General features: G+C 64.8%; 41 protein-coding genes and 2 riboswitches. Of the genes, 7 read left to right on the forward strand and 34 right to left on the reverse strand.

Going from position 1 to position 42,481, the window contains the following annotated elements; genetic code table 11:
* On the reverse strand, positions 1 to 678 hold a 678-nt coding region (gene kduI, locus VMR39_RS04080; RefSeq protein ID WP_325414611.1), incomplete at its 3' end, for a 5-dehydro-4-deoxy-D-glucuronate isomerase.
* Positions 679 to 738: 60 nt separating this feature from the next.
* On the reverse strand, positions 739 to 1,791 hold the full coding sequence (locus VMR39_RS04085; RefSeq protein WP_325414613.1) for a LacI family DNA-binding transcriptional regulator: 1,053 nt from the start codon (positions 1,789 to 1,791) through the stop codon (positions 739 to 741).
* Between the two features lie 130 nt (positions 1,792 to 1,921).
* Between VMR39_RS04085 and VMR39_RS04090 the strand changes: the two genes are divergently transcribed.
* The 3 genes from VMR39_RS04090 (at position 1,922) to VMR39_RS04100 (ending at position 4,799) form a co-directional block, all read left to right on the forward strand.
* Positions 1,922 to 2,707 (forward strand): 2-keto-4-pentenoate hydratase, encoded by a 786-nt coding sequence (locus VMR39_RS04090; protein ID WP_414712455.1) that lies wholly within the window; start codon positions 1,922 to 1,924, stop codon positions 2,705 to 2,707.
* 34 nt (positions 2,708 to 2,741) lie between these two features.
* On the forward strand, positions 2,742 to 4,007 hold the full coding sequence (locus VMR39_RS04095; RefSeq protein WP_414712451.1) for an MFS transporter: 1,266 nt from the start codon (positions 2,742 to 2,744) through the stop codon (positions 4,005 to 4,007).
* A 201-nt stretch (positions 4,008 to 4,208) separates the two neighbouring features.
* Positions 4,209 to 4,799, forward strand: a complete 591-nt coding sequence (locus tag VMR39_RS04100; protein WP_325414619.1) for a hypothetical protein — start codon at positions 4,209 to 4,211, stop codon at positions 4,797 to 4,799.
* Positions 4,800 to 4,810: 11 nt separating this feature from the next.
* On the opposite strand, the gene VMR39_RS04105 is transcribed toward VMR39_RS04100, so the two are convergent.
* The 9 genes from VMR39_RS04105 to cbiE form a co-directional block, all read right to left on the reverse strand.
* Positions 4,811 to 6,748, reverse strand: a complete 1,938-nt coding sequence (locus VMR39_RS04105) for a rhamnogalacturonan lyase (RefSeq protein WP_414712452.1) — start codon at positions 6,746 to 6,748, stop codon at positions 4,811 to 4,813.
* Between the two features lie 103 nt (positions 6,749 to 6,851).
* On the reverse strand, positions 6,852 to 8,060 hold the full coding sequence (locus VMR39_RS04110; RefSeq protein WP_325414621.1) for a carbohydrate porin: 1,209 nt from the start codon (positions 8,058 to 8,060) through the stop codon (positions 6,852 to 6,854).
* Between the two features lie 461 nt (positions 8,061 to 8,521).
* Positions 8,522 to 9,169, reverse strand: coding sequence for a 5,6-dimethylbenzimidazole synthase (gene bluB / locus VMR39_RS04115; RefSeq protein WP_325414623.1), 648 nt, complete (start codon positions 9,167 to 9,169; stop codon positions 8,522 to 8,524).
* Complete coding sequence (gene cobO / locus VMR39_RS04120; RefSeq protein ID WP_414712453.1) at positions 9,166 to 9,768, reverse strand: cob(I)yrinic acid a,c-diamide adenosyltransferase; 603 nt, start codon at positions 9,766 to 9,768, stop codon at positions 9,166 to 9,168. Before cobO ends, bluB begins: the two co-directional genes overlap by 4 nt.
* Entirely contained in the window at positions 9,768 to 10,523 is a 756-nt protein-coding gene (gene cobF / locus VMR39_RS04125; RefSeq protein ID WP_325414627.1) for a precorrin-6A synthase (deacetylating), read from the reverse strand. Before cobF ends, cobO begins: the two co-directional genes overlap by 1 nt.
* Entirely contained in the window at positions 10,520 to 11,827 is a 1,308-nt protein-coding gene (locus tag VMR39_RS04130; protein ID WP_325414629.1) for a cobyrinate a,c-diamide synthase, read from the reverse strand. The genes cobF and VMR39_RS04130 overlap by 4 nt, the downstream gene beginning before the upstream one ends.
* Positions 11,824 to 12,609, reverse strand: coding sequence for a precorrin-4 C(11)-methyltransferase (cobM, locus tag VMR39_RS04135; RefSeq protein WP_325414631.1), 786 nt, complete (start codon positions 12,607 to 12,609; stop codon positions 11,824 to 11,826). The genes VMR39_RS04130 and cobM overlap by 4 nt, the downstream gene beginning before the upstream one ends.
* Positions 12,606 to 12,971, reverse strand: coding sequence for a cobalamin biosynthesis protein (locus VMR39_RS04140; protein WP_325414633.1), 366 nt, complete (start codon positions 12,969 to 12,971; stop codon positions 12,606 to 12,608). Before VMR39_RS04140 ends, cobM begins: the two co-directional genes overlap by 4 nt.
* Complete coding sequence (gene cbiE / locus VMR39_RS04145) at positions 12,968 to 14,173, reverse strand: precorrin-6y C5,15-methyltransferase (decarboxylating) subunit CbiE (protein ID WP_325414635.1); 1,206 nt, start codon at positions 14,171 to 14,173, stop codon at positions 12,968 to 12,970. Before cbiE ends, VMR39_RS04140 begins: the two co-directional genes overlap by 4 nt.
* Here cbiE and VMR39_RS04150 point away from each other — a divergent pair.
* Positions 14,172 to 14,921, forward strand: a complete 750-nt coding sequence (locus tag VMR39_RS04150) for a cobalt-precorrin-6A reductase (RefSeq protein ID WP_325414637.1) — start codon at positions 14,172 to 14,174, stop codon at positions 14,919 to 14,921. The two genes, cbiE and VMR39_RS04150, sit on opposite strands and share 2 nt — an antisense overlap.
* Here the strand turns inward: VMR39_RS04150 and cobJ are convergent.
* From cobJ to VMR39_RS04215, 13 genes are all read right to left on the reverse strand, one after another.
* The gene (cobJ, locus tag VMR39_RS04155; RefSeq protein ID WP_325414639.1) at positions 14,897 to 15,646 is read right to left on the reverse strand and encodes a precorrin-3B C(17)-methyltransferase; all 750 of its coding nucleotides are present in this window, start codon (positions 15,644 to 15,646) and stop codon (positions 14,897 to 14,899) included. The two genes, VMR39_RS04150 and cobJ, sit on opposite strands and share 25 nt — an antisense overlap.
* On the reverse strand, positions 15,643 to 16,365 hold the full coding sequence (gene cobI, locus VMR39_RS04160) for a precorrin-2 C(20)-methyltransferase (RefSeq protein WP_325414683.1): 723 nt from the start codon (positions 16,363 to 16,365) through the stop codon (positions 15,643 to 15,645). The genes cobJ and cobI overlap by 4 nt, the downstream gene beginning before the upstream one ends.
* 5 nt (positions 16,366 to 16,370) lie before the next feature.
* The gene (locus tag VMR39_RS04165; RefSeq protein WP_325414641.1) at positions 16,371 to 17,000 is read right to left on the reverse strand and encodes a precorrin-8X methylmutase; all 630 of its coding nucleotides are present in this window, start codon (positions 16,998 to 17,000) and stop codon (positions 16,371 to 16,373) included.
* Positions 17,000 to 18,106 (reverse strand): cobalamin biosynthesis protein CobG, encoded by a 1,107-nt coding sequence (locus VMR39_RS04170; protein WP_325414685.1) that lies wholly within the window; start codon positions 18,104 to 18,106, stop codon positions 17,000 to 17,002. The genes VMR39_RS04165 and VMR39_RS04170 overlap by 1 nt, the downstream gene beginning before the upstream one ends.
* Positions 18,107 to 18,108: 2 nt before the next feature.
* Entirely contained in the window at positions 18,109 to 21,363 is a 3,255-nt protein-coding gene (gene cobN / locus VMR39_RS04175) for a cobaltochelatase subunit CobN (protein WP_325414643.1), read from the reverse strand.
* Positions 21,364 to 21,372: 9 nt separating this feature from the next.
* On the reverse strand, positions 21,373 to 22,410 hold the full coding sequence (gene cobW / locus VMR39_RS04180) for a cobalamin biosynthesis protein CobW (RefSeq protein WP_325414645.1): 1,038 nt from the start codon (positions 22,408 to 22,410) through the stop codon (positions 21,373 to 21,375).
* A gap of 191 nt (positions 22,411 to 22,601) precedes the next feature.
* A riboswitch (cobalamin riboswitch) is annotated at positions 22,602 to 22,820 on the reverse strand.
* 38 nt (positions 22,821 to 22,858) lie between these two features.
* Positions 22,859 to 23,905 carry a HoxN/HupN/NixA family nickel/cobalt transporter gene (locus VMR39_RS04185; RefSeq protein ID WP_414712454.1) on the reverse strand — a complete coding sequence of 349 codons (1,047 nt, stop codon included), beginning with the start codon at positions 23,903 to 23,905 and terminating at the stop codon, positions 22,859 to 22,861.
* 157 nt (positions 23,906 to 24,062) lie between these two features.
* A riboswitch (cobalamin riboswitch) is annotated at positions 24,063 to 24,303 on the reverse strand.
* Positions 24,304 to 24,442: 139 nt separating this feature from the next.
* Entirely contained in the window at positions 24,443 to 25,381 is a 939-nt protein-coding gene (locus VMR39_RS04190; protein ID WP_325414647.1) for a Gfo/Idh/MocA family oxidoreductase, read from the reverse strand.
* Positions 25,382 to 25,468: 87 nt separating this feature from the next.
* A complete protein-coding gene (locus VMR39_RS04195; protein ID WP_325414649.1) occupies positions 25,469 to 26,362 on the reverse strand; it encodes a class III extradiol dioxygenase subunit beta in 894 nt (297 codons plus the stop codon).
* A gap of 1 nt (position 26,363) precedes the next feature.
* Positions 26,364 to 26,819 carry a protocatechuate 4,5-dioxygenase subunit alpha gene (ligA, locus tag VMR39_RS04200; RefSeq protein WP_325414651.1) on the reverse strand — a complete coding sequence of 152 codons (456 nt, stop codon included), beginning with the start codon at positions 26,817 to 26,819 and terminating at the stop codon, positions 26,364 to 26,366.
* Positions 26,816 to 27,841: an amidohydrolase family protein gene (locus VMR39_RS04205; protein WP_325414653.1), complete on the reverse strand. Its 1,026-nt coding sequence runs from the start codon at positions 27,839 to 27,841 to the stop codon at positions 26,816 to 26,818. Before VMR39_RS04205 ends, ligA begins: the two co-directional genes overlap by 4 nt.
* A 22-nt stretch (positions 27,842 to 27,863) precedes the next feature.
* A complete protein-coding gene (locus VMR39_RS04210) occupies positions 27,864 to 28,724 on the reverse strand; it encodes a DUF1932 domain-containing protein (RefSeq protein WP_325414655.1) in 861 nt (286 codons plus the stop codon).
* Positions 28,725 to 28,789: 65 nt separating this feature from the next.
* Positions 28,790 to 29,941 (reverse strand): LysR substrate-binding domain-containing protein, encoded by a 1,152-nt coding sequence (locus tag VMR39_RS04215; RefSeq protein ID WP_325414657.1) that lies wholly within the window; start codon positions 29,939 to 29,941, stop codon positions 28,790 to 28,792.
* A gap of 103 nt (positions 29,942 to 30,044) precedes the next feature.
* Between VMR39_RS04215 and ligK the strand changes: the two genes are divergently transcribed.
* Genes ligK through VMR39_RS04230 form a run of 3 tightly spaced genes read left to right on the forward strand, consistent with a single transcriptional unit; the run spans position 30,045 to position 32,692 of the window.
* On the forward strand, positions 30,045 to 30,719 hold the full coding sequence (gene ligK, locus VMR39_RS04220) for a 4-carboxy-4-hydroxy-2-oxoadipate aldolase/oxaloacetate decarboxylase (protein ID WP_325414658.1): 675 nt from the start codon (positions 30,045 to 30,047) through the stop codon (positions 30,717 to 30,719).
* A gap of 51 nt (positions 30,720 to 30,770) precedes the next feature.
* A complete protein-coding gene (locus tag VMR39_RS04225; RefSeq protein WP_325414689.1) occupies positions 30,771 to 31,805 on the forward strand; it encodes a 4-oxalomesaconate tautomerase in 1,035 nt (344 codons plus the stop codon).
* On the forward strand, positions 31,802 to 32,692 hold the full coding sequence (locus VMR39_RS04230; RefSeq protein ID WP_325414660.1) for an amidohydrolase family protein: 891 nt from the start codon (positions 31,802 to 31,804) through the stop codon (positions 32,690 to 32,692). The genes VMR39_RS04225 and VMR39_RS04230 overlap by 4 nt, the downstream gene beginning before the upstream one ends.
* 42 nt (positions 32,693 to 32,734) lie before the next feature.
* Here VMR39_RS04230 and VMR39_RS04235 read toward each other — a convergent pair whose 3' ends face one another.
* The 10 genes from VMR39_RS04235 to VMR39_RS04280 all read right to left on the reverse strand — a co-directional run.
* Positions 32,735 to 33,748, reverse strand: coding sequence for an aldo/keto reductase (locus VMR39_RS04235; RefSeq protein WP_325414662.1), 1,014 nt, complete (start codon positions 33,746 to 33,748; stop codon positions 32,735 to 32,737).
* Between the two features lie 92 nt (positions 33,749 to 33,840).
* The gene (locus tag VMR39_RS04240) at positions 33,841 to 34,251 is read right to left on the reverse strand and encodes a Dabb family protein (RefSeq protein ID WP_325414664.1); all 411 of its coding nucleotides are present in this window, start codon (positions 34,249 to 34,251) and stop codon (positions 33,841 to 33,843) included.
* A 36-nt stretch (positions 34,252 to 34,287) separates the two neighbouring features.
* Positions 34,288 to 35,337, reverse strand: coding sequence for a LacI family DNA-binding transcriptional regulator (locus tag VMR39_RS04245; RefSeq protein ID WP_325414666.1), 1,050 nt, complete (start codon positions 35,335 to 35,337; stop codon positions 34,288 to 34,290).
* A gap of 71 nt (positions 35,338 to 35,408) precedes the next feature.
* The gene (locus VMR39_RS04250) at positions 35,409 to 37,091 is read right to left on the reverse strand and encodes a GMC family oxidoreductase (RefSeq protein ID WP_325414668.1); all 1,683 of its coding nucleotides are present in this window, start codon (positions 37,089 to 37,091) and stop codon (positions 35,409 to 35,411) included.
* Between the two features lie 26 nt (positions 37,092 to 37,117).
* Positions 37,118 to 37,963, reverse strand: coding sequence for a sugar phosphate isomerase/epimerase (locus VMR39_RS04255; RefSeq protein WP_325414669.1), 846 nt, complete (start codon positions 37,961 to 37,963; stop codon positions 37,118 to 37,120).
* Positions 37,960 to 38,520 carry a gluconate 2-dehydrogenase subunit 3 family protein gene (locus VMR39_RS04260; protein WP_325414671.1) on the reverse strand — a complete coding sequence of 187 codons (561 nt, stop codon included), beginning with the start codon at positions 38,518 to 38,520 and terminating at the stop codon, positions 37,960 to 37,962. Before VMR39_RS04260 ends, VMR39_RS04255 begins: the two co-directional genes overlap by 4 nt.
* On the reverse strand, positions 38,517 to 39,344 hold the full coding sequence (locus VMR39_RS04265) for a DUF1080 domain-containing protein (protein ID WP_325414673.1): 828 nt from the start codon (positions 39,342 to 39,344) through the stop codon (positions 38,517 to 38,519). Before VMR39_RS04265 ends, VMR39_RS04260 begins: the two co-directional genes overlap by 4 nt.
* A 13-nt stretch (positions 39,345 to 39,357) precedes the next feature.
* The gene (locus VMR39_RS04270; RefSeq protein WP_325414675.1) at positions 39,358 to 40,272 is read right to left on the reverse strand and encodes a hydroxypyruvate isomerase family protein; all 915 of its coding nucleotides are present in this window, start codon (positions 40,270 to 40,272) and stop codon (positions 39,358 to 39,360) included.
* A complete protein-coding gene (locus tag VMR39_RS04275) occupies positions 40,269 to 41,573 on the reverse strand; it encodes an MFS transporter (RefSeq protein ID WP_325414677.1) in 1,305 nt (434 codons plus the stop codon). Before VMR39_RS04275 ends, VMR39_RS04270 begins: the two co-directional genes overlap by 4 nt.
* A gap of 62 nt (positions 41,574 to 41,635) precedes the next feature.
* The coding region (locus tag VMR39_RS04280; RefSeq protein ID WP_325414679.1) for a sugar phosphate isomerase/epimerase family protein at positions 41,636 to 42,481 on the reverse strand (846 nt) is incomplete at its 5' end.

The raw sequence follows: 42,481 nt of genomic DNA on the forward strand, positions 1-42,481 counted from the left end.
ACGCATCGCGTCCGGCTCACCCATATAGTGGAACACGCGGTCGCCGCCCTGAAGGTCGAAATAGAGATAGATTTCGCTGCGGCGGTCATGAAGATGCGGCGGCATGGTGTTCCACACGCCGCCGGTTTCGAGGACCGTGAGGCCCAGCAGCAGCTGCGCGCTCTCGCACGCGCCGGGGATCCCCAGCTGGTAGATGGTGCGGTGGTTGGAGTTGGCGAGGTCGCCACGCTCCAGCGGATTGGCTTCGGCGAGCGTGATCTTCTTGACCGGGAAGGCTTTGTGCGCGGGCAGCGAGGCGATGTAGAAGCGGGCCTCCGCGCCCTCGAAGATCACGTCCTTCGTGCCCATGGGCACGTAAAGGCATTCCTTGTTGCCGATCTCGTAGCGCGTGCCGTCGACGGTGATCGCGCCGGGGCCGCCGATATTGACGATGCCGGCTTCACGCCGTTCCAGGAAGGGATGGCCCGCCGCCGAGGCCGGCTCACTCTGGTCGGGCAGCTTCAGGGAACCACCGGCCGGCACCGCGCCGCCGATCACGAACCGCTCATTATGGCTGTAGTTAAGGACGACCTCACCCTCGACGAACATGCCGCCCACCAGATGGCGGTCGCGCAGGCTCTCATTGTCCACGCACTCCATCATATCCGGGTGCGTCGCGTGATAGGTCTTCTCGAACATGATGCTTCCTCATCCTCACTACGATGCCCAACAAGACACCGGTGTCATGAGATCGTTTTATCAACTTTTGGCAGGCGGCGCAACCGATGCACGACGGATCAGCGTCGAACTGAACATGGACGGCTCCTTGACGTCCGCACCTTCGCCGATCGCCGTGCCGATCAGTTTCAGTGCAGCGGCCCGCCCCATGGCAACGATCGGCCAGCGCACAGTGCTGAGCGGCGGCCAGACCCGCGTGGTGACGGGCGTATCGTCGAAGCCGATGATCGACAATTCCTCCGGCACCGATATGCCCCGCAGCCGTGCGGCATAGAGCACTCCCGCAGCCATCTCGTCATTGCTGGCGAAAATGGCGGTCGGACGCGGCGTCAGGTCGAACAGGCTTTCCGACGCGGAAAGCCCGGATTCAAAGGTATATTGCCCGTCCGCAATCAGGCTGCGCGGCAGGCTGATGCCCGCTTCGGTCAGCGCCATTTCAAAGCCTTCGCGCCGCTCCTGCGCCGAACGGAAGCCATGCGGACCCGCGATCAGGCCGATCCGCCGATGCCCCTGCGCGATCAGATGGCGCACCGCATCCGCCACCGCTTCGCGATCATTCGACGCAACCATATGCTCCGCGTCGTCCAGCATGGCCGACCCCATGCGGACATAGCGGCAACCCTGCTCGTCGAGCATCCGCGCCAGCGCGTCATTTTCAGACATGGGCGGCAGCACTACGACGCCGAACAGGCGCTGGCGCGTCACGAACCCGCGAATATCGTCCATCACATGGTTGGAACCGCGATCGACCGGACGAATCACCAGCTCGAACTCGGTTCCGTGCAACGCCTCCAATATGCCGCGCTGCATCGACAGCACCATCTGCGCGTTGGGATTGTCGTAAATCAGGCCGATCAGGAAGTTGCGTCCGAGTGCCAGAGCGCGCGCCTGCGGATTGGGGACATAGCCGGTTTCCCGGATGATCCCCTCCACCTTGTCGCGGGTTTCCTCGTTCAGCAGCGGCGATCGGTTGATGACCCGGCTGACCGTTTTCTTCGACACGCCGGCCAGACGGGCTATGTCGTTGATCGTCAGCTTGGGCGCCGGCCCCTCTTGCTGTTTCTGCTTCGCCATGTCGCCTTATAGTCCAGTTAACCCGAAGCGCCAGCGGCCAAGCAGACTATGGCTTGTCAATGACACCGGTTTCCATTAACCCGGATTCCATGTTCAACGAAAGGAATATTGCGTGAGCGCAAGCAGCAGCATGGCCGACGCCATCGCCGAACGCTTTCTGTCGGCCCGCACGTCGGCGCTCGGCCTTACCGACTATCCCGGCACGCCGCCCACGACGCTGGCGGAGGCTTATGCCATCCAGGACGCAGCGCTGGCGCGCGTGGACGAACCGATCGCAGGCTGGAAAGTCGGCCGCATCCTCCCGCCCCTGTCCGATCAATATGGCTGCGACCGGCTGGCCGGACCGATCTTTGCTGGCACGGTCGCGCGGATCGAGCCGGGTTCGCGCGGCTTGATCTTCGCGAACGGCTTTGGCGCGATCGAGGCGGAATATCTGTGCCGTATCGGCAAGACGCCGACCTCGGGCCAGACGCAGTTCAACCTGGAAGAGGCTGCCGACCATATCGACGCAGTACATATCGGCGTTGAGATCGCCAGTTCGCCTTTTGTCGGCATCAACAGCATGGGACCGGCCGTCACCATATCCGATTTCGGCAATAATAATGGCCTACTGATCGGCCCTGCTGTCGCCGACTGGCAGAATGGTGCCTATACCCAGCAACCCGTGACCACGCGCATCGACGGTTTGGAAATTGGTGCCGGCACCGCGTCCGCCTTCGCACGAGGCGCGATCGGATCGGTCGCTTTCCTGCTCGAAAATCTAGTTATGCGCGGAATTGCCATAGAGCCGGGCTGGTGGATATCGACAGGCGCTGTCACCGGTGTACATGTCGTACAAATAGGTCAGACAGTGGAAATGGATTTCGGGCCGCTCGGAACCCTCCATTGCAGGATCGACGCACAAGAGTCGCGCTAAAAGCGACCATATTTCAATACGGAGCAGGATGATGATGGAAGCCAGTATTAAGGCGCCACCGGTCGGACGTTATCGTTGGGTGGTGGTTGCCCTGCTCTTTGCGGCAACGGCGATCAACTATGTCGATCGCCAGATGATCGGCGTGCTAAAACCCACGCTGTCCCAGGAAATGGCTTGGTCGGAAACCGATTATGCCAATATCGTCTTCTGGTTTCAGGCGGCCTATGCAGTGGGATATCTGGGCTTTGGCCGGATAGTCGACGTGATCGGCGCGCGCTTTGGCTATGCCGTGGCGGTCGTGATCTGGACGATCGCGCACATGGCCCATGGCGGCGTCCATAGCGTCACGCAGTTCGCCATGGCCCGCTTTGGCCTCGGCGTCGGGGAATCGGGCAATTTCCCGGCGGGCATCAAGGCTGTGACCGAGTGGTTCCCGCAGAAGGAGCGCGCTTTCGCAATCGGCCTGTTCAATGCCGGGGCGAATGTCGGCGCGATCGTCACTCCCCTGCTCGTCCCATGGCTGACGGTAGCCTATGGCTGGCGCGTCGCCTTCTATGCGACCGGCATTTTCGGCATCTTGTGGCTGATCGCCTGGCTCGCTCTCTATCGCCGACCCGAAGAGCATCCCAAGGTGACGGCGGAGGAGTTGGCCTATATCCAGCAGGATCCGGCCGACCCCGTGCAGAAGATCGGCTGGAGCCGAATCATCAGCGTCAGGGAATGCTGGGCCTATGCGATCGGCAAATTCTGCATCGACCCGATCTGGTGGTTCTTCCTCTTCTGGCTGCCCGGATATCTGGGCACGCGCTACGGCCTGGACCTTATCAGCTTCGGCCCGCCGCTGGTGGTGATCTACCTGCTTTCCGATGGCGGCAGTGTCTTTGGCGGCTGGTTATCGGGCCGCTTCATCAAGGCAGGCAAAAGCGTCAATGCCGCACGCAAGCTGACGATGCTCATCTGTGCCTGCGCGGTGCTGCCGATCTTCTTCGCCCAGTCGATCGACAATCTCTGGCTTGCGGTATTGATCATCGGTATCGCCACGGCAGCACACCAGGCCTTTTCCGCCAATCTCTATGCTCTGCCGTCAGACCTGTTCCCGCGCGGCGCGGTGGGATCGGTGGTCGGCATCGGTGGCACCATGGGTGCCGTGGGCGGCATGGTGATGGCGAAATATGCCGGCTATATCCTAGATAGTATCGGCAGTTACACGCCGCTCTTCGCAGTCGCCGGCAGCGCCTATTTCGTCGCCTTGGCAGCCGTCCACCTGCTCACGCCGCGGCTGGAGCGCGTCAGCGTCTGAGCCATCATCCCATCATCTGAAGGAAGCAAACGGCGGTCCAGAAGGGCTGCCCTTGCCTTTTTCCGTCCTGACTCACTCGGCCGCATCGGTAAAGTTTCCACCATGACACTTTACCGATTGGCAAAGTGTCACAGCCGACAAAATGCGACTCGCGGAAAAAAGCGGATTCACAAGGAGGCCGCTCTGTGCTTGATTCACCTTATGTTTCATTCGCGCGCCTCTTCCCGCCCCACCTCTTCCCCCATGCCCCGTGGCAGCGATATCTCGCTCCTGCTCGACCAATTGTCGCATTGCTGCTCGCGCCCGCGCTATGCCTTCATGCTGCTGACACTGATCGCCGACGTGGCGCGCACCGATGGCAGCGCCGGGCCGGAAGTGCGGGTGGGCGATGCGCTGGTGCCGCTGCGCGACTGGCTCTGCGACGCGCTGACGCCGATGGGCCATCGCGATCCGCGCCGCATGGCGCTGGTGGAGCGGGTGCGGGACGAATTGCGCAAGACCGGCCGCCTGTCAGGTGATGGTTCAGCCGACGAGGCGCTGGTACAGGACGAGGTCCGCGCGCGCGTCCGCGCATCGGGCAAGACCAATCTCAGCCGCGCCGCGTCCGAACTGGTAAAGGCCGGCCTGCTAAAGCGTCATTATCAGGGCTACCGGGTCGACCATCTCAATCGCGGGGCGCAGCGCCAGGCGGTCTACACGTTGACCGGCCGGGCGCGGGCGCTGGTGAACGGCCCACCACCGCAACACCCGACCGCAACACGGCCGCGCCAAGGGGATCTCTTCGCCTCCTGATCAGCCGCAGATCAACGCCTGGCTGCCTCTCCCGCCGGCACGTCGTCCGGAATGGCGAAGGACAGATGGGGCGGCTGGTTATAGGCGCTGTTCTGCCAGGCGATCCCCAGACGATAGACTGGATCATGCATCAGCGTCGGCAGGCGGATCGCGGTCGGCCAAGGCGTGGCATAGAGCCGCAATTCGCTGCTATCGGCGCTGCGAACCAGCAGTTCCTCGCGCCAGTCGCCGACGATATCGGCCGACAATGCCGGATTCTGCTTGGTGCCATTGTTCGATTCCACCCCTTCGGGCGACAGCAGCGGCACTTCCCGGCTGCCGCGCCAATCCCATTTGGCGATGCGCGTGCCGTCCAGCAGTTCGCGCAAGCCGTCACCGTCCCACCAGATGGCGAAATTGGCTGCGCGGGGATGGCCGCCGGGAATGACATTGCCCTTCGCGTCCCACAGATCGGGCGAATTCGATGCCCAGGCTTCCGCGCCGGGATAGCGCGGATCGATGTCGATCGCGATGCCGCGGCCGGTGTCGCGATCGGCCGGCTTGGTCCAGAGCCGCTCGCCCGTGCGCGCGTCGAGCATGGCCGCGCCGATATTGCCATTGCTACGCATATCCTCATGCACGCCGAATTTTTCGAGGCCCGGCCGCGTCGGATCGAGGTCGGACACATGCATCGCGTCGCCGTGGAAAAGCCGGGCTGACCACAGCCCCTTGCCATCATCGTCAACCGCCATCGCGCCATAGAGTATCTCGTCGCGCCCATCGCCATCGACATCCGCGACCGACATCTGGTGATTGCCCTGACCACCATAGTCGGCATTGCCCGACGCAGCGCTGTCGAACAGCCAGCGCTGCGTCAGCTTGCCGTCGCGCCAGTCCCACGCGGCAATGGTCGAACGGGCATAATAGCCGCGCGCGAAGATCAGGCTTGGCCGCCGCCCGTCCAGATAGGCGACGCTGGCCAGATAGCGTTCCGACCGATTGCCATAGGCGTCGCCCCACGTGGCGGCGCGCTCGTCCGACGATGGATTGTCGCCGCTCGGCCCGCGCGACGGCGCATAGGATGTTGTGGCGAGCGCCTTGCCGGTCTGCCCATCGAAGACGGTCAGATATTCCGGCCCGCGCAGGATACGCCCCTTCAGCCGCGCCACCTTGCTGCCATCGGGCAGGACGGTCGCGCCCGTCCGGTCGGCCTGCGGCGTTTCGCCATCATGCTCGCGCCAGTCCGCCTTGGTGTCGCCGATCACGGCGCCAGTCCCGTCGACCGTTCCATCCGCGGTCTTCATCGCCACTTCCGCACGGCCGTCGCCATTCAGGTCGAAGACCATGAACTGGGTATAATGGGCGCCCGACCGGATGTTGCGACCAAGATCGATCCGCCACAGCCGCTTGCCGTCGAGCGTATAGGCATCAAGCAGCGTTTCGCCCGTATAACCGCCAAAGGCATTATCCTTTGCGATCGAAGGATACCATTTGACGATGATCTCGTAGCGGCCGTCGCCGTCCAGATCGCCCACGCTCGCGTCATTGGCGGAATAGCTGTAGCGCTCGCCATCGGGTGTCACCCGATCTGCCGGCCTGTCGAGCGGGATCGGCAAATAGCCCTTCGTCCAGGGCATCGCCGTCGCGACGATCCTGCCCGAACCCTCGCGCAGGCTGTAGCGGCTTTGCGCGGTTCCACCCGCATCGGTCACGCTCGTGGCCGCTCCTGCGGCGACGGTCCTGATCGGCTTGCCATCGCGCAGTACCGTGAAGCGGACGGTCTTCGTATCGGTGGCCAGCAGGCGCCAGCTGACATGCATTCCCTGCCCTGACGCCAGCGGCACCGCGACCAGCGCCCGATCAAGCTTCTCGATCTGCCGCGCGCCGGAGGAAGCCGCGTAAAGCGTAACCGGCCCCAGCAGCAGCGCCGTCATGCTCGCCCAACCCGCCAACATCCTTGCCTGCCGCATCTGTCGCTCCTCTCGCCCTTTTGTCGGAGCTATAAGGCGACGAAAAGGCCGCGGCAAGTAAGTTCCACATTGGATAATCATATCCCATTTAATGGGACTATCTTCAGTCCAACAACCGAAACGCCATCTCAATCCGCAGTCCTACGACCCATGCATCGTCGATCGCACGATCGGCGGACGGATTGCGCACATATTGCAGGTTTGGCTGCACAGCCAACCAGGGAGCAATCTGCGCGCGATAGGTCGCTTCTGCCACCATTTCGGACCGACCCGCATCATTAACGCGGCGATACTCGGGCGATGTGAAAGCGCCGATCAGGGCAATGCCGATCTCATCCTCCGACCGCCCGTCGATCCAGCCACTAAATTTAAGTCCTGCGCTAACAAAGCGGTCGAACATATTATAATGTTTGGCGGCGGTGCCAAGCCGGAAGAAGCCGTCTACGCGCCGATCGCCATGCTCGGCTAGTCTCTTCTCCCCGCGCAGATAGACGCCGGCATTGCCCCCGCCATGCGTCCCCTCGAACCGATCGAAGGAGGAGGTATAGCGCCAATGTCCCAGCAGCAACCGCCCGCCGGCGACAGGCGCCTCCACCTCGCCGATCAGCAGCGCGCCCTCGCCGCCGCCCAATCGCACACTGGTGCGAGAAGGATGATCCGGATTGCCCGGCATGCCGTCCAATATCGCCGCGCGAACCGCCCATCCCTCTGCCGGGCGATAGAGAATGCGCGCAGCAAGCCCGGTCGCCGGAAAGATCGACGGACCATTGCGCCCCGACATGCCGATGTCGCTGCCCATGCCATGGGCACCGCCGATAAACAGCGTCGCCGCGTCCAGCACGTCAAACTCCGAATTGAGGTCATATATACCCGCCCGCAACGACAGGTTCGGCGCAACCATCTGATCGATCCAGGCCTCATACAGCTTGAACGCCTGGGCGCTGACCTCGATCTCGCTGACCATCTGCGCGTCGCCCACAACCTCGGAAATGGACTGGCCATTATTATAGAGGCCGTAGACATGCATCTCCGCCCCTTCCCATCCGACCAGATCCTCCAGATCGACTTCCATGACCAGATCGAGATTATCGAGATAGCGTGCGCGCCGCTTCACGCCGCCGGCCACCACTCCCATCATGTCGCTGCCATAGGTGACATCGATTACGACCGGTCCCTCGCCTGGCGTCTGCTGGCCGGCATGGATATGCGAATGGGGACGGACAGGAACAATCGGGCCTACATTCCCAACAGGCGCAACCTCGCCGATTGGGGCTATTGTAGCAGCCGCCAGTAGCAGTGGAACGCCGATCAAGGGGCATTGCCTTTGCGGGGGCCAGAGGGAAGGTTCGGCATCATGCCGCACCAAGCTAGATCGATAGATCTTCAAATAGAGAATGATTGAAGACGATACGACGATACGAATGATCGAAACAACCAGCCGATCCGGCAGAAAACGCCGGGTCCGACATGATCGCATGAAGGTTCACTCGAAACCATAAACCCGACGCGTCCGCCAGGATCTTTCACAATGCAATATTTGTCAGGAAGAAGCGGTTTCTGAACCGCATTCCATCAGCCATTGGTCAGGCAGATGATGGGCGGTTTATCGGAATATACTGAGCAACTGTCCGCATCCGTAAGACCACCGCAGCGACGTGCAGGTTCGGACGGGTTGAAGCTTCGTATCATACCTAGCGTTTAGAGAGGCTGCTGGCTTGTGTTTGATGGGGTGGGCTCCAGTGGAAAACTCATGTGATCGAGAGCGACGATAGCCTATCTATCGAACAGGCGATCCGCCAGCGCCTCGCGCGCCTGCCAGCCACGCTGTTCCAGTTCCGGCGTAGCGCATGGCCCATCCGGATAGCCGATGCACAGCAGGGCGATCATGCTCCAGTCTTCTGGCACGTCGAGCATCGCCCTGACGGTGGCCGGATCGACGATCGACACCCAGCCCAATCCGACGCCGCGCGCCCGTGCCGCCAGCCACAGGGTATGGATCGCCATCACGGTCGAGTAGCGCAGCATTTCATGCATGGTCGCGATGCCGAGGCCATGGCCGGTGTCGGGATGTTCGTGCGAAAAGACCGCGATCAGCTCGGGCGCCTCCCGCACGCCATGCAGCTTGAGTGAGAGATAATGGGCGCGCTGATCGGCGTCCGCATAGCGATCGGCGGCGGCGCGGTTCTGCTGGTCGACATGCTTGGCGATCCGCGCCTTCAGGTCGGCAGAACGGACCCGCACCAGCCGCCAGGGCTGCGCATTGCCGACCGATGGCGCCAGGCTGACCGAAGCGAGCAGCGCCTGCACGACAGGCTCCGGCACAGGATCAGTCCGAAAATGCCGGACGTCACGGCGCCAAGCCAGCAGCGCGTCGAATTGCTCCAGAAAGGCGGCGTCGAAATCGGGCGGCGCTGCGTTCAAAATTCGATGCCCTTCTGCGCCTTCACGCCCGACCTGAACGGATGCTTCACCATCACCATGTCCGTCACGAGATCGGCCGCCTCGATCAGCGCATCGGGGGCGTTGCGCCCGGTGATGATGACATGCTTCATCGCATCCCGCTCTGCCACGGCCGCCAGCACCTCATCCAGCGGCAAATAATCATAGCGTAACACGATGTTGAGTTCATCGGCCAGCACCATGTCATAGGCCGGATCGGTGATCATCCGCTTCACCTCTTCCCACGCCTTGCGCGCAACCGCGATGTCGCGCGAACGATCCTGCGTGTTCCAGGTGAAGCCTTCGCCCATCGGCTTGAAATCGATATTGTCGGGAAAGGCATCGAACACCGCCTTCTCGCCGGTTGCCATGGCGCCCTTCACGAACTGGACCACCCCGACCTTCATGCCATGGCCGATGGAGCGGACGACCATGCCCAGCGCGGCGCTGGTCTTGCCCTTGCCCTTGCCGGTATGAACGATCAGCAGCCCCTTTTCCTGGGTCTTGTTGGCCATGATCTTGGCCTGTGCCGCCTGTTTCTTGCGCATCTTTTCGCTGTGGCGCGCTTGGTCGACCTGCATCATCCTCTTTCCTTCCGCATGAGATAGACATCCATGATCCAGCCGTGCCGTACTCGCAGCGCCGCGCGTTCCGCGATGATGTGGCGACCGACCACCTCCAGTTTTCCGGCAATCAGCGCCTGATGCGCCATGCCGAGATAGGCCCCCCACCAGATATTCACCCCCGTGGGATCGATCGCCTGAAAGGCGCAACCGCCGTCCAGCATCACCGCGACGCTGTCCGCCTGCGCTGGCCAGCCATGGTCGCGCAACTGCCGCCCGGTGGTGATGACGACCGGCTCGGCCAGCGTATTCAAGGTGATGGCATGAGCGGCAGTCAGGGCGTGAAGGCTGCTTATCCCCGGCACCACCGACACGCGCAACGCCATGCCCCGTGCCAGGAGCCGGTCGGCGATCCGCAACGTGCTGTCGTAGAGCGAGGGATCGCCCCAGACGAGCAGCGCCAGCCGACCGCCGTCGGGCAAATGCTCTTCTATCTGTTTGGTCCAACAGGCCGCGATCGCATCATGCCAGTCCTGCACCGCGCCCAGATAATCGCCCTGCTGCCGCCGCACCGGCAGGTCGAATTCCACCATCCGGGTCGGGCCGGTCAGCACGCGCGCGCAAATGGCCCGGCGCACCGCGATCAGGTCCGCCTTCTCCTCCCCCTTGCGCGGCAGCAGGATGAGGGCGGCGGCGTTCATCGCCCGGATGGCGGCCAGCGTAAGTTGCTCGGGATCGCCCGTCCCGATGCCGATCAGGGTCAGGTCGATCATAGGGCTGGCGCGATCATGTGGAAGAAGCTGCCGGTCACGCGGCCGCGATGCGATCCGGTCTCGGCGACCGCGACGCTATCGGCGTCGGTGACATGGGCCAGCGGCGCGTCGGGCTGCTCAAGGATGGTGGAATAATGGAACTCATGCCCGCGCAGCGCTGTTTCGGCAGGCATGCCGGCGACGGGCGCGAGCAACCGGGCATGTCGATAGCCGAGATGCATCCGCCGCTGGGCATAGCTGGTGACGAGGCCGAGAAGTCCGGCCATGGCATGGCGCGCGCCATCCTTGTCGATCAATGCTTCGCCCAGCACCATGTAGCCGCCACATTCGCCATGCACCGGCCGGGTTTCCGCATGATGGCGCAAGCCCGTCAAAAAACGGGACGCGGATGCAATCCGCCCGGCATGAAGTTCGGGATAGCCACCGGGCAGCCAGACGAGATCGGCGTCAGCCGCCGGCGCCTCGTCTGCCAGCGGCGAGAAGGGCACGATCTCCGCACCCGCGCAGCGCCAGCCTTCCAGCAGATGGGGGTAGATGAACGAGAAGGCTTCGTCCTGCGCCAGCGCGATGCGCTGCGCGGGTGGTAGCGGCAGCTGCCCTGCTGTGCTGCCGCCCCGCCCCGACGCCGCGTCGCAGATCGCGGCGAGATCGACATGATCCCGCAGGAAGACCGCATAGTCGGCGATCGCCTTGTCGAGATCGGGATGCTCGACCGCCTGCACCAGCCCCAGATGCCGCTCCGGCAGAGTGAGGTCGCCGCGCCGGGGTAGCGCGCCCAGCACGCGGATGCCCGCCGCCTCCATCCCCCGGCGCACCAGCCGTTCATGGCGCGGGCTGGCGACGCGATTGAGGATCACCCCGGCAAAGGGCAGATCGGGATCGAAGCGCGCGAAGCCCATCGCCGTCGCCGCGGCGGACTGCGCCTGTCCCGATACGTCGACCACCAATATGACCGGCCAGCCCATGCGTCGGGCCATGTCGGCACTGGCGCCATGCCCGGTCCCGCCAACGCTGGCGACCCCGTCATAAAGGCCCATCGATCCTTCGGCGAGGATCATATCCGCTCCGCTCGCCTCCGCCGCAATGGCGTCGATCAGACCCGGCATCATCGCCCAGCTGTCTAGGTTGAAGGAAGCACGGCCGCAGGCGGCACGATGAAAGGCCGGGTCGATATAATCCGGCCCGCTCTTGAACGGCTGGATCGCCAGCCCATTCTCGCTCAGCGCGCGCAGCAGGCCCAGCATCACCGTCGTCTTGCCGGTGCCCGAAGCGGGCGCGGCGATCATCAAGCCGGGGACGGTCATTCACTCACTCCCGTAAAGCGCGAGTCCGCCGATTGCGGCCGGAACCGCCGGTCATAATCGGGCGCATAGAGGCTGCTTTCGCCGAAACCCTCGGTCGCCAATACCTGTCCCACCAGGATCAGCGCCGTGCGCTCCATGCTGCCCGCCATGGACTGTTCGATGGTGGACAGCGTGCCCCGCAAGATCCGCTGATCGGGCCAGCTTGCCCGCCACACCACCGCAACGGGGCAGTCGGCCCCATGGACCGGCAGCAGATCCGCGATCACCTGCGCCAGGTTGTGAATGGACAGATGGATGGCGAGCGTCGCGCCGGTCGCGCCAAAGGCCGCCAATGTCTCGCCCGGCGGCATCGCGCTGGCGCGGCCGGGTGTGCGGGTCAGCACCAGCGACTGGGCGAGGCCGGGCAGGGTCAGTTCCGCCTCCAGCGCGGCAGCGGCAGCGGCGAAGGCGGGCACGCCCGGCGTCACCTCATAAGGAATGTCCAGCGCCCGCAGCCGTCGCAACTGCTCGCCCATGGCCGACCAGATCGACAGGTCGCCCGAATGGAGCCGGGCCACATCCTGCCCCGCCGCATGGGCCGCCGCCATTTCGGCGATGATCTCGTCCAGTGACAGCGGCGCCGTGTTCACGATCCGCGTGCCGGTCGGGCAATGGTCGAGCAGCGCCTGCGGCACCAGCGAACCGGCATAGAGGCAGACGGGCGAGGCCGCGATCCGATCGCGACCGCGCAGGGTCAACAGATCGGGCGCGCCGGGACCGGCACCGATGAAATATATTGTCATGATGCTCTTCCTTCGGCGATGGCGCAGGTCGCCATGCGATCGGGTGCGATGAAACGGGGGGCGATGAGCGAAGCGCCGGGGCCGGCGGCCGCCAGCGCGGCGGCCTCGCAAACGCTGCCGGTCCCGCGCGCGGCCATGCTCATGGCCGATCGGGTCACCGTTTCGGCGGTTGCCAGCGCGTCTGAGGCGATGCCGACTACCGGCAGACCAAGGGACTCGGCCAGCGGTGCAAGCGCCGCCACCTTATCCTCGGGCGCGGCGAGCAGGGTCACGGGCGGCGCGCCGAGCTGCGCGCCCTCCAGCGCGGCGCGCAACGACGCTTCGGTCGCGCCCGCGCGAAAGCCGAAACCGGCGACGATCACAGGGTCACGCTCCACTGCACCAGCGGATAGCTCGCTCGCCAGCCGCGCCGCGATCCGATCGGCGCGACCTCTGCCAGATCGATGCGCAGCAGGTCCCCGCCCTTGGCCGCCTGCCACTGCGCCAGCAGCGCTTCGGACTCCAGCGTCACCGCATTTGCGACCAGCCGGCATCCGGTGGGCAGTCGCCCCCAGAGTGCCTGAAGCAATGCCTGCGACAGGCCACCGCCAATAAAGACGGCATCGGCTTGTCCTTCAGGCAGGATGTCCGGTGCTCGCCCGGTCCGAACATCGATCCGGGCTGCGCCCAATGCGGCGGCATTGGCGGCCACCCGCGCCGCGCGCACCGGATCAGCCTCCAGCGCGATGACCCGGTTGGCCGGATCGGAGAGCAGCCATTCGATCCCGATCGATCCCGACCCCGCGCCGATATCCCACAAAAGTTCGCCCGGTCGCGGCGCCAGCGCCGACAGGGTCAGCGCGCGCACCGGCCGCTTGCTGATCTGTCCGTCATGGTCGAACCAGTCGTCGGCGATGCCCGATGCGCAGGGTAGCACCCTGCCCTCGCCCGCGCAGTCGATCCCGATCGCCACCGGATGTGCGACATCGTCCCATGCCATCGCATCGGCGCGCGTCGTTCGCACCCGCTCGCGCGCACCGCCCAGCGCCTCCAGCACATGCAGGGTCGAAGCCCCGAAGCCCTGCCCGGTCAGCCAGTCCGCAACCTCGCGTACCGCGGCACCGTCGCGCAGCAGCGCCACTGTCCGCCGCCTCGGCACGAGATGCGAGCGCAGCCGCGTCACCGGCGCGGCATGGAGCGCGACACAGGCCATGTCCTGCACCGCCCAGCCCAGCCGCGCCGCCGCCAGCGAGAAGGTGGACAGGACCGGATATGCCACCCATTCCGCCGCTTTGAGCTGCCGCGTCAGACTGCTCCCCGCGCCGAACCAGAAGGGGTCGCCGGACGCCAGCACCACCACCGGCCGCCTCCGCTCGGCCAGCAAAAGCCCGATGCCATCGGCGAAGGGGACTGGCCATTCCAGCTTCCGCCCTTTATGCTCGCCCAGCAGCGCAAGATGCCGGGCCGGTCCCATGACCAGTTCCGCCACGTCGATCGCCGCGCGGGCCGGTGCGGCCAGCCCGTCCCATCCATCCTCGCCGATGCCGACGATCGTCAGCCATGGCCGTGCCGGACTTTCAGCCATGCGCAACATCCTCATCCTGGGCGGCACCACCGAAGCGAGCGCGCTCGCGCGCCTGCTGGCTGAACGCGGCGAACGGGCGACGCTCAGCTATGCCGGCCGGGTCGACAGCCCGCGCCCGCAGCCCGTGCCGGTGCGGGTCGGCGGCTTTGGCGGCGCGGTGGGGCTGGCCGACTATCTGCGCGCGCAGGGCGTCACCCATCTGGTCGACGCCACCCATCCCTTCGCCGCGACGATGAGCGCCAATGCGGCGACGGCCGCGCGCATGGCCTGTATCGCCCATGTCGCGCTGACCCGTCCGGCCTGGAGCGCCACGACCGGGGATCGCTGGACCCATGTGCCGGACCTGGCGGCGGCTCTGGCCGCACTCGACGGCCCCGCGCGTCGCATCATGCTCGCGCTTGGCCGGATGCACGCCGACGCCTTCGCCGCGCGGCCGCGGCATTTTTTCCTGCTGCGATTCATCGATCCACCAGCAACCCCGCCGCCACTTATTAATTACCACCTGGTTATCGATCGTGGTCCGTTCGACATGGCGAGTGAAATGCGACTGATGCAGGCGCACGGCATCGACCTCGTCCTCTGCAAGAATGCTGGCGGCACGGGCGCGCAGGCCAAGCTGCTCGCCGCGCGCAACCTCGGCCTGCCGGTGCTGATGATAGATCGCCCCGCCTTGCCCGATCGACTGGAACTGCATGCCCCGCGCGCCGTGCTGCACTGGATCGATCATAGCGCAGACCGCGGGGTGTAGAGGATCGGCGCGCCGTCGCGGCGGATGATCCGCGTCAGGCTCGACCCGACGATGACCACCGTCCGCATGTCCGCCATGTCGGGCGTCGCCTGCGACAGTGGCACGATGCGCAATTCCTCTTCCGGCGTCGACACCGCTCGCGCGAAAAGGATCGGGCGATCGTCGCCGCTCACGTCGCGCAGCAGGTCAAGCGCGCGGGCAAAGCCTTCCGGCCGCGCCTTCGACCGGGGATTGTAGAGGGCGATCGCAAAATCCGCCTCGACCGCCAGCCGCAGCCGCCGCTCCACCAGCGCCCAGGGCTTCAGATTGTCGGACAGGTTGATCGCGCAGAAATCATGGCCCAGCGGCGCCCCGGCCCGCGCACTGGCCGCCAGCATCGCGGTGATACCCGGCAGCACACGGATATCGAGCGCACACCAGTCATCCGGCCCACCCTCCAACGCCTCGAACACCGCCGCCGCCATAGCGAAGACGCCAGGATCACCCGACGACACCACGACGACGCGCCGCCCCGCCGCCGCCATGTCCAGCGCATGGGCCGCGCGCTCGCGTTCCACCCGATTGTCGGACGGATGCAGGGTGAGCCCGTCGCGCGCCGCGATCCGCGCAACATAGGGGATATAGCCGACGATATCGGTCGCCTCCGCCAGCGCGGCCGTCACTTCGGGCGTCACCATCGCCTCATCCCCCGGTCCCAGCCCGGCAATCGCGATCCAGCCGGTCATGGCCGGCGCCCCTGTCCGTGGATCAGCAGGATCGAGAAATAGGGCGTGACCGTTTCCGCCTGCGCCAACGGCGTCACCTTCTGCTCCGGCATGGCGGCATGTTCGACCAGCCACGCCTCCGCCTCACGCCCCGCCGCCGCGACCGCCCGGCGCAGCTTGGGCAGGTTGCGGCCGATCTTCATCACCACCAGCGCGTCGGTATCCCGGATGCGGCGGGCCAGATCCTCCTCCGGCAGGGTCGCCATCAGCACCGTCAGCACATCGTCGCCCCAGGTGATCGGCGCGCCGCTGGCGGTCCAGGCGCCCGCCATGCCGCTGATTCCCGGCACGATCCGCACCGGCACGCTCCCCGACAGGCGGCTGTGCAGGTGCATGAAGGAACCGTAGAAAAAGGGATCGCCCTCGCACAGCACGACGACATCCTCGCCCGCTTGCGCCAGCACCGCGAGCCGCTCGGTGCAGTCGGCATAGAAGGCGGATAGGCATTCGTTGTAGCGCGGATCGGTCAGCGGAATTTCGGTCGTCACGGGATATTCCATCGCGATCTCGATCACGTCCGGGTGCAGCATCCCCTCGACGATGCGCCGCGCCTGGCCCGGCCGGCCGGCCTTGCGGAAATAGGCGACATGGCGCGCTTCCCGTATCAGCCGATCCGAGCGCACGCTCATCAGATCCTGCGCGCCGGGGCCAAGGCCGACGCCGTGAATGGTGCCCAGCATGTTGCTCATTCCGCGCGGCTCGCCAGCGCGTTGATCGCCGCGACGGTGATGGCGCTGCCACCCAGCCGCCCGTCGACGATGCAGCAGGGCACCGGCTGCTCCGCCCAGAGCGCCGCCTTGGACTCCGCCGCGCCGACGAAGCCGACCGGGCAACCGATGATCGCCGCCGGATGCGGGCAGCCGGGGTCTGCCAGCATGTTCAGCAAATGGAACAATGCGGTCGGCGCATTGCCGATCGCCACCACCGCGCCCGCCAGATGCGGCCGCCACAGCTCCAGCGCGGCGGCGGAGCGGGTATTGCCCATCGCCCGCGCCCGTTCCGGCATCGACGGATCGCCCAGCGTGCAGACGACCATATTGTCCGCCGGCAACCGCGCCCGCGTCACCCCTTCGGATACCATGCGCACGTCGCACAGGATCGGTGCGCCGCCCGCCAGCGCCGCCCGCGCCGCTTCGGCAAAACGGGGGGAAAAGCGGATATGCGGCGCCAGCTCGACCATGCCGGCGGCATGGATCATGCGCACGGCTACCGGCTCCTCCTCGGCGGAAAAGCGGCCGAGCGCCGCCTCCGCTCGGATGATGGCGAAGGATTGGCGATAGATCGCCGCGCCATCGGTTTCATAGACATGCGGCATCAATATACTCCCAGATGTGCGAGCAGGGCGGGCGCATCCATGCCCGCCTGCAATGGCGGCGATCCCGCCCTGGCGTTTTTCGTAAGGTCGTAATGGCCGTCCCGGCCGGTGATGCAGAGATCGGCGGCGGACGCGCGCGCGCAGCCCTTGGCGCAGCCCGATACATGCAGGCGCCCGCCGACATGGGGTGCGATGCGCCGTGCCAGCGCGCGCGTCTCGACGCTCGCCTGCGGACAGCGTGGCGCGCCGGGGCAGGCATCTACTCGCAACAGCGGGTCGGAAGGGCCGCGCAGCAATCCCCCGACCGGCCGCCCGTCACCGCCCTCGACGATCAGCGTCCGCCAGGGCGTGAGGCGGATCGCGCCCGTCGCCAGTTCCGCCAGCGTCGGCGCCTCGATCTGCCCGAACGGCGCCCCATAGGCAAAGCCAAGCGGATGCGCGCCGACCCACACCGGCATGGCGGCGCTGGCGGGCGGGATGCGGCCCTCCGCCCAGTCGGGCAAGGACGCGTCATGCCGCGCCATGCGCCCGGCGGCGGGGCCGCCGCTGGCGACGAACCAGTGGGCCAGCTTAAGCAACGCATCGACCTCTTGCCCAACGGCGAGGTCTGCACCGAGCGTCCGGCCGTCTGCACGCAGGATCAATCCGCCATGCGCCCCACGCTCGATCCGAAAGTCACCCGCTTCCCCGATCAGGTGCGGTGCATCCCCCGCATCGATGACGAAGCCGACTTTCGCAGGCAGCTTCGGCAGTTCGGCCAGCCGCGCGATCAGCTCTTCCGCAATCCGCACGGTGTCGTCGCCCGCCTGCCAGTCGGGCGCCACCATCAAAGCTCGCCGCGCCTCTCTCGCCGGATCGGCATCGGTCAACCCCAGCGCCACCAGTCGCTCGACCAGTGGCCGCCAGCCCTGCTCGCGCACCCCCCGTATTTGCAGGTTCGCGCGGCTAGTCAGATCGCTCAGCCCATTGCCATAGGTCGCAACCGCTTCGCCGAGCCCCACAAGCTGCGCCGCCTCGATCCGTCCCAGCGGCGGCCGCACCCGCACCAGCAGCCCATCGCCCGCCGCCATCGGATGCCAGGCATCGGGGCACCAGCCCTTCACCATGGTCATGGCGCGCCCCCCAGGCCGGCGAGGATCGAGTTGCGCCGCGTGCGCCACAGACCGGCGGCGAGCAGCGCGGCAAAGCGCGCCTCCATCGCCGCCAGCGCGCCGGGATTGGCCTGCGCCAGAAAATCGCGCACCTCCGCACGGCCCAGCGTCGCGTCATGATAAAGGTCGAACAGATGGTCGGGCACCCCGCCCGCGACATGCGCCGCCAGATGGGCGAAGGCGCCCAGATGGTCGAGCGTCGCCGCCAGTTCCGCGCCGCCGCGAAAGCCGTGCCGCATCATGCCGTCGACCCAGCCGGGATTGGCCGCCCGCGCCCGCACCACGCGCGCTATCTCCTCGGCCAGCGGCCGCGCGACCGGTCGCTCCGGGTTGCGCGCGTCGAGATGATAGAGCGCCGCCATCCCCCCCGTCACGCCCTGCGCGGCGGCGAAACCCGCTTCATGCGCGGCATAGTCGGCCGCCAGCAACAGGTCGGTTTCGGGCAGATCCTGTGCATGGACGAAGGCATCGGCGGCGGCGACCCGCGCCCGCAGCCCGGCCTCATCCGCCTCGTCCCGATCCAGCGCGTGGCGTGATGCTGCCAGCCATGCCTCCCCCGCCAAGCGCCGGGCATCAGCCGTATAGGTATCGGCGGTATCGCCCATGTTGAGGCCATAGCGTCCGGGCTCCGGCCCATAGACGCGCGAGGCCGGCGCGGTGCCGACGAACGGGTTCCAGTCGCCCGGCTCGTCCCGCTCGCACAGCGCCCGCACCGCCTGGCCAAAGAGCAACGGCAAGGTCGGGAAGGCATCGCGAAAAAGGCCAGATACGCGCAGGGTCACGTCGATGCGCGGCCGGTCCATCATCGCGAGCGGCAGTATCTCCACCCCCGTCACCCGCTCCGACGCCAGATCCCAGACGGGCTTCGCGCCCAGCAGGTGCAGCGCCATGGCATAATCCTCGCCCGCGGTGCGCATCGTCGCCGATCCCCACAGGTCGACCACCAGACCTTTTGGATAATCGCCCTGGTCCTGCAAATGGCGGCGGATCAGCTCCTCCGCCAGCCGCACGCCCTGCGCATGGGCGACGCGGGACGGGACGGCGCGCGGATCCACCATGAACAGGTTGCGCCCGGTCGGCAGCACGTCGGACCGGCCGCGATGCGGCGAACCGGACGGGCCAGGCGCGATCCGCCGCCCGTCCAGCGCGGCCAGCAGGCCGTCACGCTCGGCCGCGCCCTGCTCGCCCCGGCCGAATACATGCAGGCCGTCGCCATATTGGCTTTCCTTGATGTCGCAAACGAAGCGGTCGATCCGGCTGATCGCCTCCGCCGGGGACATGGCGGCATCGATGCCAAGGTCCGCCTCCAGCCCCAGCGCGCCCGCCTCGCCCCTGATGTCCGCCTGCAACCGCAGCCGCCGCGCCGGGTCGAGGCCATCGGCGTTGGAAAATTCATCGAGCAAAGTCTCGATCCGGCCCAGCCCTGCACCGTCACGCGACGGTGCCAGCGGCGGCGGCGCATGGCCAATCGTCACCGCCCCGATCCGCCGCTTGGCCTGCGCCGCCTCGCCCGGATCGTTCACGATGAAGGGATAGAGCAAAGGCGTCGGCCCGATCAGCGCCTCTGGCCAGCAGGCGTCGGACAGGGCAACCGCCTTGCCCGGCAGCCATTCCAGCGTGCCATGCGCGCCCATATGCACCAGCGCGTCGATCCCCTGCGCCCGCAGCCAGAGGTAGAAAGCGACATAGGCATGGCGCGGGCAATGGGTAAGGTCGTGATAGCTGTCGGCCCGACCCTCGCTCAGCCCCCGTTCCGGCTGAAGCGCCACCAGCAGCCCATCGCGCCGAACCGCAGCGAAGGCGAAAGCGCCATCCTGCGCGGCCGGATCATCCTCCGGCTCCCCCCAGGCCGCCCGAAGGTCATCGCGCAACGATGCCGGCAAGGCCGCCAGCGCCCGGCGATAGTCGGCCAGCGGCCAATATAGCCGCTCGAACTGAAGCGCGCCGACCAGATCGCCCGCCGCCTCGACGGCATAGCCAGCGTCGGCAAGGTCGCCCAGGATCGCTTCGGCCGAGGCGATCGCGTCCAGCCCGACAGCATGGGCCATCTGGTGCGCCTTGCCGGGATAGGTCGACAGGATCAGCGCCAGCCGCCGCGCCGCCGCCGGTCTAGCGGCGAGCCGCACCCAGGCGATCACCCGTTCCACGATCGCATCAATCCGGGCCGGATCGGCCCGGTGCGCGCCGCGCGCAAACTCCAGCGCGGCGTCGCGAACCTGCGCTTCCTTGAAACTCGCCACGCCCGCGAACAGCCGCCCGTCCACTTCGGGCAGCACAACATGCATGGCGAGGTCCGCCGGCGACAGGCCACGCGCCGAGTCCCGCCAGGCCCGTCGCCCGGAGGTCGCCAGCGCCAGCTGAAACACCGGCACGCCCGCCCCGTCGAGCGGGGTCGTGCCATCCTCGCCCCGCGCGGAAAAGGCGGTGGCGTTGACGATAGCGGCAGGGCCAAGCGCCTTGACCCAACGCGCGATCCAGCCGCGTATGTCATGCGGCTTGAGCGAGGGCGCGAACAGGCCGATCACATCGAAGCCACGCGCGGCGAAGGCGTCCCGCAACGCCTCGAACGGGTGCATGTCGGCGGCAGTCAGATAGGATCGGTAAAAGACCAGCAGGATGCGGGGCTGCATCGCCGTCAACGCAAAGGCAGCGGGGCATGTCGCCTCGCCATCCCACGCGCCGACCATGGGCAAGGGCGGCGTGGCGCCGATGGGGTCATCGATTAGCCCCGCTTCCCGCGCCAGCAGGCCGAGCGCCGCCCGCGCCGCCGCCGCGCCGCCCGCGTCGCACAGCCGCGCCAGCGCCCGCAGCGTCGCGACCGGCACGGTCGATGCCGCATCCAGCCGCGCATCGGCGCGCCCGTCCCCCGGCAGCACCGCCAACACAATCCCCCGCGTCCGCGCCATCGCCTCGACCTGTTGCAGGCCATAGCTCCAATAGGACGCCCCCCCGATCAGCCGGATCAGGATCGCCCTCGTCCCCGACAGCGTCCGCTCGATATAGGTGTCGACCGACAGCGGGTGCGCCAAGGCCGCCAGATTGGCGAGCCGCAAGGTCGGCAACCCACCCTGCGCCCGATGCCATCCTTCCGCGAACGCCCCAAGGTCGCTGTCCGAAAAGGACAGCAGCACAAGATCGGCGGGCGCCTGCCCCAGATCCTGTGGGACGGCCGCCTCCTCGATCCCGTGGGTCTCGCGGAAGATGACGTGCATGGCGCGAAGTCAGTCCTGAAGGACCGCCCGGATCGCCGCCGCGTCGATGCGATCATGCTCGGCGATCACGACCAGTTGGGTCGCGCGTGCCTCGCCCGGACGCCAGGGCCGATCATATTGGTGGCGGACGCGCGCGCCCACCGCCTGCACCAGCAGCCGCATCGGCTTGCCGGCAACCGCGGCATAGCCCTTCACCCGCAATATCTGCTGCTCGCGCGCCAGCCTTTCTATGCGCGCCACCAGATCGGCCGGATCGACAATGTCGCCCAGCGTAACGACGATGCTGTCGAAATCCTCATGCTCATGATCCTCCTCGCCATCATGGTGCGAGGGACGTGCCGCCAAGTCATCCTCGGCCGCAGCGCCCAGGCCCAGCACGACGCGCGGGTCGATCACCCCGTCGACCAGTTCGACCACCGGCAGCGGGCGGGGTGCTTCCGCCGCGATCACGGCGCGCGCGGCGGCCACGCCCTCCGGCCCGGCCAGGTCCGCCTTGGTCAGCAGCACCATGTCGGCGCAGGCCAGTTGGTCCTCGAACACTTCGGATAGCGGCGTTTCGTGGTCGATGCCCGGATCGGCCCGGCGCTGGGCATCCAGCGCCTCCAGATCGGGGGCGAACCGGCCATCGGCCACAGCCTCCGCATCGGCGAGCGCGATCACGCCGTCGACGGTGATCCGCGACCGGATCGCCGGCCAGTCGAACGCCTTGAGCAGCGGCTTGGGCAGCGCGAGCCCCGACGTCTCGATCAGGATATGGTCGGGGCGCGGCTCCAGCGCCAGCAGCGCCTCGACCGTTGGGATGAAATCGTCGGCCACGGTGCAGCAGATGCAGCCATTGGCCAGCTCGACGATATTTTCCGCCGGGCAATCGGGGATGGCGCAGCTTTTCAGGATATCGCCGTCGACCCCCAAAGTGCCGAATTCATTGACGACGACGGCCAGCCGCCGCCCACCCGCATTGCGGATCAGATGGCTGATGAGCGTGGTCTTGCCCGCACCCAGAAAGCCGGTGACGATGGTCACGGGCAATTTTGCAAGATCGGTCAACCCGACAGACTCCCGCGCGCCGAACGACGACGGGCGGGGGCTTGCCGACGTCCCCGATGGACGCCGGCCGGCGCGCGACGACGGGCGGGCGCGACGGCGCCCGGCATCCCGCACCGTGCAGCCCCAGCCGCACGATTTCGTCGCTCAGACGGAAGAATCTACCGTGCCCCGGCCATCCCCTGGACCAAGGCAAGAGCGACCAGACGCCGGCAGGTCTCCTGGCTCGCGGGTCAAGGCTTGATGCACGCCTTCCCGGACCGGTCGGTCCAGTGGCTGCCCTCCGACAGGAGGGCCTGTGCATCGCGCTCGCCGCTTACAGTTGCAGGGACAGCCGCGGAATTGAGGAGCAGGCCCCTCTCACCGCATTCCCATTTGAAGCCCCTTGCGGGGCACCGGCGCGATCAATGCAGCCGCCCTAAACGAATTTCCAACGCAAGCCAATGGCGTTTCAGGACGCCACCTGCACCTCGATCTCATCGAAGCGCTTCCAGCGATAAATGCCGAAACTCAGCGCCCAGCAAAGGATGAACAGGCCGATGATCGCAAAGCCCAAACTATTGAAATGCTCGCCCAGATTGGCCGCGACTCGCCATGGTGCGCCCTCCAGTCCCAGCTTGTCGCCGATCAGCGCCATCGTCTCGATCCCGCCGATGACGATCGCCACCAGCGCGGAGATCAGCGTGATGGTGATGTTGTAATAGAGTTTGCGGATCGGCTTGACGAAGGCCCATTCATAGGCGCCCAGCATCACCACCCCGTCGGCGGTATCGACCAGCGCCATGCCCGCCGCGAACAGCGCCGGCAGCACCAGCACCGTGCCGATCGCCATGCCGTCGGCAGCCTGGCTGGCGGACAGGCCCAGGATCGCCACTTCGGTCGCCGTGTCGAAGCCGAGGCCGAAGATGAAGCCCAGCGGCGCCATGTGCCAGCTGCGGCTGACCAGCCGGAACATCGGACGGAACAGCCGCGACAGCAGGCCGCGATTGCCCATCAGCAGGTCCAGATCCTCCTCCACATAGGCGCCGCCGGCACGGACATGGGAGAAGGTCCGCCATACCGACCGCAGGATCATCAGGTTCATCGCCGCGATGGTGAACAGGAACAGCGCCGACACGCTGGTCGCCACCACACCGCCGATCTGGCTGAAACTTTCGAAGCGGGACAGGGCGCTGGCGGTCAGGGCGATGGTGACGGAGGCGATGGCGATGATCGTCGAATGGCCGATCGCGAACCAGAAGCCGACGGTGATCGGCCGCTGCCCATCCTGCATCAGCTTGCGGGTCACATTGTCGATCGCAGCGATATGGTCGGCATCGACCGCATGGCGCAGCCCCAGCCCCCAGGCGAGCAGCGCCGTCCCGAGCATCAGCGGCTGGGCGTGGAATTGCGCGATGGCCCAGAGCCAGACAGCGACATTGACGGCGATCAGCGTCCCCATCAGCCAGGCGACACGATGCCGCAACGGCGGCGCGGATATTTCAGCAATGTTGGACATGGAAAGTCAGGACACCCCGGCGTCGTGCGACATGGCCGGGGCTGCGCGCGCCGGCCGGACGCCATCCGGCGCAGACGCGCTTTTCCATGCGGCCCCCGCCGCTTCTTCGTCGCTCAGACGGAGCATACCGTGCCACGGCCATCCCCTGGACCAAGGCAAGAGCGACCAGACGCCGGCAGGTCTCCTGGCTCGCGGGTCATAGCGATGCGGCATGGCCTTCCCAGGCCTCGCATGATTTAGCGTCCGGCCCAGTGGCTGCCTTCCCTATTTCAGGAAAGCCTATGCAACATGCTCACCGCTCACAGTTGCAGGGACAGCCGCGGAATCGAGGGCAAGCCCTCTCACCGCATTCCCTTTTTCAGCCCCTTGGCAGGGGCACCGGCGCGATCAACGGCCGGCGGATCATCTCCACCGGCCGGGCCAAGGCATAGCTTCGCCGCAACGCCTTGCCAAGCAGCCTTGACAGCGGGACGCATGCAACAAGGGCGCGGCGGTCGCCCGCCACGCCCTTCCGGCGACCCTGAAGGGATTTCCAGCTCAGCCCAGCTGCTGTTCCAGCTCGCCCAGCACGCGATAGCAGTCGAACACCTTCGCGACGCTCGAATTGGGATCGCGGCCCTCGCGGATGGCGCTGATGAACTCGCGGTCCTGCAATTCGATGCCGTTGTTGGAAATGGCGACGCCGGCCAGGTCGATCGGCTCTTCCTTGCCGTTCACCAGATCGTCATAGCGCGCGATATAGGTGTCGGTGTCGCCGATATAGCGGAAGAAGGTGCCTAGCGGCCCGTCATTGTTGAAGGACAGCGACAGGGTGCAGATCGCGCCGGTCTCGCTCTTCAGCTGGATCGACATGTCCATCGCTATGCCCAGGTCAGGATGGATCGGCCCCTGCATCGCGTGCGCTGACACGATCTTGCCCGCCTGATAGGCGAACAGATCGACCGTGTGCGCGGCATGGTGCCACAGCAGATGGTCGGTCCAGCTGCGCGGCTCGCCCTTCGCATTGATATTCTTTCGACGGAAGAAATAGGTTTGCACGTCCATCTGCTGGACGTTGAACTCGCCGGCCTTGATGCGATTATGGACGAACTGGTGCGACGGATTGAAGCGGCGGGTATGGCCGACCATGCAGGTCAGCCCGGTTTCCTGCTGCTTGGCGAGCACCGCCTGCGCGTCCTTCCAGCTGTCCGCCAGCGGAATCTCCACCTCGACATGCTTGCCCGCGTCCATGCAGGCGATTGCCTGCGCGGCGTGCATCTGGGTCGGGGTGCAAAGGATCACCGCATCGACATCATCGCGCGCCAGCGTCTCGTTCAAGTCGGTGGTGACATGGCCGATGCCATATTTCTCCGCGACCTTCCTGGTCGCTTCCAACTCGCGGCCGATGATCGAGGTGACGGTCACGCCGTCGATATTCTTGAGGCCGTCGAGATGCTTTTCGCCAAAGGCGCCGGCACCGGCCAGGGCAATACGCATGGACCAAACTCCGTACTGTAAAAGCCCCTCCCTTCGAGGAGGGGCTAGGGTGGGTTGAGGCACGCGCCAAGGCGCGCCTCGATGAATTTATTCCGCCGCGATCGCCGTCACGCCGCTGCCAGTCATGTCCAGTTCCTCGCCATTGTCGGGCCGGAGTACAAGATGGCCGATTGCCGTGTTGGAACAGGGCACATGATAATGGCGGTGCAGCGCGCGGGTCTTCCTGCCCAGCGCTCCGCGCATGATCAGCCACATCACCATCTCGATACCTTCGCTGCCCGTTTCGCGCAGATATTCGATATGCGGGATGCGGCGCAGATGGTCGCTCTCGCCGATCAGCCCGTCCAGGAACATATTGTCCCATTCCTTGTTGATCAGGCCCGCGCGCGCGCCCTGCAACTGATGGCTCATGCCGCCGGTGCCCCATATCTGCACGTTCAGATCCTCGGGGAAGCTCTCCACCGCCTTGCGGATCGCCTCGCCCAGCGCCCAGCAGCGATTGCCCGATGGCGGCGGATAGGTGACGACGTTGACGGCCAGCGGCACGACCTTGCAAGGCCAGGCGTCGGGCTTGCCGAACATCATGCTGAGCGGCACGGTCAGGCCATGGTCGACATCCATCTCGTTGATGATGGTCATGTCGAACTCGTCGAGGATCAGGCTCTGCGCCATATGCCAGGCCAGGTCAGGATGCCCCTCCACGTCCGGCACCGCGCGCGGTCCCCAGCCCTCGTCGGCGGACTTGTAGCGCTCGCCGCAGCCGATCGCGAAGGTCGGGATGATCTTCATGTCGAAGGCCGAGGCATGATCGTTATAGACCAGAACCACGACATCGGGCTTCTCAGCCTTCTCCCATTCGCGGGTCCAGTCGTACCCCGCGAAGATCGGGCCGAAATACTCGTCGCGGTCCTTGCCGAAATCGGACGCCACGCCGAGCAGCGGCACATGGCTCGACGCCACGCCAGCGGTAATACGCGCCATCTCAGCTGCCTCCTTTGTTGGTATCGCCGCCGGTGGCGGCGTTGGCCTTGATGGAACGGACGCCTTCGGGAGAACGGCCGCCCTTCATCATCATTTCGCGATATTCGGGGAAGCTCATGTCGGTCATGGTGCTGACCGCTTCCGCAAAGGGAATGCCATCGGTCGAAAACAGCTTCGACAGGAAATAGACATTGCCACCCAGGTCCAGGCACTTGTTATAGTCGCGCGCCAGCAGCGCCTGCTTCTGGTCCTCGGTCAGCGGCCATTCGTCCATATAGGCGCGCTCGTCGGCCTTGAACCGCTCGCGATTGTCCGCCGTCATCAGGCTCATCGCGAACTGGTTCATATGATAGCCTTTGCGCGCCCGCGCCGCCGTATAGACGCGCGTGCCGGGGATGTCCTCCATCTCGGCCAGATATTCGTGGATGTCCTGATGCTTGGGGTCTTCGGTAATCACAATCCCCTCTCCTTCAATTGGGCGTCGAGGCGCGGGAAGACGCGACGGGCATTGCCCGCGAAGATCGCGGCGCGTTCCGCGTCGCTGATCTCCAGCGCATCGACATAGCGTTTGGTGTCGTCGAAATAGAAACCGGTGGTTGGGTCGATACCGCGCACCGCGCCGACCATTTCCGACCCGAACAGGATATTCTTGTTCTCGATCACGTCGGCCAGCAGATCGACGCCCGGCTGGTGATAAACGCAGGTGTCGAAGAAGATGTTGTTCATCAGGTGCGTCGACAGGTCAGGCTTTTTCAGCATGTCGGCCAGGCCGCGATAGCGCCCCCAATGATAGGGCACCGCGCCGCCGCCATGCGGGATGATGAAGCGCAGCGTTGGGAAATCCTTGAACAGGTCGCCTTCCAGCAGCTGCATGAAGGCGATGGTGTCGGCCGCGATATAATAGCCGCCGGTCGCGTGCATCGCCGGGTTGCAGCTGCCCGAAACATGGATCATCGCCGGCACGTCCAGCTCGACCATCTTTTCATAGAAGGGATACCAATATCTGTCGGTCAGCGGTGGATGAGTGAAATGGCCGCCGCCCGGATCGGGATTGAGGTTGCAGCCGATGAAGCCCAGTTCAGTGACGCAGCGCTCCAGCTCCGCGATCGAATTGCTCATGTCGGCCTTAGGTGACTGGGGCAGCATGCACACGCCGACGAAAGTTTCGGGGAACATCGCCACGACGCGCGCGATCAGGTCATTACAGCGGATCGCCCATTCCTTGGCCACCGCCTCGTCACCGACATGCGGCGCCATCGCTGAAGCGCGCGGGCTGAAGATGGTGAGATCGGCGCCACGTTCCTTGATCAGGCGCAACTGGTTCGCCTCGATCGTCTCACGGATTTCCGCGTCGCTGATCTCGGGATAGGGCGGACAGGGCGTGCCGGCCTTGAACGCCGCCTTCTGCTCCTCGCGCCAGGCGTCATGCCCCTTGGGCAGAACGGTATAATGACCGTGGCAATCGATAATCAGGCTCATGCACTCAACCTCAAGATATCGTTCATTCGGAAAGAAAATTCAGCTTGCCCGCCAGCCCTTCGGGCGGCGTCTTCTTGTCCCGCGCGCCGATCGCCCGCTGCCGTTCGACCGTGCCGCGCGTCATCGCCGCGCCCGTGCCCAAACCTTCGAGCGTCTTGACCACTTCCTCCATCTCGGCGGCACGGCGGGTACCATGCACCAGCATCCGATCGAGATTATAGTCCGCCCGCGCCTGCCAGGGCCGGGCCTTTTCGCTCGCATCGAGGGACGCCAGCACCTCGTCCAGCACGTCCGCAGCGTCGGCGGCCAGCACGCACTCGGCGGTCAGCGCCTCGATCCCCTTGACCATTACCGACCGGATCATCTTGACGGACGAGGCCCGGCCGACATCTGTGCCGACGACGCGACTGTTAGTGAAGCCTAAAGCCCGCAGCCGCTGGCCCGCCTCCTCGGCCCGCACGCCGCTCAGCAGCAGCGGCACGCCCAGCCGGGCGGGATCGACAGGCGCCATCACCGCGACGTCGACATAATGGCCGCCTGCCGCCTCGATCGCTGCTGCCGCCGCCTGCTTCGTCTGTGGCGCGACGCTGTTGAGATCGCAATAGAGCGCACCCGGCGCGATCAGCGCAGCGGCGGCTTCCGCGACGGCCAACGCCTGATCTGCCGTCACGAGCGACAGGGCCAGCGTTACGCCATCCAGCGCATCCGCCAAGGCGAGCGCCGGCGACACGCCGGCATCGGCATAGGCCTTCAGCATCGCATCGCGCGTCGCGACATCATCCGTCTTGATATCGAAAACATGGGCGGCGTCAGCCCAGTCCCCTGCCAGTGCAAAGGTGGACCCTGCTTCGCCAAATCCGATCAGACCAACTTCCTGCTCCATGGCGGCAAGGGATGACGCATCGGGTCAAAGGCGGCCAATCGAATCCGCCATCGATCCATAAGAATTTACGAAGTCATCTCTCCGGCGGACACTTCGACTGCCGCCATGAACTGCTGCTGGAGCCGGGTCGGCCGCCAGTCGGCGCGCGTGATCAGGCCGATCGTCCGGCTGATCGCACCCGGCGCCGGACCGATGTCCGCGAGAAGCCCCGCCTCCAGCTCCAGCGCGAGTTGATCATAGGACAGCAGCGTCAGATAATCGCCCCCCACCAGCAATTGCCGGATCGTCATCACGGACCCACATTCGATGGGCACGGCGGGCAGGTCGCCCCCCAGTTCCGCGAACATCGCATGCCACAATTGGCGCAGCGGCGTACCTTCGGGCAGCAATATCCACGGGAAACGGCGCAGTGCATCGGCGTCCCAGCCCTGTTCCAGCGGATGGCCACGTCGCGTCAATATGGTCGGACGATCCTCGAACAAGGGCCGCTGGCCAAGGTCGAGCGCCAGCGCCGGATCGCGGAGAGCACCGATCATCATGTCGATCTCGCCATCGCGCAGTGGCCCAACCAGTTCGGCATGGGAACCTTCATGAACCGATATATCGACCTGTGGAAAATCGGCGCGAAAGCGGGCAATGGCATTGGGCAATAGCCGCGCGCGCGAAAGCGGCATGGCCCCGACGAGGATGCGGCCGCCCTCTTCGCCCTTCAGGTCGGCCAGATCCTCCAGCCCCTGCCGCAATTCGGCCAGCGCCAGCCGCAGCCGTTGCGCCAGCACTACGCCCGCCTTGGTGAGCGTCACACCCCGTCCGCGCCGGTCGACCAGCCGACTGCCGACCGCCAGCCCCAGATCGCCCACCGCGCGGTGCAGCGACGGCTCCGCCACGCCCGTAGCGGCGGCGGCGGCGGCATAACTCCCACCCCGCGCAAGCGCGACGAACGCCCGCACCTGCGCCGCAGTAACGCGGTTGCTGCCGATCAGTCGAAGGGCCACATCGATGCGCGGCTTCAGTCGCCGCGCGGCCTCCAATGCGGCCATGCCGCCGGGCTGGCGGTCGAACAGCCGCAGGCCCAGTTGCGCCTCCAGCTTGGCGATGCCCTGCGTCACCGCCGGCTGGGTCAGATTGACCGCGCGCGCCGCCAGACTGACGCTGCCCTGATCGACCACGGCGGCCATGGCAGCGAGGTGACGGATATTGAACTGATCGGGTTGCATGTTTGATGATTATCAAAATTTAATGGGCTTGCGCCAGAACGGATTTGAGCATTGCCGCGAAGCTGTCCATGTCGCTGTCCATCTTGGGAGAAGGAGTAGTTCCATGCCCGCTGTCGTCGTCCAGAATATCGAAAGGGCGGACCTCTCCGTCATCGATGGCCTTGCCAAATGTGGGGTCGCAACCGTCCATGAAGCACAGGGCCGTACCGGCCTGCTCGCTCCCTACATGCGCCCGATCTACAGCGGTGCGCGCATCGCCGGCAGCGCCGTCACAATCTCGGCCGCGCCGGGTGACAACTGGATGGTCCATGTCGCAATCGAGCAGTTGAAGGAAGGCGACATCCTCCTCCTCGCGCCGACCAGTCCTTGCACCGACGGCTATTTCGGCGACCTGCTCGCCACTTCGGCGCAGGCGCGCGGTTGCCGTGGGCTGATCATCGACGCCGGCGTGCGCGACGTGCGCGACCTTACTCAGATGAATTTTCCCGTCTGGTCCAAGGCGGTCCACGCACAGGGCACGGTCAAGAATACGCTCGGCTCGGTCAACATTCCGGTCGTCTGCGCCAATGCGCTGGTCAATCCCGGCGACGTCGTGATCGCCGACGATGACGGCGTATGCGTCGTACCCCGCGCCAATGCCTCTGCCGTCCTCGAAAAGGCGCAGGCGCGTGAAGCCGCCGAGGAGGCCAAGCGCGTCCGCCTCGCCGCCGGCGAACTCGGTCTCGACATCTACAATATGCGTCCACGTCTGGAAGAGATGGGCCTGAAGTACATCTGAGGGCTACCCTCACGGAGGTTTAAAGTGACAGCATTCACCCAAAGCCGCGTCATGTGGATGCGCGGCGGCACGTCCAAGGGCGGCTATTTCCTCGCTGAGGATCTACCTTGCGATAGCGCAGCGCGCGACGCCTTCCTGCTGCGCGTCATGGGCTCGCCCGACCCGCGTCAGATTGACGGCATGGGTGGCGCCGACCCGCTGACCAGCAAGGTCGCGGTCGTCAGGAAGTCGGAGCGAGCGGGCGTCGATGTCGATTACCTCTTCCTTCAGGTCTTCGTCGATCAGGCGATCGTCAGCGACGCGCAGAATTGCGGCAATATCCTGGCCGGCATCGGTCCCTTCGCGATCGAGCGCGGGCTTGTTGCCGCACAGGAAGGCGAAACCCGCGTCGTCATCTTCATGGAGAATACCGGGCAGATCGCTATTGCTTGCATTGAAACGTCGGCTGGCAAGGTCCGCTATGACGGCGAAGCGAAGATCGACGGTGTTCCCGGCAGCGCCGCGCCGATACCGCTCGAGTTTCGCGACACCGCCGGTTCTTCGTGCGGCGCGCTGCTCCCGACCGGCAATGCGTTTGATGAAGTCGAGGGCGTGCGCGTGACGCTCATCGACAATGGAATGCCCTGTGTCGTCATGAAGGCGCAAGACGTCGGCGTAACCGGCGATGAGGATCGCGACACGCTGGACAATGATACGACGCTCAAGGCCCGGATCGAGGCGATCCGCCTCGCCGTCGGCGAACGGATGAACCTCGGTGACGTCAGGGAAAAGTCGGTGCCCAAGATGATGCTGGTCGCCCCGCCCCGCGATGGCGGCGCGGTCACGGTGCGCAGTTTCATCCCGCATCGCGCCCATGCGTCGATCGGCGTGCTCGGCGCGGTCAGCGTCGCCACCGCCTGCCTGATCGAAGGATCACCGGCGGCGGAGGTCGCCTCGATCCCTTCGGGCAATCGCAAGACGCTGTCGGTCGAGCATCCGACCGGCGAGACGACCTGCGTCATGGAACTGGACGAAAGCGGCGCCATCACGAGCGCCGCCATGCTGCGCACCGCGCGCAAGCTCATGGATGGAGAAGTTTTCGCATGACAGACCGCATCACTAGCTGGCACGGCAATCCGTCGAAACCGCTCTACACCCCGCCGGCAGGCGCCATCGACGCGCATTGCCATGTTTTCGGGCCGATGGCGGACTTCCCTTTTTCCGCCAAGGCGAAATATCTGCCTGAAGATGCCGGTCCGGACATGCTGTTCGCGCTGCGCGACCATCTGGGCTTCGACCGCAATGTCATCGTCCAGGCGAGTTGTCACGGCATCAACAATGCCGCGACCCTGAACGGCATCGCGAGGTCCAATGGCCCAGATGGCAGGCAAAGGGCTCGCGGCGTCGCCGTGGTCGATCCTGCCATTTCGGAATCCGAACTCACCGCCCTTCATGATGGCGGCATTCGCGGCATCCGCTTCAATTTCCTGAAGCGTTTGGTCGACGATGCTCCAAAGGACAAGTTCCTCGAAGTCGCAAAACGCCTGCCCGCCGGCTGGCATGTCGTCATCTATTTCGAAGCGGATATCCTTGAGGAATTGCGCCCCTTCATGGATGCGATCCCGGTGCCGCTGGTGATCGACCATATGGGCCGCCCCGACGTGACGCAGGGACCGGATGGAACCGACATGAAGGCGTTCCGCGCCTTCCTGAACAGTCGGGATGACATCTGGTTCAAGGCGACCTGCCCCGACCGCCTCGACCCGACAGGCACCCCCTGGAACGTCTTTGCCGACGCCGTAGCGCCGTTAGTGGCGGACTATCAGGATCGCGTCCTGTGGGGTACGGACTGGCCGCACCCGAACATGCAGGACGCCATTCCCGACGACGGCCATCTGGTCGATATGATCCCCCGGATCGCGCCGAACGAAGCACTTCAGCGCAAGCTGCTGATCGACAATCCGATGCGGCTCTACTGGCCGGAAGAACTCTGAACTATTAATCGGCGGGGCGGTGAATACACCGCCCCGCCTCGCTCATTCCAGCGGTTCGCCGGGCCAGGTTTCGGTGTCGATCTGCGCCTGGGCCGACTTGGGATAGCGCGGCCCTGACACAGCTTGGAAGGTGAAGAGGGCGTCGACCGCCGCCAGCACCTCTGCTGACAGCTCGAGCGTCAAAGTAGCCATATTCTCATCCAAATGCGCGATGCTGGTCGTGCCGGGAATCACCACGATATTGGGGCGGCGTGACAGCAGCCAGCCGATGCTCAACTGCGCCATGGTGCAGCCGGCCTGATCTGCGATCGCCTTGAACTGTGTTGCCAATTCCAGATTGCGTTCGAAATGTGGTGACTGAAAACGCGGCATGGCGCCACGAATATCGCCCTTGGGCACGCCTTCCGGGCCGACGCCGCCGGCCAGCACACCCCGCGCTACCGGCGAGAAGGCGACGAAGGCGACGCCCAGTTCGACGCAGGCATCCAGTACGGCGACTTCCGCGTTACGGGTCCAGGGCGAATATTCGGTCTGCATGGCAGCGATGGGATGGACCGCATGCGCGCGACGCAATGTCGCGGCCGACATTTCCGACAGGCCGATCGCACCAATCTTGCCTGCCTCGACCGCGCGCGTTAGCGCGCCGACCGATTCTTCGATCGGCACATTGGGATCGAGCCGGTGGAGGTAATAGAGGTCGATATATTCGACATTCAGCCGCCGCAACGAATTCTCCAGCGTGGCCGCGATAGCTTCGGGTGATCCATCCAGACCCCGCTGGCCATCCTTGCCGCCGAGCACGCATTTACTGGCCAGCACAAACTTGTCGCGACTGTCCATGATGGTCCGGCCAAGCAGTTCTTCATTGGCGCCAAAACCGTAAAGCGCCGCCGTGTCGAAGAAATCGACGCCCTGATCCAACGCGTGACGCAACAGCCTTTCCGCCTGATCGGGTTCCGGCCGGGGCAGATAGGCATGGCTCAGGTTCATGCAGCCAAGGCCAATAGGCGAAACGGAGAAGGGGCCGATGGTCCGGGACGACGATGTAACAGTCATGTGGGGAGCTGATCCTGTTTCCAGTCAGAGATGCGCCCGCCATAGCGAGGCTCGCGTGCCAGTTCCAGCCATCAGCAACGATCACAACATCCTTACGGGGCGAGTACCTCCATATCGTAGACGACAACCTTGCGCCACAGATGTTCGCAGGATTTGACGAAGGCCTGATGGATCGGATGGTCCTGATAGGTCTTCTGGTCCATCGCATTGTCGAAATACATCAGTTCAGACACGTCATAGCTGGCGTCCACGACTTCCCGCTTTTCCGTATTCGCCGGAACACCGATCTGAAGATTGCGGATTGCCGGAATATCCTTGAGCGTGCGCAGGCCAGCGATCAACTGGTCGCGGTCGGACGGCGATCCAGAATTCTTCAGCCAAAAGAAAACATGGTGTACCAGCTTCGCACCGGCTGACGGCGTCGCGGCCTTGGCCGACGACAGCGCAACGCCGACACCACCCATTGCCATCATGGCCGCCATTTCCCTCCTGCTTGTTTTCACGATCATGTCTCCCTTGCGATAGTCTGGATCAACCGATCAATTTTCCAGCGCATCAATGGCAGCGATCGATTGACGTTCGGCTATGTCATATTCGAATATCTCATCTGTAACGCGCCGCGCATCTTCAGCATCGCCAAGCGCCGCGATCAGGCACTGCGTCGCGCAAAAGGCCATGTCTTCCACCGGTTGACGCACCACCGTCAGCGGCGGCCAGATGCGCGACGCCAATATGGTATCGTCGAACCCCGTCACCGCCAGATCGTGCGGCAATTGCAGGCCCATATGGTTCGCCTGCGCGATCACGCCCGCCGCCAGGTCGTCACTGCTGCATATCACGGCGGTCGGCCGATCCTGGCGCGACAACAAAGTCCGCCCGGCTACCATCCCCGACGCATAGTCGAATTCGCCATGCTCGATCAGCAGGTCGTGGGCCTCGGCAATGCCATGTTTGCGCAGCGCCGCCCGAAATCCGTCCAGCCGCGCCGCGACTACGCTGTAGGGATCGGGACCGGCAACATAAGCGATGCGGCGATGTCCATGGGCGATGACCAGTTCGGTGAGCGCCAGCATTGCTGCATGATTGTCGATCCTGACCGTCGTAACGTCAGGCATGGATGTACCCGTTGCGATGGCGGCGAGCGGCACATCCAATGTGGCGAGCACCTTCGATCCGCTCAACTGCTCGGCGAAAGGCGGGATCAGCAAAAGCGCATCGGCTCCGCTGCGAACCAGATCCTGTGCGATCCGTTCCGCATCGGCGCCGGTCTTGCTCTCGCCATCGCGCAGGATGAGTTGCAGGCCATGGGCGTTGGTCGCCCGCAATGTCCCAACCAAAACTGCGTCCAGGAACGGGGTCCGCCGATCGCTGTAGATCAATCCCACGGTGGTCGCGCGCGCCTTTGCCAGACGCCGCGCCGCCAGATTGGGGACATAGCCCAATTCGGCTATCGCCGCCCGCACCGCCTCTACGGTGGCGGCGCTGGCCCGCCCGGCGCCATTGATCACGTTGGACACCGTCATCGCGGACACGCCGGCCCTTGCCGCCACCGCGCGGATCGTCACGCCACTTCGTCTTCGTCTCGCCATCACCATTGCCCCCGCCCCCCTGATAGCGGGTTTCGGCCGGCGTCATAGTGGCGAAACGGACCAGTCAAGGATCAGGCCGCTCCTGCCTTGAGCGACTTGACCGCATGATCCACAGCCCGCGCGGTCAGCGCCATGAAGGTGAGAGACGGATTGACGCAGGAAATGGACGCCATCTGTGCGCCGTCCGTGACGAACAGGTTGGACGCATCATGCGCTTGGCTCCATTTGTTGAGCACCGACGCGCGCGGATCGGCGCCCATGCGCGCGCCGCCCATTTCGTGGATGGCGTCGCCAGGCACATGCTCCTTCACTTTGCTCTCGACGTTGGTGAGACCGGCGGCGCGCAGCATCTTTTCGCCCTGTTCCCGCGCATCCGCCATCATCCGCAGTTCATTGTCGCGGAAGGTCACGTCGAAACGCATCAGCGGGATGCCGAAGCGATCGGTCTTGTTCGGGTTGAGCGCGACATGATTGTCTTCATAGGGCAGGCACTCGCCGAATGCGCCCATCTGGAATTTCCAGCCGCCATAGCGGCGCATCCCTTCCTTCATCGACGCGCCAAAACCGACCGGCTTGGCCGGTTCGCGATAGGCACCGCCCTGATAGCCATAGCCACGGCGGAAGCCCACATCCTCGTCCTTGCCGATGTTGCGGAAACGCGGAACATAGATGGCGCCGGGCCGGCGGCCAAATTCGATAAACTCGTCCATGCCGGGGATGTCCCCCTTCACGCCGACACGGAAGATATGGTCCATGACATAGCGGCCCAGCGTGCCGCTGGAATCAAAATGGCTCCTTTCGCTGCCCTGCGCTCGCGAGTTCATCAATATCTGCACTGAACCGAGGGTCGAGGCATTGAGGAAGACGAGCTTCGCGGTCACGACTTCAGCCTGACCGGTCTTGGCATCGATGAAGCGGACTCCCGTCACTTTCTTGCTCGCAGGATCATATTCCAGATTGGTGACAACAGCATCCGACCGCAAGGTCAGTCGGCCTGTCGCCCGCGCCGCCGGCAGAGTGACCGCCTGGGTCGAGAAATAGGCGCCGAAGGAACAGCCATTGCCGCACTGGTTACGGAACTGGCATTTGGTCCGGCCCTGTTCGGGCTTGTCCTCGGTCATATTGGACAGGCGGGCATTGATCATCTTGCGACCGGGAAATTCCGTTTCCAGCCGCTGCTTCATCCATTTTTCAGCCACGTTCATCGGCATGGGCGGCTGGAACTGGCTATCGGGCAGATAGGAAAGATTTTCCCGCGAACCGGACACACCGATATATTTTTCGACATAGTCGTACCACGGCACGAGGTCGTCATAGCCGATCGGCCAGGCGCCCCCGATCCCTTCGCGCTTGTTGGCCTCGAAATCGGCTGCGCTCCAGCGGAAGCTCCACCGCCCCCAGATCAGCGACTTGCCGCCGACCGCAGCCGGGCGGATCCAGTAGAATTTACTGCCCTCGCCATAATCATAGGGGTTTAGCCGGTCATTATTGTAAAAGGCCTGATTGCTCGGCGCGACATAACCATGCTGGGCGATGAAATAGTCGCTCTCGCGCAGCGTGTCGGGCATGATGTTGCGCGCCGGTACATCATAGGCCGGCCGGCCGTCATAGGCATAGCCTTCGCCATGCTCAACCATATGACCACGGTCGAGCATCAGCACGCGCAGCCCCTTTTCCGTCAATTCTTTCGCCGCCCAGCCACCACTGATGCCCGAACCAATGACGATCGCATCGAACCTGTCCGTCGAAGCCATGATGATCCTCTCCTAAAGGATGTCGTTCAGAAACGCAGCGCGCGCAGCGTCTGGAAGCTTTTTGTGATGTCGGGGATATAGGGCGCGGGCGACTGGTCGTTTTCGACATAGAAATGCTGCACCCCGGCAAGCGCATTCAGCTTGAAGATGGCGGCAAAGTCGATCGTGCCCAGACCTACTGAGGTCATGCTGCGGTCGGCGCGCATATCCTTCACATGATAGGAATAGATACGGCCGGCAAGGCTGCGGATCAGCGCCTGCGGGTCCTGCCCGGCATGGACGGCCCAATAAAGATCCAGCTCGATCTTCACCAGCGCCGGATCGCAGGCCTTCACCAGCCGGTCGAACAGGCTGATGCCATCGGGCTTCACGGTGAATTCGAAGTCGTGATTATGGTAGGCAAAGCCCAGCCCCGCTGCCTTCAGCTGTTCGCCGAACCGGTTGATATTGACGAGCGCGGCGTCCCACGCCTCGGCATTGCGATGCTTGTCGACCATATAGGGCAGGACGACCGTATCCGCGCCCAAGGTCTTGGCCATGGCGACGCTGGCTTCGAACTTCTCCAGCAGCGCGTCGTAGCCGATATGAAGGGAGGGGCATTTCAGGCCCAGCCGATCCATCGTCTTGCGCAGCAGGGCATGATCCATGGCGTCATAACCGCCACCGCCATATTCGACCTCGCGATAGCCGACCTTGGCCACCTTCTCCAGCGTCGCGACCGGATCGGCGGAGAAGAGTTCGCGCACGGTATAGAGTTGTAAGCCGATAGCGCGAATCTGCGCGGCACGGGCCGTGCCGACGATCAAGGACTGGCTGGCGAGCGCGGCAAGACCGCCGGCACCCAGAATCATGGAGCGACGACTGATCATCATGCGGAATAGACCTTGTTGACCTGAGAATAGGGGAAGGCGCCATTATATTCACCTGGCACAGGCAAATATTCGCGCTCCTGCGTGATACCGATCTCGGACGTGTAATAGCCGACGATCACCATCTGCCGGAAGGCTTCGAAAAACTCCTCGCCGTCAGGTATCTCGTCGTTCATTGCCAGTGTGATGAGTGCGTCATGCTGCTCAGGCTTGGCCTTCACGGCGGGCAGCTTGTAATCCTGCCAGCAGCGCGCATCGATTTCGGCCAAGCCCGACAGGATCGGCCCGCGATCCTCCGCAACTGCCCAGTCGGCCAGCAGCTTTTCGATATAGGCGGGAACGCCGGCTGCGATGGCGCCGGGCGTGTCGGTCGTCGGGATGATACGTTCGCACAGCGCCGTCATCAGCGCGCGCTGCTCAGGCGTGAATACCTGAATGCTGGGCGCGCCCTGGTCGATGGCGGCAGCGGGGGCAAGTCCTGCCGCCCGCGCGAGCGGCGCAAAAATCTGCGCGCCGAACATGGCGACGATGCCGCCGAGCGCATGTCTGCGATCAATCATTGTCCTGCCCCTTTCAGATCCTGGGCGATGGCATCTTCCGGCAAGGGCCGGACCCAGATATTGCGGAACGACACTGGCGAGTCATGATCCTGCAACTGGATCGGCGCCTTGTCGCCATGTACCTGATATTGCGCGATCTTGCGCCAGGCAGTCGTGCCCAGCATCGCCTGATGGTTCTGCACCAGCACGCCGTTCAGCAGCACCGTAACATAGGCTGGACGCGCCAGACTACCGTCCGTGGCGAAACGCGGGCGTTCGAAGATGATGTCGTAGCTTTGCCATTCACCGGGTTTCCGCGACGGGTTCATCAGCGGCGGCTTCCACGCATAGACCGCGCCCACAGTGCCGTCGGCATAGGTCGCATTCTGATAGCCGTCGAGGATCTGCACCTCGTAGCGCTGCATGAACCAGATGCCGCTGTTGCCTCGATCCTGCGAGCTTTTCTGTGGCGGATTAGGCGAGCGGAACTCCAGATGCAGTTGAACGTCGCCAAATTCCTGCTTCGAGATCAGGTTGTTCTCGCCGCCGCTCTTGGCGCGGGAGGGAATGGTCATCACGCCATTTTCGATCATCCAAGGACCGCGCTCGCCGCGCCATGAGTCGAGCGATGTCCCATCGAACAAGATGATCGCGTCAGAGGGAGCGCCGCCCGCCTGAGCCGCAGGAGCGACCACAGTCGGTGCGGGACGGTCGGGATCATGGACATGCCAGTTGCCTCCCGGCAGGATCGGTGTGTCCTTGAAGCCCGGCTTGTCCTGCGCATGGACCAGCGTGCCAGCCATCAGGCCAGCCGCCATCACCATGCCGATACGGATGCGCTTCATCCTCTCGCTCCCTTTATTTTGTGTCGATTGCCCGATAGGCGGCGACCAGACGATCTTCGCCTGCACGCCCTTCCACCGAATTACCATGTTCCATGCCGATCACGCCGGCGTAATTGCGCGCGCGCAGCCAGCGGACGATATTGGCATAGTTGATCTCACCCGTTCCCGGCTCCTTTCGACCGGGATTGTCGCCGAACTGGAGATAGCCGACCTCCCCCCAGCAGGCATCGAGCGTCGGGATCAAATTCCCCGACTGGATCTGCTCATGATAGAGGTCCGCCAATATCTTGACGCCTGGACTGTTCGCACCACGCGCCACGGCATAACCCTGCGCAATCGACTGCATGAAGACGCCGGGATGATTGGTGCGGGTATTGAGCGGCTCCATCACCAGCACCAGTCCATGCGGCGCAACGATGTCACCGGCGCGACGCATACAGTCGATGATGCGGCCCATTTGGATGTCTTCCGGCACCTTCCGGTCCATGAAACCAGTGACAACTGTCATATGCTTCGCATTGAGGCGTTTGGCTACCTCGACCGAGGTGCGGATATCTTCCAGAAACGCATTCCGGCCGGCATCATCATTGGCGCCGAGCAGCGGCCGAAAATCCGCCCATTGGGGCATGCTGGCGACGAACACGCCCATGGCCATGCCACGCTGCGCGAGCGCGCGGGTCATCATGTCCTGCTGCTCGACCGGCCGCTTGCGCGCTTCATTGTCCTCCCAGGCGCGAAAGCCCTGATCCGCAGCATAGGCGATCTGTTCCAGCAGTCCGCCGCGGCTGGCGAAGCTGCCTTCGTGCGGTGCATAGCCCAGCGAGAAATGCGCGGCGTTGGAAGCGCCCCTGGTCGCTGCCGTCGCCAAGGCTGGCGCCGCTGCCGTGGCAAGGCCGGCGGCAATCATCGTCCGTCTCGACATAGTCATGCCATTCCCTCCGCCACGCGTGCCGCCCGACGATTGGCGCGTCGTTCCGCCAGCCAGATCAGGCCGAAGACGACCAGCAGAGTCATCGGCACGAAGGTCAAACGGGCAAAGGACTGGGATGCGGCCGCATCCTCCACCGCGCGTAATGCCGCGCCGCTCAACCGGGTGAAGGCGTCCGGTCCTCCGGCAATCTCCACCTTCGCCTGATCGAACATTTCCCCGAGGCGTGGCAGCACGAAGAAGCTCGCGAGCGCACCGGCCGATCCGACCAGTCCCAGCGCCCAGGCATCACCGCGCGGATAGCGCTCGGCCACTGAAGCCAGCATGGTCGGCCACATGGCGCAGACACCCAGTCCCCATATTGTCGAGGCGAGGATCGCCGAGACCGGCGACTGTGCCTGCGACAACAGGAAGAGGCCGACAGCGGCGAGCAGGCTCGATACCCAGAGCAAGCCAGGATTGGAAAGGCGCCCAGCGATCCGGCCCGCGAAATGGCGGAAGACGAACATCAGTGCGCTGACATAGACCAGCAGCAATATGCCACGCATGCCGACGCGATTGCTGAGTGCCACGTCGAGCCACTGGCCCGGCGCCAGTTCCGACGAGGCTGTGAGGAACATCGCGCCGAACCAGATGAAGAAGCTTGGGCGGCGCACCACTTCCAGCATCATGTCCTTCGTTCCCCGGTCTCCGACGGCCTTGGGCGGTTCGGGAAATATGGTGGTCGCCGCGATAAGGATCACGCCGATGGCGGGGATGAACACCAGCGCCATGATCGCCTGCCATGGCAGCACCGATGCCAGGAACACGCCGGCAAGCCCGCCGACGATCAGGCCGCCCGGATACCAGGCGTGCAGCACGTTCAGCCGGTGCGTCGTGTCTTCGGGATAAAGACGGGCGGTCAGCGGATTGATCGACGCTTCGGCAAAGCCCCAGCCGATGCCACTCAGCAACATGCCAAGCCACACCAAATGATAGACCCCCATGCCGCTCGCCAGCGTACCGGCCGCAACAATCAGCGTGGTGCCTAGCAGGAAGGCGATGCCGCAGCCGATCAGTACCCGGCGGATATGCAATTTGTCGAGCAATGCGCTGACGACGAAGACCGTGATCGAAAAGCCGAGAAAAGCAGAGCCTAGAGCCGCCCCGATCAGTTCCCCTGCCGCGATCGGTGCGATCGGATCGATCCATTGTGCCTTGAGGCTGCTCGCCACCGCCGCGCGCAGGGACGCGCTCATCGACGCGGTGAAGAGCGCCAGGACGCTCAGCCAAAACAGCCTCTGCCGGTTGATACCCGTCATGCCCGCTCCTCTACCCTATTCCCCGGCCGATATTATTATTCGGGGTCAAAATTGCGTCGCTGTCAGGTCAGTCCGAGCCAGCGTCGATTGTCTGCGGGATCGCCACCGCCCGCGAAATCGTCGAAGGCCCGTTCCGGACGGCGGATCATATGTGCCTCGATGAAGGGCGCACCTTCGCGCGCGCCATCCTCGGGATGCTTCAGGCAGCATTCCCATTCCAGGACCGCCCAGCCGTCATAGCCATATTGGGTCAGGCGCGAGAAAATCCCGGTGAAATCGACCTGTCCGTCGCCGAGCGATCGGAAACGGCCGGGACGCTCGACCCAGTCGGCATAGCCGCCGTAGACGCCGGCGCGGCCGGTCGGGTTGAACTCCGCATCCTTCACATGGAGCATCTTGATGCGATCATAATAAATATCGATGAACTGGAGATAGTCCATCGCCTGCAACACGAAATGGCTGGGATCATAGAGGATGTTGGCGCGCGCATGCCCACCGACCGCGTCCAGGAAGCGTTCGAAGGTCAAACCGTCGTGCAAATCTTCACCGGGGTGCAGTTCGTAGCAAAGATCGACACCCTCTTCCTCGAACGCGTCGAGGATCGGACGCCAACGCTGCCCCAATTCGGCAAAAGCCTCTTCCACCAACCCCGCCGGACGCTGCGGCCATGGGTAGATGAAGGGCCAAGCAAAGGCGCCCGAAAAAGTCGCGTGAGCCGTCAGCCCCAGCCGACGGCTGGCTTTCGCTGCCAGCTTCAACTGCTCGACCGCCCATGCCTGTCGCTCGGCGGGCTTACCACGCAGTTCGGGTGGCGCGAAATTGTCGAAGGCTGCATCATAGGCGGGATGCACCGCCACCAACTGCCCCTGCAAATGGGTCGACAATTCGGAAATCTCGACGCCCGCCTC

Origin of the sequence: Sphingobium sp., assembly GCF_035511395.1 — a bacterium.
Lineage (GTDB): Bacteria > Pseudomonadota > Alphaproteobacteria > Sphingomonadales > Sphingomonadaceae > Sphingobium.

Excerpts from the sequence above, each read along its gene's own strand:
- VMR39_RS04260 (WP_325414671.1), bottom strand. The coding sequence starts at position 38,520 with ATGATTGATCGCAGACATGCGCTCGGCGGCATCGTCGCCATGTTCGGC.
- VMR39_RS04250 (WP_325414668.1), bottom strand. The coding sequence starts at position 37,091 with ATGGCTTCGACGGACAGGTTCGATGCGATCGTCATTGGTTCGGGCATC.
- VMR39_RS04235 (WP_325414662.1), bottom strand. The coding sequence starts at position 33,748 with ATGACTGTTACATCGTCGTCCCGGACCATCGGCCCCTTCTCCGTTTCG.
- cobJ (WP_325414639.1), bottom strand. The coding sequence starts at position 15,646 with ATGACCGGCTGGATCGCGATTGCCGGGCTGGGACCGGGGGATGAGGCG.
- VMR39_RS04165 (WP_325414641.1), bottom strand. The coding sequence starts at position 17,000 with ATGCCGCATGTCTATGAAACCGATGGCGCGGCGATCTATCGCCAATCC.
- cobO (WP_414712453.1), bottom strand. The coding sequence starts at position 9,768 with ATGCAGGTCGACCAAGCGCGCCACAGCGAAAAGATGCGCAAGAAACAG.
- ligK (WP_325414658.1), top strand. The coding sequence starts at position 30,045 with ATGCCCGCTGTCGTCGTCCAGAATATCGAAAGGGCGGACCTCTCCGTC.
- cbiE (WP_325414635.1), bottom strand. The coding sequence starts at position 14,173 with ATGGCTGAAAGTCCGGCACGGCCATGGCTGACGATCGTCGGCATCGGC.
- VMR39_RS04275 (WP_325414677.1), bottom strand. The coding sequence starts at position 41,573 with ATGACGGGTATCAACCGGCAGAGGCTGTTTTGGCTGAGCGTCCTGGCG.
- cobF (WP_325414627.1), bottom strand. The coding sequence starts at position 10,523 with ATGATCGACCTGACCCTGATCGGCATCGGGACGGGCGATCCCGAGCAA.
- VMR39_RS04210 (WP_325414655.1), bottom strand. The coding sequence starts at position 28,724 with ATGGAGCAGGAAGTTGGTCTGATCGGATTTGGCGAAGCAGGGTCCACC.
- VMR39_RS04215 (WP_325414657.1), bottom strand. The coding sequence starts at position 29,941 with ATGCAACCCGATCAGTTCAATATCCGTCACCTCGCTGCCATGGCCGCC.
- VMR39_RS04265 (WP_325414673.1), bottom strand. The coding sequence starts at position 39,344 with ATGAAGCGCATCCGTATCGGCATGGTGATGGCGGCTGGCCTGATGGCT.
- VMR39_RS04270 (WP_325414675.1), bottom strand. The coding sequence starts at position 40,272 with ATGACTATGTCGAGACGGACGATGATTGCCGCCGGCCTTGCCACGGCA.
- VMR39_RS04195 (WP_325414649.1), bottom strand. The coding sequence starts at position 26,362 with ATGGCGCGTATTACCGCTGGCGTGGCGTCGAGCCATGTGCCGCTGCTC.
- VMR39_RS04090 (WP_414712455.1), top strand. The coding sequence starts at position 1,922 with ATGGCCGACGCCATCGCCGAACGCTTTCTGTCGGCCCGCACGTCGGCG.
- VMR39_RS04190 (WP_325414647.1), bottom strand. The coding sequence starts at position 25,381 with ATGCGTATTGCCCTGGCCGGTGCCGGCGCCTTTGGCGAAAAGCATCTC.
- VMR39_RS04185 (WP_414712454.1), bottom strand. The coding sequence starts at position 23,905 with ATGTCCAACATTGCTGAAATATCCGCGCCGCCGTTGCGGCATCGTGTC.
- VMR39_RS04245 (WP_325414666.1), bottom strand. The coding sequence starts at position 35,337 with ATGGCGAGACGAAGACGAAGTGGCGTGACGATCCGCGCGGTGGCGGCA.
- VMR39_RS04095 (WP_414712451.1), top strand. The coding sequence starts at position 2,742 with ATGGAAGCCAGTATTAAGGCGCCACCGGTCGGACGTTATCGTTGGGTG.
- cobI (WP_325414683.1), bottom strand. The coding sequence starts at position 16,365 with ATGCTGGGCACCATTCACGGCGTCGGCCTTGGCCCCGGCGCGCAGGAT.
- VMR39_RS04230 (WP_325414660.1), top strand. The coding sequence starts at position 31,802 with ATGACAGACCGCATCACTAGCTGGCACGGCAATCCGTCGAAACCGCTC.
- cobN (WP_325414643.1), bottom strand. The coding sequence starts at position 21,363 with ATGCACGTCATCTTCCGCGAGACCCACGGGATCGAGGAGGCGGCCGTC.
- VMR39_RS04130 (WP_325414629.1), bottom strand. The coding sequence starts at position 11,827 with ATGACCGTCCCCGGCTTGATGATCGCCGCGCCCGCTTCGGGCACCGGC.
- cobM (WP_325414631.1), bottom strand. The coding sequence starts at position 12,609 with ATGACAATATATTTCATCGGTGCCGGTCCCGGCGCGCCCGATCTGTTG.
- VMR39_RS04170 (WP_325414685.1), bottom strand. The coding sequence starts at position 18,106 with ATGGTGAAGGGCTGGTGCCCCGATGCCTGGCATCCGATGGCGGCGGGC.
- VMR39_RS04205 (WP_325414653.1), bottom strand. The coding sequence starts at position 27,841 with ATGAGCCTGATTATCGATTGCCACGGTCATTATACCGTTCTGCCCAAG.
- VMR39_RS04100 (WP_325414619.1), top strand. The coding sequence starts at position 4,209 with ATGTTTCATTCGCGCGCCTCTTCCCGCCCCACCTCTTCCCCCATGCCC.
- VMR39_RS04085 (WP_325414613.1), bottom strand. The coding sequence starts at position 1,791 with ATGGCGAAGCAGAAACAGCAAGAGGGGCCGGCGCCCAAGCTGACGATC.
- VMR39_RS04105 (WP_414712452.1), bottom strand. The coding sequence starts at position 6,748 with ATGCGGCAGGCAAGGATGTTGGCGGGTTGGGCGAGCATGACGGCGCTG.
- VMR39_RS04225 (WP_325414689.1), top strand. The coding sequence starts at position 30,771 with ATGTGGATGCGCGGCGGCACGTCCAAGGGCGGCTATTTCCTCGCTGAG.
- VMR39_RS04255 (WP_325414669.1), bottom strand. The coding sequence starts at position 37,963 with ATGATGATCAGTCGTCGCTCCATGATTCTGGGTGCCGGCGGTCTTGCC.
- VMR39_RS04150 (WP_325414637.1), top strand. The coding sequence starts at position 14,172 with ATGCGCAACATCCTCATCCTGGGCGGCACCACCGAAGCGAGCGCGCTC.